53 protein-coding genes (2 of these 53 only partly in view) are annotated in these 57468 nt (G+C 60.4%); 22 read left to right on the top strand and 31 right to left on the bottom strand.

Annotation, left to right across the window (positions count from 1 at the left end):
* The 4 genes in view from U6037_RS25825 to U6037_RS25810 are tightly spaced (each overlapping or abutting the next) and all read right to left on the bottom strand, a layout consistent with a single transcriptional unit that may run on beyond the window.
* On the bottom strand, positions 1–330 hold the start of the coding sequence (locus U6037_RS25825; protein WP_322844974.1) for a lysylphosphatidylglycerol synthase domain-containing protein. The gene continues 660 nt to the left of window position 1, outside the view; 330 of the gene's 990 nt are visible here — the first part of the coding sequence; its start codon is at positions 328–330; the stop codon falls past the left edge of the window.
* Positions 327–1601: a cardiolipin synthase ClsB gene (clsB, locus tag U6037_RS25820; RefSeq protein WP_322844973.1), complete on the bottom strand. Its 1275-nt coding sequence runs from the start codon at positions 1599–1601 to the stop codon at positions 327–329. The genes U6037_RS25825 and clsB overlap by 4 nt, the downstream gene beginning before the upstream one ends.
* Complete coding sequence (locus U6037_RS25815) at positions 1598–2395, bottom strand: endonuclease/exonuclease/phosphatase family protein (RefSeq protein WP_322844972.1); 798 nt, start codon at positions 2393–2395, stop codon at positions 1598–1600. Before U6037_RS25815 ends, clsB begins: the two co-directional genes overlap by 4 nt.
* Positions 2392–3318: a DUF72 domain-containing protein gene (locus U6037_RS25810; RefSeq protein WP_322844971.1), complete on the bottom strand. Its 927-nt coding sequence runs from the start codon at positions 3316–3318 to the stop codon at positions 2392–2394. The genes U6037_RS25815 and U6037_RS25810 overlap by 4 nt, the downstream gene beginning before the upstream one ends.
* 348 nt (positions 3319–3666) lie before the next feature.
* On the opposite strand from U6037_RS25810, the gene U6037_RS25805 reads away from it, so the two are divergent.
* A complete protein-coding gene (locus U6037_RS25805; RefSeq protein ID WP_322844970.1) occupies positions 3667–5760 on the top strand; it encodes a mechanosensitive ion channel family protein in 2094 nt (697 codons plus the stop codon).
* A gap of 117 nt (positions 5761–5877) precedes the next feature.
* Here U6037_RS25805 and U6037_RS25800 read toward each other — a convergent pair whose 3' ends face one another.
* Positions 5878–10164, bottom strand: coding sequence for a DEAD/DEAH box helicase (locus U6037_RS25800; protein ID WP_322844969.1), 4287 nt, complete (start codon positions 10162–10164; stop codon positions 5878–5880).
* A gap of 324 nt (positions 10165–10488) precedes the next feature.
* On the opposite strand from U6037_RS25800, the gene U6037_RS25795 reads away from it, so the two are divergent.
* Complete coding sequence (locus tag U6037_RS25795; RefSeq protein ID WP_150650668.1) at positions 10489–11373, top strand: sugar nucleotide-binding protein; 885 nt, start codon at positions 10489–10491, stop codon at positions 11371–11373.
* A complete protein-coding gene (locus tag U6037_RS25790; protein ID WP_322844968.1) occupies positions 11366–12298 on the top strand; it encodes an NAD-dependent epimerase/dehydratase family protein in 933 nt (310 codons plus the stop codon). Before U6037_RS25795 ends, U6037_RS25790 begins: the two co-directional genes overlap by 8 nt.
* Positions 12299–12662: 364 nt before the next feature.
* On the opposite strand, the gene U6037_RS25785 is transcribed toward U6037_RS25790, so the two are convergent.
* From U6037_RS25785 to U6037_RS25765, 5 genes are all read right to left on the bottom strand, one after another.
* Positions 12663–13361: an OmpW/AlkL family protein gene (locus U6037_RS25785; RefSeq protein ID WP_007910962.1), complete on the bottom strand. Its 699-nt coding sequence runs from the start codon at positions 13359–13361 to the stop codon at positions 12663–12665.
* Positions 13362–13610: 249 nt separating this feature from the next.
* Positions 13611–14129 (bottom strand): DUF3299 domain-containing protein, encoded by a 519-nt coding sequence (locus U6037_RS25780; protein WP_322844967.1) that lies wholly within the window; start codon positions 14127–14129, stop codon positions 13611–13613.
* Between the two features lie 11 nt (positions 14130–14140).
* Positions 14141–15406, bottom strand: coding sequence for an ABC transporter permease (locus U6037_RS25775; protein ID WP_322844966.1), 1266 nt, complete (start codon positions 15404–15406; stop codon positions 14141–14143).
* A gap of 1 nt (position 15407) precedes the next feature.
* Positions 15408–16118 (bottom strand): ABC transporter ATP-binding protein, encoded by a 711-nt coding sequence (locus tag U6037_RS25770; protein WP_016984101.1) that lies wholly within the window; start codon positions 16116–16118, stop codon positions 15408–15410.
* 71 nt (positions 16119–16189) lie between these two features.
* Positions 16190–16789 carry a DUF2796 domain-containing protein gene (locus U6037_RS25765; protein WP_322844965.1) on the bottom strand — a complete coding sequence of 200 codons (600 nt, stop codon included), beginning with the start codon at positions 16787–16789 and terminating at the stop codon, positions 16190–16192.
* Between the two features lie 135 nt (positions 16790–16924).
* On the opposite strand from U6037_RS25765, the gene U6037_RS25760 reads away from it, so the two are divergent.
* Positions 16925–17284 carry a hypothetical protein gene (locus U6037_RS25760; protein ID WP_322844964.1) on the top strand — a complete coding sequence of 120 codons (360 nt, stop codon included), beginning with the start codon at positions 16925–16927 and terminating at the stop codon, positions 17282–17284.
* A gap of 88 nt (positions 17285–17372) precedes the next feature.
* Here U6037_RS25760 and trxA read toward each other — a convergent pair whose 3' ends face one another.
* The 3 genes from trxA to U6037_RS25745 form a co-directional block, all read right to left on the bottom strand.
* Positions 17373–18245, bottom strand: coding sequence for a thioredoxin (gene trxA / locus U6037_RS25755; protein ID WP_322844963.1), 873 nt, complete (start codon positions 18243–18245; stop codon positions 17373–17375).
* Positions 18246–18401: 156 nt separating this feature from the next.
* Positions 18402–19058, bottom strand: coding sequence for a class I SAM-dependent methyltransferase (locus U6037_RS25750; protein ID WP_322844962.1), 657 nt, complete (start codon positions 19056–19058; stop codon positions 18402–18404).
* Positions 19055–19519: a YbaY family lipoprotein gene (locus U6037_RS25745; protein WP_123375935.1), complete on the bottom strand. Its 465-nt coding sequence runs from the start codon at positions 19517–19519 to the stop codon at positions 19055–19057. Before U6037_RS25745 ends, U6037_RS25750 begins: the two co-directional genes overlap by 4 nt.
* Before the next feature lie 128 nt (positions 19520–19647).
* Here U6037_RS25745 and nrdR point away from each other — a divergent pair, with 128 nt between their 5' ends.
* The 12 genes from nrdR to U6037_RS25685 all read left to right on the top strand — a co-directional run bounded on the left by nrdR (position 19648) and on the right by U6037_RS25685 (position 28470).
* Positions 19648–20112 (top strand): transcriptional regulator NrdR, encoded by a 465-nt coding sequence (gene nrdR, locus U6037_RS25740; RefSeq protein WP_007910946.1) that lies wholly within the window; start codon positions 19648–19650, stop codon positions 20110–20112.
* Positions 20109–21242 carry a bifunctional diaminohydroxyphosphoribosylaminopyrimidine deaminase/5-amino-6-(5-phosphoribosylamino)uracil reductase RibD gene (gene ribD / locus U6037_RS25735; protein ID WP_322844961.1) on the top strand — a complete coding sequence of 378 codons (1134 nt, stop codon included), beginning with the start codon at positions 20109–20111 and terminating at the stop codon, positions 21240–21242. The genes nrdR and ribD overlap by 4 nt, the downstream gene beginning before the upstream one ends.
* A 47-nt stretch (positions 21243–21289) precedes the next feature.
* The gene (locus U6037_RS25730; RefSeq protein WP_322844960.1) at positions 21290–21952 is read left to right on the top strand and encodes a riboflavin synthase; all 663 of its coding nucleotides are present in this window, start codon (positions 21290–21292) and stop codon (positions 21950–21952) included.
* Positions 21953–21984: 32 nt separating this feature from the next.
* On the top strand, positions 21985–23076 hold the full coding sequence (ribBA, locus tag U6037_RS25725; RefSeq protein WP_322844959.1) for a bifunctional 3,4-dihydroxy-2-butanone-4-phosphate synthase/GTP cyclohydrolase II: 1092 nt from the start codon (positions 21985–21987) through the stop codon (positions 23074–23076).
* Between the two features lie 91 nt (positions 23077–23167).
* A complete protein-coding gene (gene ribE / locus U6037_RS25720; RefSeq protein WP_322844958.1) occupies positions 23168–23644 on the top strand; it encodes a 6,7-dimethyl-8-ribityllumazine synthase in 477 nt (158 codons plus the stop codon).
* Positions 23641–24141 carry a transcription antitermination factor NusB gene (nusB, locus tag U6037_RS25715; RefSeq protein ID WP_034153728.1) on the top strand — a complete coding sequence of 167 codons (501 nt, stop codon included), beginning with the start codon at positions 23641–23643 and terminating at the stop codon, positions 24139–24141. Before ribE ends, nusB begins: the two co-directional genes overlap by 4 nt.
* A gap of 18 nt (positions 24142–24159) precedes the next feature.
* Positions 24160–25125, top strand: a complete 966-nt coding sequence (gene thiL / locus U6037_RS25710) for a thiamine-phosphate kinase (protein WP_322844957.1) — start codon at positions 24160–24162, stop codon at positions 25123–25125.
* Entirely contained in the window at positions 25122–25625 is a 504-nt protein-coding gene (locus U6037_RS25705) for a phosphatidylglycerophosphatase A (protein WP_011336134.1), read from the top strand. Before thiL ends, U6037_RS25705 begins: the two co-directional genes overlap by 4 nt.
* Before the next feature lie 37 nt (positions 25626–25662).
* On the top strand, positions 25663–26415 hold the full coding sequence (locus U6037_RS25700) for a transporter substrate-binding domain-containing protein (RefSeq protein ID WP_322844956.1): 753 nt from the start codon (positions 25663–25665) through the stop codon (positions 26413–26415).
* 221 nt (positions 26416–26636) lie between these two features.
* On the top strand, positions 26637–27254 hold the full coding sequence (gene ribA / locus U6037_RS25695; RefSeq protein ID WP_016984117.1) for a GTP cyclohydrolase II: 618 nt from the start codon (positions 26637–26639) through the stop codon (positions 27252–27254).
* Complete coding sequence (locus U6037_RS25690; protein WP_322844955.1) at positions 27251–27670, top strand: MFS transporter; 420 nt, start codon at positions 27251–27253, stop codon at positions 27668–27670. The genes ribA and U6037_RS25690 overlap by 4 nt, the downstream gene beginning before the upstream one ends.
* Complete coding sequence (locus U6037_RS25685; protein ID WP_322844954.1) at positions 27670–28470, top strand: cobalamin-binding protein; 801 nt, start codon at positions 27670–27672, stop codon at positions 28468–28470. The genes U6037_RS25690 and U6037_RS25685 overlap by 1 nt, the downstream gene beginning before the upstream one ends.
* Before the next feature lie 109 nt (positions 28471–28579).
* On the opposite strand, the gene U6037_RS25680 is transcribed toward U6037_RS25685, so the two are convergent.
* The 4 genes from U6037_RS25680 to U6037_RS25665 form a co-directional block, all read right to left on the bottom strand.
* Positions 28580–30463, bottom strand: coding sequence for a TonB-dependent receptor domain-containing protein (locus tag U6037_RS25680; RefSeq protein ID WP_322844953.1), 1884 nt, complete (start codon positions 30461–30463; stop codon positions 28580–28582).
* A 139-nt stretch (positions 30464–30602) separates the two neighbouring features.
* Complete coding sequence (gene dxs / locus U6037_RS25675) at positions 30603–32501, bottom strand: 1-deoxy-D-xylulose-5-phosphate synthase (protein WP_322844952.1); 1899 nt, start codon at positions 32499–32501, stop codon at positions 30603–30605.
* A 91-nt stretch (positions 32502–32592) separates the two neighbouring features.
* A complete protein-coding gene (ispA, locus tag U6037_RS25670; protein WP_322844951.1) occupies positions 32593–33480 on the bottom strand; it encodes a (2E,6E)-farnesyl diphosphate synthase in 888 nt (295 codons plus the stop codon).
* Positions 33477–33719, bottom strand: coding sequence for an exodeoxyribonuclease VII small subunit (locus U6037_RS25665; RefSeq protein WP_003228627.1), 243 nt, complete (start codon positions 33717–33719; stop codon positions 33477–33479). The genes ispA and U6037_RS25665 overlap by 4 nt, the downstream gene beginning before the upstream one ends.
* Before the next feature lie 355 nt (positions 33720–34074).
* On the opposite strand from U6037_RS25665, the gene U6037_RS25660 reads away from it, so the two are divergent.
* Genes U6037_RS25660 through U6037_RS25635 form a run of 6 tightly spaced genes read left to right on the top strand, consistent with a single transcriptional unit; the run spans position 34075 to position 44274 of the window.
* Positions 34075–34866 (top strand): YfaP family protein, encoded by a 792-nt coding sequence (locus U6037_RS25660; protein WP_322844950.1) that lies wholly within the window; start codon positions 34075–34077, stop codon positions 34864–34866.
* 52 nt (positions 34867–34918) lie between these two features.
* Positions 34919–36631, top strand: coding sequence for a DUF2138 domain-containing protein (locus tag U6037_RS25655; RefSeq protein ID WP_322844949.1), 1713 nt, complete (start codon positions 34919–34921; stop codon positions 36629–36631).
* Positions 36616–37266, top strand: coding sequence for a DUF1175 domain-containing protein (locus U6037_RS25650; protein WP_320336264.1), 651 nt, complete (start codon positions 36616–36618; stop codon positions 37264–37266). Before U6037_RS25655 ends, U6037_RS25650 begins: the two co-directional genes overlap by 16 nt.
* The gene (locus U6037_RS25645; RefSeq protein ID WP_322844948.1) at positions 37263–41837 is read left to right on the top strand and encodes an alpha-2-macroglobulin; all 4575 of its coding nucleotides are present in this window, start codon (positions 37263–37265) and stop codon (positions 41835–41837) included. Before U6037_RS25650 ends, U6037_RS25645 begins: the two co-directional genes overlap by 4 nt.
* Position 41838: 1 nt before the next feature.
* On the top strand, positions 41839–43458 hold the full coding sequence (locus U6037_RS25640) for a DUF2300 domain-containing protein (RefSeq protein ID WP_322844947.1): 1620 nt from the start codon (positions 41839–41841) through the stop codon (positions 43456–43458).
* A gap of 3 nt (positions 43459–43461) precedes the next feature.
* Positions 43462–44274, top strand: coding sequence for a YfaP family protein (locus tag U6037_RS25635; RefSeq protein ID WP_322844946.1), 813 nt, complete (start codon positions 43462–43464; stop codon positions 44272–44274).
* A 24-nt stretch (positions 44275–44298) separates the two neighbouring features.
* On the opposite strand, the gene U6037_RS25630 is transcribed toward U6037_RS25635, so the two are convergent.
* The 14 genes from U6037_RS25630 to U6037_RS25565 form a co-directional block, all read right to left on the bottom strand.
* Positions 44299–44733 (bottom strand): hypothetical protein, encoded by a 435-nt coding sequence (locus U6037_RS25630; protein WP_322844945.1) that lies wholly within the window; start codon positions 44731–44733, stop codon positions 44299–44301.
* Positions 44734–44795: 62 nt separating this feature from the next.
* Positions 44796–45353 carry a hypothetical protein gene (locus tag U6037_RS25625; protein ID WP_322844944.1) on the bottom strand — a complete coding sequence of 186 codons (558 nt, stop codon included), beginning with the start codon at positions 45351–45353 and terminating at the stop codon, positions 44796–44798.
* A gap of 127 nt (positions 45354–45480) precedes the next feature.
* Positions 45481–46656, bottom strand: a complete 1176-nt coding sequence (locus U6037_RS25620) for a diguanylate cyclase (RefSeq protein WP_322844943.1) — start codon at positions 46654–46656, stop codon at positions 45481–45483.
* Between the two features lie 206 nt (positions 46657–46862).
* Positions 46863–47948: a macro domain-containing protein gene (locus tag U6037_RS25615; RefSeq protein ID WP_322844942.1), complete on the bottom strand. Its 1086-nt coding sequence runs from the start codon at positions 47946–47948 to the stop codon at positions 46863–46865.
* Positions 47949–48013: 65 nt separating this feature from the next.
* Positions 48014–48934 carry a restriction endonuclease gene (locus U6037_RS25610; protein ID WP_322844941.1) on the bottom strand — a complete coding sequence of 307 codons (921 nt, stop codon included), beginning with the start codon at positions 48932–48934 and terminating at the stop codon, positions 48014–48016.
* A gap of 503 nt (positions 48935–49437) precedes the next feature.
* On the bottom strand, positions 49438–50184 hold the full coding sequence (locus U6037_RS25605; protein WP_322844940.1) for a helix-turn-helix transcriptional regulator: 747 nt from the start codon (positions 50182–50184) through the stop codon (positions 49438–49440).
* Between the two features lie 223 nt (positions 50185–50407).
* A complete protein-coding gene (gene ppa, locus U6037_RS25600) occupies positions 50408–50935 on the bottom strand; it encodes an inorganic diphosphatase (RefSeq protein WP_003205933.1) in 528 nt (175 codons plus the stop codon).
* A 112-nt stretch (positions 50936–51047) separates the two neighbouring features.
* Positions 51048–51860, bottom strand: coding sequence for a M90 family metallopeptidase (locus U6037_RS25595; RefSeq protein ID WP_322844939.1), 813 nt, complete (start codon positions 51858–51860; stop codon positions 51048–51050).
* Between the two features lie 4 nt (positions 51861–51864).
* Positions 51865–52515 carry a DedA family protein gene (locus U6037_RS25590; protein ID WP_007910892.1) on the bottom strand — a complete coding sequence of 217 codons (651 nt, stop codon included), beginning with the start codon at positions 52513–52515 and terminating at the stop codon, positions 51865–51867.
* 229 nt (positions 52516–52744) lie between these two features.
* Positions 52745–53206, bottom strand: a complete 462-nt coding sequence (locus U6037_RS25585; protein ID WP_007910890.1) for a GNAT family N-acetyltransferase — start codon at positions 53204–53206, stop codon at positions 52745–52747.
* 115 nt (positions 53207–53321) lie between these two features.
* The gene (eutC, locus tag U6037_RS25580) at positions 53322–54155 is read right to left on the bottom strand and encodes an ethanolamine ammonia-lyase subunit EutC (protein ID WP_416221691.1); all 834 of its coding nucleotides are present in this window, start codon (positions 54153–54155) and stop codon (positions 53322–53324) included.
* On the bottom strand, positions 54152–55546 hold the full coding sequence (locus tag U6037_RS25575; RefSeq protein ID WP_322844937.1) for an ethanolamine ammonia-lyase subunit EutB: 1395 nt from the start codon (positions 55544–55546) through the stop codon (positions 54152–54154). Before U6037_RS25575 ends, eutC begins: the two co-directional genes overlap by 4 nt.
* Before the next feature lie 52 nt (positions 55547–55598).
* Complete coding sequence (gene eat, locus U6037_RS25570; protein ID WP_322844936.1) at positions 55599–57050, bottom strand: ethanolamine permease; 1452 nt, start codon at positions 57048–57050, stop codon at positions 55599–55601.
* Positions 57051–57265: 215 nt separating this feature from the next.
* Positions 57266–57468, bottom strand: partial view of an aldehyde dehydrogenase family protein gene (locus U6037_RS25565; RefSeq protein ID WP_034153748.1) — the final stretch only. The gene runs 1318 nt beyond the window's last position; 203 of the gene's 1521 nt are visible here — the last part of the coding sequence; the start codon falls outside the window, past its right edge; the stop codon is at positions 57266–57268.

The following is a 57468-nucleotide window of genomic DNA, read 5'->3' as shown; positions in this document are numbered from 1 at the left end:
ATTGAGGTTGAACGCATAACTGATGATTCCTACCGGCAGAATCTGTTTCCAGGTCAGGTCCTGACGAATGTAAGTGCGACCGATCAGGTCGAAACTGGCATACACGAGAAAACTCAGCAGGGTCAGGCTGGCGGCGATAATCAATGTGCGCACTTTGAAATCGGCAAGGGTTTGCAGCACCTCGGCCCATTCGATGCGCGTGGCGAACAGCGTCAGCAACACGATCAGCGCGAGGAAAAACAGCAGCGTCAACGGACGCTTCCAGCGGCTCCATTTCGAGTGCGTTGCTGGCCCCGAAGGCTGGGCGGAATGCACCTCGGCATGGTTCATGAACGGTCACCTCGAAACGGCTTGAGCCTTGGTTTGTGCGCCGGTAGCCAACCGGCCATCGCCGGGAAATGCCGCAGAAAGTGGAACACCAGAAAACCCACGGTCATGTGCCAGATACGGCCACGCGGTGACTGGCTGGCGTCCATGGCTTTGCAGTGGTTTTGGCTGAGGTCTTCAAGGCGCTCGAACAAGTGCTGATTGAAGGCGCGGTCGCGGATCAGCACGTTGGCTTCAAGGTTCAGCGACAGGCTCAGCGGGTCGAGATTGCTTGAACCGACGGTGCTCCATTCGTCGTCAACCAGCGCGACTTTACCGTGCAGCGGGCGCTGGCAATATTCGTGGATCTGTACGCCGGCCTTGAGCAAATAATCGTAGGTCATGCGCGCCGCGAGTTTGGCCACCAGCATGTCCGGCTGGCCTTGCAGAATCAGGCGTACCTCCACCCCGCGCCGCGCCGCATTACGGATTTCCCGCAGCAAGCGATAACCGGGGAAGAAGTAGGCGTTGGCGATCACCACGCGGCGTTTGGCGCGGCGCAGTACCTGCAAATACACGTCTTCGATATCGCTGTGGTGCTGGTCGTTGTCGCGGAACACCAGGCGCACCTGACCGTCGTGATCAGTGAAGGCCATCTCGGCGCGACGCTGGCGCCGGCGTTGCCACCAGAAACGTGCGCGTCCGGGGCGACCACTTTGCAGCAGGGCGAAGTGGTGAATGTCGGCGACCGCCGGACCCTGTACTTGCACCGAGTAATCCTGCTTGGCTTCGGGACCGAAATCGGCCAGGTGATCGCCGGAAAAATTGATCCCGCCAATGAACGCGATCAAGCCGTCGACCACCACGATCTTGCGGTGCAAACGGCGGAACCAGTTGGTACGAATGCCCAGGCGTTTCGGCGCCGGGTCGAAGATCTGCAAATGCACTCCGGCCTCGCTCAGCGCGGTGAGATAAGCGGTGGTCAACTCGCCACAACCGAAGCCGTCGAGGCTGACGGTGGTGCGCACGCCGCGCCGGGCGGCATCGATCAGAATCTCCTGCAACTCGGCACCAACCTTGTCTTCGAAAACGATAAAGGTCTCGAGGAGGATCTCACTCTTCGCCGCGCGCATCGCTTCGAAGACTCGCGGGAAAAACTCTTCACCGTTTTCCAGCAGCTCGACACGGTTGTTGCCCTGCCAGCGGTACTCGACATCAACGTGGCCGGGCTCGCGTATCGGCGGGGTGATGGCGATCGGTTCCACGGCGGATTTCTCCAGTGGTGCACTGCTCATAGTTCGATCTCCACCGATAACGGTACATGGTCGGAAAGGTGCGACCAGGGGCGGTTTGCCAGGACTTTCGGCACGCTGGCCTTGAGATTGCGCACGTAAATACGATCGAGGCGCAGCGTCGGCAGCCGCGCCGGAAAACTGCGCGCCGGTTTGCCCTGATGCTCGGCAAACACTTCGCGCAGGCCACAAGGTTTGAGCTGCGCATCGGCGCGCTGGCGCCAGTCGTTGAAATCGCCGGCGACGATCACCGGCGCGTCGTCGGGCAATTCCGCCAGGCGTTTCATGAGCAGATCGAGTTGGGCATTGCGATGACTTTCGCGCAGGCCCAGATGCACGCAGATAGCATGCACTTCGGTGCCGTCACCGGGCAGGCGCAGCACGCAATGCAGCAGGCCTCGGTTCTCGTGGCCGCTGATCGACACATCGAGGTTGTCGTGGCGGATGATCTGGAATTTCGACAGCAGTGCGTTGCCGTGATCGCCCTCCGGGTACACCGCGTTGCGCCCATAAGCGAACTGCGGCCAAAGGCTGTCAGCGAGAAATTCGTACTGCGGCATCGTCGGCCAATTGTTGTAGCGCTTGGGGTGCTGTTCATGGGTGCCGTGGACTTCCTGCAGGAACACCACGTCGGCCGCGACGCTGCGCACCGCTTCGCGCAACTCCGGCAGGATGAAGCGTCGGTTGAGCGCGGTAAAACCCTTGTGAGTGTTGACCGTCAGCACCGTGAAGGTGCGAACCGAAGGCGCGACCACCGATCTTTCATCCGTGAAGCCGACCGGTTCTGGAATGCTCATGGCAGCACTCCTTCGCCAGCCGTCTCGCCGGGGCGGGTGGCGAGGTCTTTATCCAGTTCGAAGCGATGCAGCAGATCTCGTGCGTCGTAGGGCGCGCGGACCTTGATGTCGTTGTCGAAGTAGCAGAACACTTCGCGGGATTTGCGTGCGCGTGGTTTCAGGCGTGGCGCAATCAAATGCGCATCTTTGGGTTGCTCGCCGTGGTGCCAGGCGTCGATGCGCTCGGCCCAGCGCTTGAGGGCCGGCGCGGTGTAGCCGCTGGCGTAGAGCTCTTCGGCGCCGTGCAGGCGCAAATAGACAAAGTCGCTGGTGAGGTCTTCGCGGTACGGCCATTTGTTGGCGGTGTCGGCGATCACCAGCGCGGTGTTGTGGCGTTTCAACAAGCGCACGAACTGCGGATCGATGAAGCTTTCGTTGCGGATTTCCACCGCGTGGCGCAACGGTTTCTTGCGCCAGGCTTTCATGCTCGCCTGGCCGTGCAAGTGCGAGTCATGCTGATGGGCGAGGGTGGCGGCGGCTTCGGTGTCGTGGGGCAGTAGCGCGAGGAAATGTTCGAAGCGCTCGGGTTCGAATTTGAAGTTTGGCGGGAATTGCCAAAGGATCGGGCCAAGTTTTTCCTTGAGTTCCAGCACCCCGGAGGCGAAGAAATTGGCCAGTGGTTTTTCGATCTCGCGCAAGCGACGGATATGGGTGATGAAGCGTGGAGCCTTGACGCTGAAGACGAAGTCGTCGGGTGTTTCGGCGTACCACTGGGCGTAGCGTTCGGGCCGTTGCAAGGCGTAGAACGATCCATTGATTTCGATGCTGTTGACCGCTCGCGACGCGAACTGCAATTCGCGTTTTTGCGCCAGTCCCTTGGGGTAGAAGTCCCCGCGCCACGGTGCGTAGCGCCAGCCGGAAATACCGATGTGAATCGTCGCCATGCCACCCTCCCGTCGAAAGTCCTCGTGTTGCCGGTATCTTTTGATGACTGCGGGCGGTGCGGGAAAGTTTCGACGGTATTACGGACGGTCACGTCTTTAAGGTGAAGATCAAAAGCGCTCCCCCTCACCCCAACCCTCTCCCCCAGAGGGAGCGAGGGGGAAGGGAGCAGATCTTCATGGTTTTCAGGGTTTGAGTTCGACTCCGGATTTGCAAGTCGGTGTACTTCTCGCAGGCAACTCGGTCAGCTCCCTCTCCCTCCGGGAGAGGGCTGGGGTGAGGGTGCTCTTGAACTTGCTGTGCAATTACCGATCAGTTCCTTACAGGTTCAGCCAAGGGAGATCGGAGTTTTGGTCAAGTTCAGGATCGCTATGCTGCTGGGAGCACTGTTGTTTCTCGGCGCCAGTGAAATCGACGCCGCCGCATTACCGGGCATCCCGGCCGCCACCGAAGAAGCGGCCAAACCTGAACCGATTGTGCAGGGTGGTCTGCTCGGTGCGATCAGTTCAAGCATCGACGACGTCCAGGACAAGCTCGATCTCAACGAACACCTGGTCGACGCCTGGCGCCTGCGCGCCGATCGCGCCGCCGATGAAGTCGACAAACTGGTCAACCAGCCGTCGAATCGCTCGGGCTGGAGCGTCGCCGGGGATTTCCTCTTGTTGTCCGGCACTTGGCTCGGCAGTTTCGCGCTGCTCACCGTGCTCGGCAGCCTGTTGACCAAACGCCTGCGTGAGGGTCGCTGGTTGCGCACCCGTCAGCGCAGTCAGGATCTGCTCGGTTACTTGCTGCCGTACACCGTGCCGGCGCTGATCTGTCTGCCGTTGACGTTGTATGTCAGCCATTTTCTGCAAGCCTCGGTCGGACGCGCGCTGGCGCTGTGTCTGGCCTACGCCACCAGCAGCGGCATCTTTTCGACTTCGATGTTGCTGTGCGTGGTGGTGATGTTCAACGTCGGCCATAAACGTCCGGCGGCGCGGATCATTCGTGATTATTGCCCGCGCCCGCTGTTCCTGATCGGCTTCCTCGCTGCTCTCAGCGATGCGCTGACCAGCCCGCAGATCGCCCGTCAATTGGGTGGCAATATCACCAGCAGCATCGCGGTGTTTACCGGGTTGGTCGCCTCGATCATTTTCGGTTTGCTGGTGATTCGCCTGCGTCGCCCGGTGGCACACCTGATCCGCAATCGCTCGCTGAGCCAGCGGCTGAAACAGCCCTCGTTGCAGGAGTCGCTGCGGATTTTTTCCGGGCTGTGGTATTGGCCGATCGTGCTGATGGTGCTGGTCTCTGCGGTCAATCTGATCGGCATCGGCGAGGACAATCAGAAAGCCTTGCGCTGCGCGCTGTTCACCACGGTGCTGCTGATCGGCACGGTGTTCCTCAGCACGATCCTGCAGCATCTGTTCAAGTCACGAAAAGCCGAAGCGATCCAGCGCAGCAGTGCCTACAAGGAGCGTTTTCTCAGCCTGCTGCACGCCTTGCTGAGGATTGTCATCGCCATCGCGTTCATCGATATCCTCGGGCGGATCTGGGGCGTGTCGCTGCTCGATTTTGCCCAGAGCAGCACGGTCGGTCGGGCCATCAGCAACGCGCTGAGCAGCATCGGTCTGATCTTCCTGGTGACGTGGTTACTGTGGGTGGTACTCGACACGGCAATTCAGGAAGCGCTGAAACCACCGGTCAGCAAGCGCGGCGCACGCCAGCCAAGTACGCGGGTAAAAACCATTCTGCCGCTGCTGCGCAACGCGATCAAAATCATCCTTGTGGTGATTTGCGCGATCACTACCATGGCTAACCTGGGAATCAACGTTGCGCCACTGCTGGCCGGTGCCGGGGTGGTCGGTCTGGCCATCGGTTTCGGTTCGCAGCAACTGGTGCAGGACGTGATCACCGGGCTGTTCATCATCATCGAGGACACCCTGTCGATTGGTGATTGGGTGGTGCTCGATTCCGGGCACGCCGGCACGGTCGAGGGGTTGACCATTCGTACCCTGCGTCTGCGCGACGGCAAGGGCTTTGTGCACTCGGTGCCGTTCGGCCAGATCAAGGCTGTGACCAACCAATCGCGGCAGTTTGCCTTTGCGTTTTTCTCGGTGCAGTTCACTTATGACACGGACGTGGATAAAGCCATTGAGCTGATCCGCGAGACCGGTGATTCGATCCGCGAAGACCCGTTCCTCAAGTACAACCTGCAAGGGCCGCTGGATGTGTTTGGCGTCGACAAGATGGATTTGAACGGTGTGGTGCTGACGGCGCAGTTCAGGACGGTGTCGGGTGGGCAATATGCGGTGAGCCGCGCGTTCAACCAGCGCTTGAAGAAGCTTGTGGATAACAGTCCGGTGGTGCATTTCGCGCAGACTTATCCACAGCAGGTTTTGTTGCCGAAGCGCCAGCAGGAGGGGGCTGTGGTGGCGAACGAGGTGCCGCAGGAATCGCGGACTTAACTGCCGGATTTTGAGGTGGGATTACCGACGCCATCGCGAGCAGGCTCACTCCTACATTTTGGAATGCGTTCCCCTGTAGGAGTGAGCCTGCTCGCGATGACGCCAGACCTGCCAACCTCAATGCCGGATCAATTTGCTGCGCACCAGCTCCATGCCGATCTGATCCAGCTCGAGCCAGAACTGCTGCTTGCCGGCAATCTCGGCTGCTACTGGCAAACCATCGCGATACACCAACCGATTGCTCACCAGCGCCGGCACTTTCACCCCCGGCAACAACGTCCCGGCCAGATTCAGCGGATCCACCCCACACACCGCAATCAGACTGCCGTCATGCGGCCGTCGCCGTGCTTCGCGCAGCAGCGGAATCGCTTCGGGCAAGGCAAACTGTTCCCCCGCCAAGCCACTCACAAACCGCCCGCCGCGAATCTCGCCGCGCGCCTCCAGCCGATGAAACGTGCGCAGCAATTCGCGCCAACTCGGCAACCAGTCCGCCTCGCGCTCCAGCAAACGCCAGAACACCACGCCATAGCGCCGCAACAATGTCATCGCGACATGTTCAAGGATTTCGCTGTTATCCACAGCCGCCCCGCGCCGCAGCAATGCCCAACGTCCGGCATCATCCATCCCACCCACAAACGCGCCGCGCCCGCGCCGACTGCTGCGCTGCTGGCGCTTGCTCGCCGGGGTGATCAGCGCGCGCAGGCCGGCGAAGCTGTCGGCGTTCACCAGGCCGGCGCCGACCAGTTCCTGCAAGGCGATTTCCAGCTCGGTGCGCAGCAGGTGCGCTTCATGAATCAGCTCATCGAAAAATAGCGCGCCGTGCTGGCTCAAGGCTTCAAAAACCTTCTGGGTTTTCGGCGAAAGTTCGCTCACCGGCGTCTGTTCGGCCAGCGCACTCCACAGGCCGACCTGACTGCGCGGCAGCAGCACGATAGGCGTGCTGCGCAACGCCGTACCGCTGATTTTTTGCCGGGCACTGAGGCGCGTCCACACCAGTTTGCCGTTGCGGCACAGCTCATCCAGCCAACTTGGCGAATAGTCTTTTAATCGCGCCGGGAGGATATCGCTGTCCCACGCCGAAGCCGCCGCCGCGTAGCCTTCGAACTGGCCGATAATCGCCGGCAACACGGCTCTACCCTGACCGCGAGTAGAAGGCGAGAGATGCTGCCAGTCGAACAGAAACCGCATGAAATCCTGCAGCGCTACCGGTTCGATTTCCCGGCGCAGGCGCTTGACCGTGTAGCGATGAATGCGCGCGAGCAGATGCCGTTCGCACCATTCTTCAACGTTGACCTTGGGCGTGAACTGACCGCGCAGCACATAACCTTCGCGCTCCAGTTGCGCGAGGGCTTGATGGACTTCAGTGGTCGGCAGCGCGAGCGGTTCGGCAATCGCGGATAACGGCAGCGGTCCGAAGGCACCGAGGCGCGCGCGGATCACTTCGATCAGCGCTTCATCGAACGTCCAGGCTTCATCGAACCCCGGTAACGCCTCCAGTTCGTCTTGCAATTTGGCCTGTGGATAAAGCGCTTGCAGACAGGTCAGGCGTTCGCGGGCCAGCCACAAGCCATGCTCGGAGTCGATCTGCAAACGGCAGGCGCGCCCGCTGCGGGCCAGGGTTTCCAGCCATGCGCGCCAGCCTTCATTCGCTTGCACTTCCCCCTCGCTGACGCATGCAAGGCTCATCAGCGCTTCATGCATTTCATCCACAGCGTTCGGCGTCGGCCAGGCTTCTTCGCGCACAGCGGCAATCGCATCGGCATCCAGGGCGCCGAGATCATCGGTCGATTGTGGATCGCTCCAGCGCCGGTTGATCACTGCTTGAGTGCGACGTTCTTCCAGCGGTGCATCGTCGAGAAAAGTGTAGGGCCGCGCGCTGAGAATCTCCGCCGCGAGCGGCGAGGGCGCCGGCAGATCGCGGCTGATCAGACGCACTTCGCCACGCTCCATGCGCCGCAGCAGATTGATCCAGCCTTCGCTGTCCATCGCTTCATGCAGACAATCGTCCAGCGTCTGCTCGATCAACGGGTGCTCGGGGATTTCCCGCTCACCGGCGAGGTTTTCCAGGCAGGCGATCTGATCGGGAAACACGCTGGCAATCAGGTCTTCGCTTTTCATCCGCTGCAATTGCGGCGCAACTTTGCGCCCACCGGTAAAACGCGGCAGCGCCAACGCCACCCCGGCATTCCAGCGCCAGCGCACGCCGAACAGCGGCGCATCGAGTACCGCTTGAATGAGGATGTGCTCGGCGCTGTTGCTGTGCAGGTAGCGCCAGATGTCATCCAGTTCAAAACTGTGGCTGGTGGACAGCGACAACACGATCGCGTCTTCGCTGGCGGCGGCCTGCAATTCGAAGTTGAAGGTGCGGCAGAATCGCTTGCGCAGGGCCAGGCCCCAGGCGCGGTTGATGCGGCTGCCGAACGGCGAGTGAATGATCAGTTGGGTGCCGCCGGATTCGTCGAAAAAGCGCTCCATCAGCAGCGTGTCTTGCGAGGGCAGGGCGCCGAGGGTCTGCCGGGCGGGGGCGAGGTATTCGACCAGTTGTTCGGCGCTGGCGCGGTTGAGGCCGAGGGTGTCGATCAGCCAGTCGAGCGCCGGTTGCAGGTCGCCGGGGCTGGCGCCAAGCAGTTCGTCGAGCTGCGCTTGCAGGCGCGCCACGGCAGCCGACAATTCATCGCTGCGCCCCGGTGCTTCGCCGAGCCAGAATGGAATGGTCGGCGGCTGGCCGTGGGCATCTTCGACCCGTACCTTGCCGGTTTCCACGCGCAGGATCCGATAAGACGTATTGCCGAGCTGGAACACGTCGCCGGCGATGCTTTCCACGGCGAAATCTTCGTTGACGCTGCCGATGTTCAGGCCTTGCGGCTCAAGCATCACGCTGTAATCGGCGTTGTCGGGAATGGTGCCGCCGCTGGTCACGGCAGTCAGTTGCGCGCCACGCCGGCCACGCAAGGTGCGGCTGACGGCGTCGCGATGCAGATAAGCGCTGCGGATGCCCTGTCGGCCGTTGTAGCCTTCGGCGAGCATGCTCAGCAGGGCCTGATAGTGTCTTTCGTCAAGGTCACAGTAAGGCGAAGCTTGGCGGAACATCGCCAGCAAGGCGTCCTCCGGCCATTCCTGACAGCTGACTTCGGCGATGATCTGCTGCGCCAAAACATCCAGCGGCGCAACCGGAATGTGCAGGGTATCGAGTTCGCCACGGCGCACGCAGTCGAGCAGGGCGGTGCATTCGATCAGGTCGTCGCGGGTGGTCGCGAACAATCGACCTTTTGGCGTGCCACCGACCTGGTGCCCGGAGCGACCGACCCGTTGCAGAAAACCGGCAATGGAGCGCGGTGAGGCGATCTGACAGACCAGATCGACTTCGCCGATATCGATGCCCAATTCCAGCGAGGCGGTGGCGATCAACACCTGCAACTCGCCGCGTTTGAGGCGTTGTTCGGCGTCGAGGCGAAACTCCTTGGCCAGACTGCCGTGGTGCGCCGCCACCGCGTGCTTGCCGAGGCGTTCGCTGAGGTGCCGGCTGAGGCGCTCGGCCAGTCGCCGGGTGTTGACGAAAATCAGCGTGGTGCGGTGTTCCCGGGCGAGTTCAGCGAGGCGATCATAGACCAGTTCCCAGACATCGTTGGCCATCACCGCCGACAACGGCACGGGCGGCACCTCGATGCCAAGATCCCTTGGTCGGGCGTGGCCGATATCGATGATCTCGCAGGGGCGCTCATGGCCGACCAGAAATTGCGCCACGGCGTCGACCGGTTTCTGCGTGGCGGAGAGGCCGATGCGGGTCAGCGGTTCGGCGCATAACGCTTGCAGGCGCTCAAGGCTCAGGGCCAAGTGGCTGCCGCGCTTGCCGGCGGCCATTGCGTGGATTTCATCGATGATCACCGTGCGCGTGGTGCCAAGCATTTTTCGCCCCGACTCCGAGCCGAGCAGAACGTAAAGAGATTCTGGAGTGGTCACCAGAATGTGCGGCGCCGATTTGCGCATGGCCGCGCGTTCTTTCTGCGGCGTGTCACCGGTGCGCACGGCGGTGGTGATGTGTACTTCCGGCAGGTTCATCTGCCGCAGTTGTTCGGTGATCCCAGCGAGCGGGTTTTGCAGGTTGATGCGGATGTCGTTCGACAGCGCTTTCAGCGGCGAAACGTAGACCACCAGTGTTTCGTCGGGCAGACCTTCAGGGTTTTCCAGGCCACGGTGGACGAGGTCGTCGAGCACGGCGAGAAATGCGGTGAGGGTTTTTCCGGAACCGGTGGGCGCGGCGATCAGCGTCGAGCGGCGCTGGCGGATCAACGGCCATGCGCGGGCCTGGGCGGCGGTGACCGTCGCGAATGTGTGGCTGAACCAGGCGCTGACGGCGGGGTGAAAGCCTGCCAGGGCCGCGTCCGTGGGGATGGGCAGATTCATGGCTTAAGTTATGCGGGCGCAGGGAGGAAGATGCAAGTACCGCTCAGGATCTTCAGCGTCTGGCAAGGCCTCATCGCTGGCAAGCCAGCTCCCACAAGGATTGCGGTGGTTCACAGAATTTGTGGTCAGCACTGAACCCTGTGGGAGTTGGCTTGCCAGCGAAGGGGCCAGTGGCCATGACCCAAATCCCGGGGATGTTCACTTTACGGATGACGGTTGCGCACTAAACCCGCAAAATGCAACGATTCCGGTAATTATCGACGACGGTTCCACGAGATCCGTCGCTAAAGCCATCGTTCCAATCAGACTGGGCCTGCTGACTCTATGCGAATGCGCCTTATGTTACTGGGCGGCGGAAATGCCCTTGGGCAGGCGCTGATTCGCCTCGGTGCGGAGGAAGACATCGGTTTCCTCGCTCCCCGCCCGCCCGAAAACGGCTGGGATGCCGCGAGCCTGACCCAATTGCTCGACGACACCCGTCCCGATGCGTTGATCAACCTCGCCTACTATTTCGACTGGTTCCAGGCCGAAACCGTCAGCGAAAGTCGCATGGCCGGGCAGGAGCGCGCGGTTGAGCGTCTGGCCGAACTATGCCAGCACCACAACATCGTTCTTGTGCAGCCATCCAGCTATCGGGTGTTCGATGGTTCGCGTGCCACGGCGTACAGCGAAAAAGACGAACCGGTGCCCCTCGGCTTGCGCGGTCAGGCGTTGTGGCGCATCGAACAGAGCGTTCGCGCCACTTGCCCGCAGCATGTACTGCTGCGTTTCGGCTGGCTGCTCGATGACAGTCCGGACGGCACCCTCGGACGTTTCCTCGCCCGCGCCGAACAACCGGAAGAATTGCTCCTGGCCGATGACCGTCGTGGCAACCCGACGCCAGTCGATGATGCCGCGCGAGTGATCATTTCGGTACTCAAGCAACTCGATTGCGCCGCGCCGCTGTGGGGCACTTACCACTACGCCGGCCACGAAGCGACCACACCGCTGGCGCTCGGCCAGGCGATTTTGACCGAAGCGCGCAGCCTGCATGCTTTGGCGATCGAAGCGCCGACCGCTCAGGCCCACGCCGCACGGCCGGACGCTGCCGAGGAGCCGCAACACGCGGTGCTGGCCTGCAAGAAAATTCTGCACACTTTCGGGATCAAGCCGCGCGCCTGGCGTGCTGCACTCCCGGGCTTACTGGATAGGTTCTACCGTCATGGCTAAAGGGACTGTATTAATCACCGGCGGAGCCGGTTTCATTGGCTCGCACCTGACCGATGCCTTGCTCGCTGCCGGGCACTCGGTACGCATCCTCGACGACTTGTCGACCGGCAAGCGCAGCAATCTGCCACTGGATAATCCCCAGGTTGAACTGATTGTCGGTGACGTCGCCGACGCCGCTCTGGTTGCCCGGGCGATGCAAGGTTGCAGCGCTGTCGCCCATCTGGCTGCCGTGGCTTCGGTGCAGGCTTCGGTGGACGATCCGGTGAAGACGCATCAGAGCAACTTCATCGGCACGCTGAACGTCTGCGAAGCCATGCGCCTGGCCGGGGTCAAGCGTGTGGTGTATGCCTCCAGTGCGGCGGTGTACGGCAACAACGGTGAGGGCGAATCGATTGATGAAGACACGCCCAAAGCGCCGCTGACGCCTTACGCCTCGGACAAGTTGGCGGGCGAACACTATTTCGATTTCTATCGCCGTCAGCATACGCTGGAGCCGGTGATTTTCCGCTTCTTCAACATCTTCGGCCCGCGCCAGGATCCGTCCTCGCCGTATTCCGGGGTGATCAGCATCTTCAGCGAACGCGCGCAGAAAGGCCTGCCGATTACCGTGTTCGGTGATGGTGAGCAGACTCGCGATTTCCTCTATGTCGAGGACCTGGTCGATCTGCTGGTGCAGGCAATCGAAAAGCCTGAGGTAGAAGTCGGTGCGGTGAACGTCGGCTGGAATCAGGCGATGAGCCTCAAGCAGATGCTCGGGGCGCTTGAAGCAGTGGTTGGTGAGTTGCCGCCGATCAGCTATGGCCCGGCGCGCTCTGGTGATATCCGCCATTCGCGGGCGAACAATGCTCGCTTGCTGGAGCGCTTCAAGCTGCCAGAGCAGACGCCGATGAGTGTGGGGCTGGCGCGGTTGTTGGGGCGCTCCTGAAAAGCCCCTCACCCTAGCCCTCTCCCAGAGGGAGAGGGGACTGACCGAGGTGTTCTTTCGAGTTACATCGACCTGAAATATCGAGTCGAACTCGGATTTGAAAAGCACAAAAATCGGCTCCCTTTCCCCCTCTCCCTGAGGGAGAGGGCTGGGGTGAGGGGGAAATCCAGCTCACGCCAAAAAATTTCAGGCAGACATGAAAAAGGCGCCCTTTGACAGGCGCCTTTTTCACGGCCGGGATATGTCGCTATCCCTGTGGCGAGGGGATGTTATCCCCCGATCAACTGCGTAATGTCGCCGTCAGTTCTAAGTCTGCTCACCACCAAGCCTCATTCACCACCACGTGAACGTTCGGTAACTCGACTTAGAACTTATAGCCCAAACCGACCATGTAGATGAACGGATCCACATCCACGTTGACCCGTGCGCGAGTGCCCGGTGCAACGGCGTTGTTCTCCACGGTGGCGCGGGTATCGATGTCGATGTAGCGCACTTGGGCGTTGAGCATGATGTTGTCGGTCAACATGTAGTCGGCACCGACCTGCCAGGCCAGACCCCAGGAGTTTTTTGCCTTGAAGTTGCTGAAACCGTTGGCGCTGGCTTCGCTGCCGACGTGCTCGTCATAGATCCAGGTGTAGTTGATGCCACCGCCGACGTAAGGCTGGAACGGCGACTTCGAATCCAGCGGGTAGTACACAACGCTGAGCGTCGGCGGCAAGTGTTTCAGGGTGCCGAGCTTGCCGTTGGCCGCTGGCAGGGCAGTGCCCTTGAGTTTGACGTCATGCTCGAATGGCGTGGCCGCGAGCAGTTCGAGGCCGACGTGATCGGTCAGCATGTAGGCAAAGTTCAGGCCCAGTTGAGTGTCGCTGCTCATGGTCGCCTTGCCGCCCAGGTTGGTGCCGCTCAACGGACCCTGATCGACCTTGACGCTGGAGCTGTCGGCCTTCGGGTTGACGGTGATCGCGCCGGCGCGGATGAGGATGTCACCGGCTTCGTGGGCATGGGCGAGCGGGGCTGCGAGCGCGAGGGCAAACAGCGAGGCGCTGAGCAAGGACTTGTTCATGGGGGCTCCGAAAGGACGTTAAAAATGTTCGATGTCCTATGGTACGAAGCCAACTGATACGGTCTTTTGACTCAGCTCAATGAAACAGTGAAGGGGCAGACTTTTGCGGAACCTTTGCGGGCCCCATCGCTGGCAAGCCAGCTCCCACAGGTTTTGTTGGTGATCACAAAATTTGTGAACGACTCAATCACTGTGGGAGCTGGCTTGCCAGCGATGGGGCCCTTACAAACAGTACAAAACTACCGGGGTTTACTCCGGCAGCTCGTACACATAAATCTTGTCGGCATCCATCTGATACCCGGCATCCGCCAGTTCGCTGCTCGACGCCTTGACCTGCAATGGCCCCTCGACCCAGTACGGCTGATACAGCTCATCAAGCTTCACGCCCAACTCGCTTTTGACATGCACAATCTGGTTCGACGGCGGTGGCGGCACGTGGATGCAGGCGCCGAAATACGGCACCAGCAAAAAGTCTGTGGTGCGCCCTTCTTCGTTGACTTCCAGCGGCACGATGTAGCCCGGCAAGCGAATATTCTGCCCATCGAGTGATTGCACCACCGGCGCATTCGGCATGTCCTGCTTCGCCGCTGGCGCCGCCTCGGCAGATAACGCATCACTCATCTTCGACATGTCATGCAGCGGGGTCATGTTCGGCACTTCCGGCGCGGCGTCCGGCGGGATCATCTCCGACCACGTCAGGTCTTTCGGCGCCGCTGCCCACACGGGCAGGGCGACCAGCAACAGCAGCGCAAGTACGGCGCGGGGCATGGTGAACATCCTCATAAACGGATCGACAGGCCATCGGCCAAGGATTGGCGATAGGCGCGCCAGGCCGGCACGCTGCCCATCAGCAGCGCGGCGGCCAGAATGCCACCGAGCAGCGTCCATTCATACTCGCTCGGCCATGCCAGCGGCAGGAACAAACCGTAATTGGCCTGCACGTAGCCCTGCGCGGCGGCGATGCCGATGTACAGCAAAGCAAGTCCGGCAATCACACCGGTCAACGCCAAAGCAAAGGCTTCCAGCACCAACAGGCTCGCGATATGCCACGGCCGCGCGCCGACCGAACGCAGAATCGCCATCTCGCGGCGCCGTTCGTTGAGGCTGGTGAGAATCGCCGTGAGCATGCCGATCAACCCGGTCAGCACGACGAATAACGACACCACGAACAGCGCTTTTTCAGCAGTGCTCATCAGACTCCACAACTCCTGCAAGGCCACGCCCGGCAGAATCGCCAGCATCGGCTCGCCACGAAATTCGTTGATCTCGCGTTGCAGCGCAAACGTGGAAATCTTGCTGTTGAGGCCAAGCATGAATGCGGTGATCGCTTGTGGCGTCAGGTCCATATTGCGCGCCTGATCAGCGCTGATCCGCCCATTGCCTCGGGCCGGCACGCCGTTGTGCCAGTCGATGTGAATCGCCTCCATGCCACCGAGGCTGATGTGCAGCGTGCGGTCCACCGGAGTGCCAGTGCGCTTGAGAATGCCGACCACGGTAAACGGTTTGTCATCGTGTTTGACCAGACTGATCGCCGCCACGCCGTGGGCCAGCACCAGTTGGTCGCCGAGTTTGTAGTGCAGAGCATCGGCCACTTCTGCGCCGAGCACCACTTCAAACGGATCAGTCGCGAACGGGCGGCCGTCAGCCAGCTCCAGATGCTGCTGGCGACCGTACTGGTAATGCTCGAAATAGGCTTCAGTGGTGCCCATCACGCGATAGCCGCGATGAGAGTCGCCCAGCGACATCGGAATCGCCCACTTCACTTTCGGGTTGCTGGCGAAGTGTTCGAAGCTGTCCCAACGGATGTTGTTGGTGGCGTTGCCGATGCGGAATACCGAGTACAGCAGCAGATTCACCGAGCCGGAGCGCGCGCCGACGATCAGGTCGGTGCCACTGATGGTGCTGGCGAAACTGGCTTTGGCTTCGGTGCGCACGCGCTCGACGGCAAGTAGCAGGCACACCGACAGGGCGATGGCGAAGGCCGTGAGCAATGCGGTGAAGCGGCGGTTGGCCAGGCTGGCCATGGCCAGACGAAACAGATACATCTCAGACCTCGGCAGACGTGGCGGCGCGATTGAGTTCGGCCAGGGACAGGTGACGGTCGAACAGCGGTGCCAGACTCTGGTCATGGCTGACGAACAGCAGACTCGAGCCGGCCTCGCGGCATTCGGCGAACAGCAGGCGGATGAAGTTTTCCCGGGCGTCGTAATCCAGCGCCGAGGTCGGTTCGTCGGCGATCACCAGCTCGGGTTGGCCGATCAACGCTCGCGCGGCGGCGACCCGTTGCTGTTGACCGATCGACAACGAATCGGCGCGACGGCTGAGGATGCTTTCATCCTTCAGGCCCAAGTGGGCGAGGAGGGTGGCAGCGGCTTGGTCGACGCTGCCGTGACGCTGTTTCGCCCGTTGCGCACGCAGCTTGGAAAAGTGACACGGCAGTTCAACGTTCTCGCGCACCGAGAGGAATGGCAGCAAATTGAACTGCTGGAAAATGTAGCCGGTGTGATCGACGCGAAAGGTGTCGCGGGCGCCGGCGGAGAGTTCGGTCAGTTCCTGGCCGAGCAGACGGATGCTGCCGCGACCGGGTTTCTGCACGCCACCGAGCAGGCCGAGCAGGGTGGTCTTGCCGCTGCCGCTGGGGCCTTTGAGGAACAGGGTTTCGCCGGCTTCCAGACGAAACGCCGGGATGTCCAGCAGCGGCGGATGACCGGGCCAGTTGAAGCCCAGGTCGGACAGTTCGATGAGTGCTTGGGTCATGGCACCAGTTTCATGGGTTTTCATAGCCCCTACATTGGATCGCGGTGGATCACAGGGGATTTTCGGTGTGATCAGAATTTCAGGGCAGCAGCCTTGGCCGTCACTTCAGTGCCTTGCTGGCCGCTGGCGCTGATCAGTTGTACCTGAATTTTCTGCGTCGCCGGGAAGGTATTGAAAATGTTCGCCAGATCCAGAGTCTTCAGCGCACCCGGCGTGGCACAGCTGAATTGATAATGCGCGTGGATTTCGCTGTGATCGTGGTGATGCTCGTGACCGTCCTTGTCCGCTTCATCATCGTCATGATCATCGGCATCTGGCTTGTCGCCGAACAACGGGCTCTCCAGTTCCTGGCTGACCACTTTGCAACCGGCAGCGGCGGGCAGGCTGAACAAGGCCAGCGGTTTTTCCAGTTGCGCACGGGCGGCAGCGACTTTGGCCTTGTCGGCATCCGTGGTGGCGACGTGTTCGAAGCCCACGAGGTTCATTGCCGGGCTTTCCAGCTCAAGCTCCAGGGTTTGGCCATCGAGCGCCGCGTTCAGTCGACCGACGCCGTGTTCATGCGCGCCGAGGCTGCCGTGTTCATGGTCGTGATCGTGTTCATGCTCATCGGCCGCGTGGGCGATGGCCAGCGGCAACAGGGCAAACGGCAAAGCGAGCAGCAGACGACGCATGGCGGTCTCCGGGAAGTAAAGTGAAGAGTTTGTTATGTAATCTTATAACGAAAGTGCGCAGAGTTTGCCCGTGCGCTTGGCGTTGCACAAGTCCCGTGGGAGCATGCAGGTCAGAAATGTGCGGGAGCGAACTCAATGTTGCGGATACGCGGAACCGTCGGCGACGTGCCGGTGGACTTGACGGTGGAACTGGATGACAACGACTGGGCGAAGCTCGGTTCGGCGCTGAGTGCGCAGGCACCGATTGCGCAATCTGAAGCGCTCGCGTCAGCTCCGGTGGCAAAACCGCTGAATCAGGACGATGCGTTGTGGCAGGTGGCCAAGGACCTGTTGCGCAAGGCGGGGCAGCTCAGTGGGCCGGATCTGCTTGATCAACTGGAAGGGCTGACCGGCAGCGCGGTGGCGGGCAAGCGCTTGCTGGTGCGTTTGCGCCATAGCGCGGACGTGAAAGTGGTAAGCGGCGGGGATACGCCGCTCTACAGCTGGATCGAATGAACCGCAAAAGATCGCAGCCTGCGGCAGCTCCTACATTGGAATGGAGTACACCCCTGTAGGAGCTGCCGAAGGCTGCGATCTTTTGATCTTAATAAAGCGCAGCAAACATCTTGCGGCGGTACACCGACACCAGCGGGTGATCATTGCCCAGCAGCTCAAACACCTGCAGCAAGGTCTTGTGCGGCAGGCCTTCGCTGTAGCTGCGGTTGCGGATGAACAACTTCAGTAGTGCATCCAGCGCCGCCTCGTATTGCTGACGTGCCAGTTGCTGGATCGCCAGCTGATACACCGCTTCATCGTCCAGCGGATCTTTCGCCAAACGCGCTTTCAGGTCAGCGGCATCCGGCAGATCACGCGCCAGACCGAGGAACTTGATCTGTGCCTTGGCCCCGGCCAGCGCGGCTTTAGGTTCGTCGCTCTTGACCGCATCCAGCACGGTCTGCGCTTCGCCCAGTTCGCCGCGTTCGGTCAGGCAACGCGCATAGAGAATCAGCGCTTTCGCGTTGGTGTTGTCTTCATTGAGCATCACCACCAGCGCCGCCTCGGCGTCGGCGTAACGGCCGTCATCGAACAATGCCTGAGCCTGTTCGAACGGATCGGCTGCGGCCGGTGGTGGCATCTGCACGTGCGGCTCAAGCAGGGCGCGCACGGCGGATTCCGGTTGCGCACCGGCAAAACCGTCGACCGGTTGACCGTCCTTGAACAGCACCACGGTCGGCAGGCTGCGAATACCGAAACGGGCGACGATGTCCTGCTCGATGTCGCAGTTGACCTTGGCCAGCAGCAACTCGCCCTGATAGCTCTCGGCAATCCCTTGCAGCATTGGCATCAACGCCTTGCACGGCGCACACCATTCGGCCCAGAAATCCACCAGCACCGGTTTGTTGAAAGAGGCTTCGATCACCGACTGGTCGAAATCGGCCGTCGTGGCGTCGAAGATGTACGGCGTTTGCTCACTCATGGGGGATCTCGTCAAAGCGTTAATGAACGCACTATAAGCGGTGGCGCAAAAGATCGCAGCCTTCGGCAGCTCCTACAGGTTCAGCGTCCGCCCGCAATGTGGACGACAAAACCGATCACTGTAGGAGCTGCCGAAGGCTGCGATCTTTTAACGATCTCAATCACGCCGCGCATGGTAAAGGCTGACATGCCGAAATTCCTCAGGCTCGGCCAGATCCGGCAACGTCATCGCTTCAAGCATTTCAATTCGCTCATACAACGGATGGCGAAAATCCCGCACCCGCGAATCCGCCACCAACGCTTCTCGCCCACGGCTTAAAAACGCATCAAGCAAGGGCAGATTGGCCCGGTCATACAACACATCCGCCACCAGAATCAGATCAAACCGATCGGCCTCGGCAAAGAAATCCGTCGAATAACTCATCTCTACATTATTCAGTGCGGCATTCGCCCTGCACGCGGAAATCGCCAACGGATCGAGATCGCACGCCACCACTTCCAGCGCCCCGGCCTTGGCCGCCGCGATCCCGGCAATCCCGGAACCGGCGCCGAAATCCAGCACGCGTTTGCCGCGTACCCACTCGGGAAACTCTGCCAGATAACGCGCCACCGCCAGACCGCTGGCCCAGCAGAAACCCCAATAGGGTGGCTCGTGCAGAATTCGCTGAATTTCTTCCTGACTGAATTGGCGATCCATGTTGTCGCCATCGATCAGCCATAGCTGTAGATCAGTGTCCGGCAACGCGCAGACCTTGAGTCTGGCGTCGCCGAGCAATTCACCTAACGCCAATTGCAGGTCGAGCGGTGCATTCATGGTGCTTTGACAAATTGCAGTTGGCCCAACGCCTGAGTGGTCGGCTGGCTGATCGTCTGCGACGGCAAATGCAGGATCAACTGGCCGGACTGACTGGCGCGACCGCGCAGCTCAACCCGTGCACCGGCCGGAAAAGCATCCGGGTTGAAACGTAGGCGGAATGGCAGGATCTGGTTGTTGCCGATCAGACTGGAACTGGCGAGCAATTGTTGTGGGCGATCCTTCTCGTCGATCACCAGCAGCGCCAGTTCGACTTCGGCACCGGCCGGCACGCCTTGCAGGGTGCCACTCAGTTCTCGTTGATAGGCTGGCAGCGGGCCAAGGTCGGCGGCCTCTTTGGCTTTTTTCTGCGCTTGCTGCGGCGCCGGGCCCGGTGTTGGCGGCTGGGGCTTGGGTGCATCGCTGCCACAGGCCACCAGCAGGCTGAAAAGACTGAGCAAAACGAGCGGACGTAACGGCATTGGATGCTCCAGCAAAATGAAATCCATGGATCAAACGATCATGCCGTTCTGTATACCGCAAAGCCTATGGCTTGTCTTGCCACCGGGATGCGCTACCATGGCCCTCCCTTTTTTTGTTGCCAGCCACCATGCACTGTCCCTTCTGCGGTGCCAACGACACCAAGGTCATCGACTCGCGTCTGGTCGCCGAGGGCGAACAGGTGCGCCGCCGGCGTGAATGCCTGGCCTGCGGCGAGCGATTCACGACGTTCGAGACGGCCGAACTGGTGTTGCCGCGCCTGATCAAAACCGACGGCAGCCGCCAACCGTTCGACGAAGAAAAACTCCGCGCCGGTATGCAACGCGCGCTGGAGAAACGTCCGGTGAGCGTCGAGCGTCTCGAATCCTCTCTGGTTCACATCAAGCACAAGCTGCGCGCCACTGGCGAACGCGAGGTCAAATCCCTCGTGGTCGGCGAACTGGTGATGGCCGAATTGCAGAAGCTTGATGAAGTCGCCTACATCCGTTTCGCCTCGGTGTACAAGCGCTTCCAGGACCTCAACGAGTTCCGCGAAGAAATCGACCGCCTCGCCCGCGAACCGGTGAAAGAATGACCACCGCCGCCGAGCAGGCCATCCTCGACGCCCACTTCATGGCGCGTGCGCTGGAACTGGCGCGCAAGGGTCACTACACCACCCATCCCAATCCTCGGGTTGGCTGTGTGGTGGTGCGTGACGGGCAGATTGTCGGCGAAGGCTGGCATGAACGCGCTGGCGAACCACACGCTGAAGTCCACGCGTTGCGCGCTGCCGGTGAGTTGGCCCGAGGCGCCACCGCCTATGTGACGCTCGAACCGTGCAGCCACCATGGACGCACGCCGCCGTGCGCCGATGCGCTGGTGAATGCCGGTGTTGGCCGCGTCGTTGCGGCGATGCGTGATCCCAATCCGCAAGTTGCCGGTCGTGGTTTGCAGCGTCTGGCCGATGCCGGTATCGCCACTGAAAGTGGTGTACTCGAAGCCGAGGCGCGCAAGCTCAATCAAGGTTTTCTGAAGCGCATGGAACACGGCTTGCCGTTTGTGCGGGTCAAGTTGGCCATGAGTCTCGACGGGCGCACGGCGATGGAAAGCGGCGAGAGCCAATGGATCACCGGCCCGGCCGCACGTTCGGCTGTTCAGCGTTTGCGTGCTCAAGCCGCTGTGGTGCTGACCGGTGCCGACACCGTGCTGGCCGACGGCGCACGTTTGACCGTGCGCGCCGACGAGTTGGGGCTGGATGGCGAGCAGACCGCGTTGGCCATGAGCCGACCGCCGCTGCGCGTGCTGATCGACGGGCGCCTGCGGGTGCCGCTGGATGCGCCGTTCTTCAAGGCTGGCCCGGCGTTGGTCGCCACCTGCGTCGCGATCGAAGAGCAATACGCTCACGGCCCTGAATGCCTGATCGTGCCGGGTGATGACGGTCAGGTCGATCTGCATCAATTGCTGATCGAGCTGGCCAATCGTGGCGTCAACGAGGTGCTGGTCGAAGCCGGCCCGCGTCTGGCCGGCGCTTTCGCTCAGCTCGGTCTGGTCGACGAATTCGTGATCTTCATCGCTGGCAAGTTCCTCGGCTCCACGGCGCGTCCGCTGCTGGACTGGCCGCTGGCTTATATGAAGGATGCGCCGGAGCTGAAAATCACTGAAATTCGCGCGGTGGGCGATGACTGGCGAGTCACTGCCATCCCTGTCCTTTCGGCGAGCGTATAATTCCCGGCCATCGCGTTAGCGCTGGCTTAGTTCTCAAGGAGAACCCCATGTTTACCGGCATCATCGAATCCATCGGCAGTATCCGCGCACTGACCCCAAAGGGCGGTGATGTGCGGGTCCACGTCGCTACCGGCAAGCTCGACCTGAGCGACGTCAAACTCGGCGACAGCATCGCGGTCAACGGCGTCTGCCTGACGGCGGTTGAGCTGCCGGGCGACGGCTTTGCCGCCGACGTCAGCCGTGAAACGCTGGATTGCACCGCCATGAATGACCTGAAAAGCGGCAGCCCGGTCAATCTGGAAAAAGCCCTGACCCCGACCACCCGTCTCGGCGGGCATCTGGTCAGCGGCCACGTCGACGGTGTCGGCGAAATCGTCTCGCGCAGCGACAATGCCCGCGCCGTCGAATTTCGTATCCGCGCGCCGAAAGAGCTGGCCAAGTACATCGCCCACAAAGGCTCGATCACCGTCGACGGCACCAGCCTGACCGTGAACGCCGTCGATGGCGCTGAATTCATGCTGACGATCATCCCGCACACCCTGAGCGAAACCATCATGGCGTCCTACAAGCCAGGTCGCCGGGTGAATCTGGAAGTCGATTTGCTCGCGCGTTATCTGGAGCGTCTGCTCCTCGGTGACAAAGCTGCAGAGCCAAGTGCTGGCGGTATTACTGAAAGCTTTCTAGCCCAAAACGGCTACCTCAAATCCTGAAGCTCTAAATTTCGAAAGAAGGGGGGTGCCTTGTGGCGCTCAATAGCATCGAAGAACTGGTTGAAGACATCCGCCAAGGCAAGATGGTCATCCTCATGGATGACGAAGACCGCGAGAACGAAGGCGACCTGATCATGGCCGCCGAATGCTGCAAGGCCGAGCACATCAACTTCATGGCCAAGCACGCCCGTGGCCTGATCTGCATGCCGATGAGCCGTGAGCGCTGCGAACTGTTGAAGCTGCCGCTGATGGCGCCGCGCAATGGCTCCGGTTTCGGCACCAAGTTCACTGTTTCGATCGAAGCCGCTGAAGGCGTGACCACCGGCATCTCCGCCGCTGACCGTGCGCGCACCGTGCAAGCGGCTGCCGCCAAGGACGCCAAGGCTGAAGACATCGTCAGCCCGGGCCACATCTTCCCGCTGATGGCCCAGGCCGGCGGCACCCTCGCTCGCGCCGGTCACACCGAAGCCGCTTGCGACCTCGCGCGCATGGCCGGTTTCGAGCCGAGCGGGGTGATCTGCGAAGTGATGAACGACGACGGCACCATGTCCCGTCGTGCTGAACTGGAAGCGTTTGCCGCCGAACACAACATCAAGATCGGCACCATCGCCGACCTGATTCACTACCGGATGATCCATGAACGTACCGTTCAGCGGATTGCCGAGCAGCCACTGGACAGCGAACTGGGCCAATTCAACCTGGTGACCTATCGTGATTCGGTGGAAGGCGATGTGCACATGGCCCTCACGTTGGGCACTGTTTGCGCCGAAGAACCGACTCTGGTTCGCGTGCACAACATGGACCCGCTGCGCGACCTGCTGATGGTCAAGCAGCCGGGCCGCTGGAGCCTGCGCGCCGCGATGGCTGCGGTTGCCGAGGCGGGCAGCGGTGTGGTGCTGTTGCTCGGTCACCCGCTCGATGGCGATGTGTTGCTGGCGCATATCCGTGAAACCGGCGATCAGGCAGCGCCGAAAAAACCGACGACTTACAGCATCGTCGGTGCCGGTTCGCAGATCCTGCGTGACCTTGGTGTACGCAAAATGCGCTTGATGTCTGCGCCAATGAAATTTAATGCGATATCCGGTTTCGATCTGGAAGTTGTAGAATACGTGCCCTCCGAATAATGACCGGTTGTTTCCGGACCCGAATTCGCGGCAAATAAATCACTGAGGGACGCGTAGCAGACGCGTCCCGGCTCTTTAAGAGAACTGACGAATGACCCTGAAGACCATCGAAGGTACCTTCATCGCCCCTAAAGGCCACTACGCTTTGGTAGTGGGCCGTTTCAACAGCTTCGTGGTTGAAAGCCTGGTCAGCGGTGCAGTTGATGCCCTGGTTCGCCACGGCGTGAGCGAAAGCGACATCACCATCATCCGCGCTCCTGGCGCCTTCGAAATCCCTCTGGTTGCGCAGAAAGTCGCCCAGAAAGGTGAATTCGCCGCCATCATCGCCCTCGGCGCGGTCATTCGTGGCGGTACTCCGCATTTCGAATACGTGGCAGGCGAGTGCACCAAGGGTCTGGCCCAAGTGTCCATGGAGTTCGGTGTTCCGGTCGCTTTCGGCGTCCTGACCGTTGATTCCATCGAGCAAGCCATCGAACGTTCCGGCACCAAGGCCGGTAACAAAGGTGCCGAAGCTGCCCTGTCCGCTCTGGAAATGGTCAGCCTGCTGGCGCAGTTGGAGGCCAAGTGATTAGCGACGAAAGCGATCGTTTCAACCCGCGCGAGCCGCGCCCAACCGACGCCGGCAAGCCTTCGAAAAGTGAAAAGCGCCGCGCTGCCCGTCAGTTGGCGACGCAAGCGTTGTACCAGCGCCACATGGCGAGTACTTCGCTGAACGAAATCGAAGCGCAGTTCCGCGTCGATAACGATTTCACCTTCGCCGATGCCAGCTACTTCCACGACATCCTGCACGGTGTTCCGGCCAGTCTGACCGAGATCGACACTGCGTTGGCGCCGTGCCTGGACCTGACCATCGAAGAGCTCGACCCGGTTGAACTGTGCGTACTGCGCCTGTCGACCTGGGAACTGCTCAAGCGCGTCGACGTGCCGTACCGTGTTGTGATCAACGAAGGGATCGAACTGGCGAAAGTCTACGGTTCCACCGACGGTCACAAGTTCGTCAACGGTGTGCTCGACAAGCTGGCCCCGCGCCTGCGTGAAGCTGAAGTGAAGGCGTTCAAGCGCTGAAACGCGCTTGATACTTCAATGGGCGAGTTTGAGCTGATCCGTAACTTCTTCGCCGCCGCGCCTTGTGCGCAGGGCGGCGAAGGCGTTGCTCTGGGGATCGGCGATGACTGCGCCTTGCTCGCTGTTCCCCCTGGGGAGCAGTTGGCGATCTCTACCGATACGCTGGTGGCCGGTGTGCATTTCGCCGACCCCTGCGATCCGTTTCTGCTCGGTCAGCGCTCGCTGGCCGTTGCGGTCAGCGATCTGGCCGCCATGGGCGCCACGCCCGTTGCCTTTACCCTTGCCCTGACTGTACCGACGGTGACTGCCGATTGGCTGCAAGCCTATGCCCGCGGTTTGAACCGCATGGCGCGGAGCTGCGGCGTTGCGCTGGTCGGCGGCGATACCACGCGCGGGCCGTTGAGTCTGACAGTAACGGTGTTGGGTCGAGTGCCGGCGGGTCAGGCGTTGACCCGCAGCGGCGCGCAACCGGGCGACTTGCTCTGTGTCGGCGGTGAGTTGGGCAATGCGGCCGGCGCTTTGCCGCTGGTGTTGGGTCAGCGTGATGCCGAGCCTGATATCGCCCAGCCGCTGCTCGATCATTACTGGTCGCCACAACCGCAACTGGCCCTTGGTCAGGCCCTGCGTGGCAAAGCTACCTCAGCGCTGGATATCTCTGATGGTCTGCTCGCCGATTGCGGCCATATTGCGCTGGCATCGAAGGTGCGGCTTGAGATTGAACGCGAGCGCGTACCGCTGTCGGATGCATTAGTGGCGTTTCTCGGTCAGCGCGGCGCCGAGCGTGCAGCGCTGAGCGGCGGCGATGATTACGTGCTGGCGTTCACCCTACCGTCCGTCGAGTTGCCGGCGCTGCTGGCCAATGGCTGGCCGATCCACGTGATCGGTCGTGTGTCAGAAGGTCAGGGCGTGGTCCTGCTGGATCGCGAAGGGCACGACATCACCCCGCAAATCCGGGGCTATCAACATTTTCAGGAGACACCGTGACAGATCACCCGAAACAGGTTCCGGCCGAATTCGTTCCGCCGTCGGTCTGGCGCAATCCCTGGCATTTTCTCGCGTTCGGCTTTGGTTCCGGCACCTTGCCGAAAGCCCCGGGCACGTGGGGCTCGTTAGTTGCGCTACCCTTTATTCCGTTGTGGCAGATGTTGCCCGACTGGGGTTACTGGCTGATGCTTGGGATCACCATGCTGTTCGGCTTCTGGCTGTGCGGCAAGGTCGCCGACGATCTGCGGGTACACGACCACGAAGGTATCGTCTGGGACGAAATGGTCGGGATGTGGATCACCCTGTGGCTGGTGCCGGAAGGCTGGTACTGGTTGCTCGCGGGTTTTCTGGTGTTCCGCTTCTTCGACATTCTCAAGCCGTGGCCGATTCGCTGGATCGACCGACATGTTCACGGCGGCGTCGGGATCATGCTCGATGACGTGCTGGCGGGGGTATTTGCCTGGCTGGCCATGCAGGGACTGGTGTGGGTTTTCGCCTGATTCCAAGGGATATCAGGGGCAAGTGAGGGGACTAGGGATGGCTCGACGCTGGTTGGCGTTAGTGGTTTTGGCTTTGCTGGGCACCGTGGCCGGTGCGCAGGAAGCTGCGCCGACGCCGGCGGTCATCCATCTGGCCAGCGAAGACTGGGAAGACTACACCGCCGCCGACGGCCATGGCCTGGGTTGGGACGTGTTGCGCAAGGTGTTCGAACCGGTCGGGGTGAAGCTGGATATGCGCACGGTGCCCTACACCCGTTCGGTCGGTTTGGTGCAGTTGAAGGAAGTCGACGCGCTGGTCGGCTCTTATCGTGACGAAGCCGAAAAGGTCTTGTACCCGCACTGGAACTTCGATTCCGACCACATCTATGCGTTGGGTCTGGCGAGCAATCCCTCGCCGACACAGGCGACGCTGGGCAAGTATCGACTGGCCTGGGTACGCGGCTATCGTTACGAAAACTACCTGCCGAACATCAAGCGGTATAACCAGATCGAGCGTCGTACCGGCATTCTGTCGATGCTCAAGCAGGGGCGGGCGGATTACTACATTGATGCGCTGACCGAGATTGAAGCGGTGGTGAAAACGGCGGCCGATCAAACGCAATATCGCTATTCGCATCTGGCCGAGCTGCCGCTGTTTCTTGGCTTTGCCGACACTCCACAGGCACGGGCGCTGATGGCGCTGTATGACCAACGCATGGAACAGTTGGTGAAGAGCGGCGAGTTGAAGCCGATCTTCGAGAAGTGGAAGCAGCCCTATCCCTTCACTACGGGCGCGACGAATCCCCTGTAGGAGCTGCGGCACGCTGCGATCTTTTGATCTTGATTCTAAAACCAGATCAAAAGATCGCAGCCTCGTTTCACTCGACAGCTCCTACAGGGATCCATGTCGACCGGGTAGTTATCAAACTTTTTGATCGTTATGCCCGATAATTCAGCCTAAGCGTCTGTAGGAACCTGCTGTTACAATGCCGGCCTGCGAATTTTCAGACTCTTTAGATCAGGAGCACACCGGTGCCTGTCGTCTTTGTCGCCGCTTCCAAGCTGCCAACACCTTTTGCGCAATTCACCATGCACGGTTTTCTCGATGAAGCCACCGGCCGCGAGCACGTCGTGTTGAGCCTGGGTGAAATTGCCGACGGTGCCCCGGTTCTCGGCCGTTTGCACTCCGAATGCCTGACCGGCGATGCCTTGTTCAGCCAGCGCTGCGACTGCGGCTCGCAACTCGAAGGCGCGCTCAAAGCCATCGCCCGTGAAGGCCGGGGCGTGTTGCTCTACCTGCGTCAGGAAGGTCGCGGCATCGGCTTGTTGAACAAGATCCGTGCCTACGAATTGCAGGACGGCGGCGCCGACACCGTTGAAGCCAACGAGCGTCTGGGCTTTGCCGCTGACCAGCGCGATTACGCGATGTGCCTGCCGATGCTCGAGCATCTGGGCGTGAAATCCCTGCGTCTGATGACCAACAACCCGCGCAAGGTTAAAGCCTTGACCGATATGGGCATTACCGTCGCCGAGCGTGTGCCGCTGCACACCGGGCACAACCCGCACAACAAACTCTACCTGGCAACCAAGGCCAGCAAGCTCGACCACATGATGGGCAACGAGCATCAGGGCGAGGTTGATCGCGCGTGACCCGCGGTCAGGTGCGGCGCCGGTTGTCGGTCGATTGGTGGAAATACCTCGCGCTGGCGCTGGTGCCGTTGTTCGTGCTCAACGCGCTGTTTGGTCAGGGCGAAGGGATTCTGCCGGTACTGGCGATGCCGTTTTTCATCGCCGGCGTCGCGTCGATGTTTGTCAGCCTGAAGTTTTTCGGCCGTTACAAACACGCGCTGATCGCCACGCAAAAAGCCCTCGATACCCCGGATGAACCGGCCGCGTGGATTGCTCTCGCAGCGCGTCGTCGTTCGGCTTTCCTAGCGGCTGCATTACCGGCGTGGATCGGTGCGCTGGCGGTGTTTGTCGGTCTCGAAGCCGTGCCGCTGATGCTGCTGGCACTGTCCACGGCGGTGCTGTTCTACCTCTACCGTATTCCGCGTCAACTCGGTTGATGCGCCGTCTGTGGCTGGCGGTTCTGCTGCTGGCCGTCTCGGTTCCGGTGCTGGCGAGCCTGCGGGTGGTCAGTCTCGCACCCTCCCTTTCTGAAATCGTTGTCGAACTGGATTCGGCTGACCTGTTGGTCGGCGTGCTGGATGCCGGTGAGCGCCCTGCCGAGATTGCCAGCGTGCCGTCGGTTGGGCGTTACGGCCAACTCGACATGGAACAGTTGCTGAGCCTAAAGCCTGACTTGTTATTGCTCTGGCCCGGCAGCGTCGGCCCGGCGCAGCGTGATCAGCTGAAGCGCCTGGGCATCCCGACCTTCGTCGCCGAAGCGCATTCCTTCGAACAGCTCACTACCCAGATAGAAGAAATCGCCGCGCAATTGGGGCGACCCGAGCGTGGGATGGCGCGGGCGACGGCATTGCGCAAACAACTCGCCGAGCTACGCCAGCGCTATCACCGGGACGCGCCGTTGCGGGTGTTTTATCAGGTCTGGGACAAGCCGCTGTATACCGTCGGTGGCGGGCAGATCATCAGTGATGCGCTGGAGGTGTGCGGCGCGCGCAATGTGTTTGGCGACCTGAGTCTGCCGGCGCCGCAGGTGAGCATTGAGTCGGTGCTGCAGCGCGATCCAGAGGTAGTTCTGGCTGGGGATCAGTCGCAGCTCGAAGCGTGGAAAAGCTGGCCGCAAGTAGCAGCGGTGAAGCAGGGGAAATTGCTGTTGGTTACCGATAAAGGCCTTGAGCGCCCAAGCGGCCAAATGATCGATGCCACCGCCAAACTCTGCCAGTTGATCGCGCCTGACCGCTGAAACCGGGTGACTTCTTCGCGAGCAGGCTCGCTCCCACAGGGGATTGCATTCCAAATTGTGGGAGCGAGCCTGCTCGCGAAGGGGCCAGTCAAATCATCGAAGATTCAAATCAAAGCTGGGGCGTCCAGGTGACCCCAAACATCCACGCCCGACCTTCCTCACGATAACCATACTGGCTACCGTCATAGCTGTAGTTCGCGCGGCTGTAGCCTTTGTCGAAAACGTTATCGACCTTCAGCTCCAGCTTGATCTCGCGGTTCAGTGCCCAACTGCTGCGCAAGCCGAACAGCGCATAGCCACCCAGCGCCTGCGTATTGTCCTTATCGTCATAACTGCTGCTGACCGCCTGCCAACTGGCACCGAGGCCGACTTGGTCAAACTGTCGATCCAGATCCCAGCTCAACGTCCGCCGTGCGCGACGCGCCAATGTGTGGCCGCTATCGCGGTCGCGCGGATCGATGATCGCTACGCCAAGGTTGCTTTGCCAGCCGAGCAGTTCCTGTTTCAGCGCTGCTTCAAAGCCGTTGATTCGCGCAGAGGCGACGTTCTCCGGGCGTGAGTTGCTGCCGACGATGATCGCGTCTTCCAGATCCGTACGGTAGATCGACGCCTCCAGACGGCTGTTATCAGTCAACTGACTGCGCCATTGCAGCTCGTAGCTTTTCGAGGTTTCCGGCTTCAGATCCGGGTTGCTGAAATCCGGGTAGTACAGGTCGTTGAAGGTCGGCGCACGGAAGCCTTCGCTGTAGCTCAGCAACAGATCATTGTCCGGATTCAGCGGCAGGGTGAAGGTGCCACTCCAGGTGTTCTGGCTGCCGAACTGCTGGTTGTCGTCATGACGCAGACCGAGTTCGGTGGAGAAACTGTCGGCCTGATAGCGATGCTGGATAAACGCCGCACGGTTCCAGCGGCTGTCCTCGTCGAACGCTGTGCTGCTGTTGACCCGGTCTTCGTACCAGTCACCACCGAGAATCAGGCTGTTGCGTGCGTCCAGCGTCAGGTCGTTCTGCCAGTTCACCGAGTCGCGATAAGTATTGAACACCGTGCGTTCGTCGCTGAGCTTGTCGAGGGTCTTCTCGCGGTTCTCGGTATGGCCGAATTCAAGGCGGGTTTTCCAGATCTCGTTGATCCGCGCATCGACGTAACTGCTGACACTGCTGACGTTGAAATCGCTGTAGGGCTGCTGTTGCACAGACTCGAACGTATTCATGTCGAAGCGGCCGAACGGATTGTCGAACTCCCCCTTGCCACGGTTATCCAGCAGATTGGCGCCGATTTCGATGTCATCGGTCAGCGCATGGCTGAGGCTCAGGCTGACGGATTTATTGCGATAGGCGTCGTGATCGCCATCGCTCGGGTACGACTCGTGAGTACGGTCAATCCCGGCGGTTTCATCAAGGCTGGCGCCGAGGTTGAAACGGGTTTGCTCATCGCCGCCGGACAAACCAACGCTGCGTTCCCAGGTCTGGTTGCTGCCGAAACCGACGTGCATCCGTGGCTGCAAGCCTTGCTCGGTGCCGCGCCGGGTGAAAATCTGAATCACCCCGCCAATCGCATCGCTGCCGTAAATGACCGAGCGCGAACCGCGCAGCACTTCCACGCGTTCGATTTGCTCGATGTTCAGATGCTGCAGATTGCTGTCGCCGGACGTCGAACTGCCGATGCGCTGGCCGTCGACCAGCACCAGACTTTGCGCCGACTGCGTGCCGCGAATGTAAATGCCCGGCAGACTGCCGCGCCCGCCGGCCTGCGCCACTTGCACACCGGGCACGCGCCGCAGCAGATCCGGCACGTCGCTCGGTTGCAGGCGGTCGATGTCTTCGCGGGTAAACACCGTGTTGGCGGCGCTGCTGTCGTTGCGTGCTTCGACCTGGCGGTTGGCGGAGATCAGCATGTCCGGCAGCTTCAGGGCTTGGTCGCGTTCGAAGGTATCGGCGAGCGCGTTGGTGGCTGGCAGCAGGAGGAAGGGCAGGGCGAGGCGCGTGAGGTTCATGGACAGTCCATTGGTGTTTCAGGTGTACACAAATCAAATGTGGGAGCGAGCCTGCTCGCGAATGCGGTGTATCAGTCAGCACTACTTTGACTGACAGTCCGCTTTCGCGAGCAGGCTCGCTCCCACAAGGGTAATGCGTTTATTTGTCGAGTAAGGTCAGACGCTCGCGAATCGACGCTTCGATCCCGGCCTCATCCAGCCCGCACTCAGCCAGCATCTGCGCAGGTTTCGCGTGCTCTACGTAAACATCCGGCAAGCCCAGATGCAGCATCGACTTGAGGATGTTCTCACGCGCGAGGAACTCGCTGACCGCGCCACCGGCGCCGCCCATGATCGCGTTCTCTTCGATGGTCACCAGCAATTCGTGGCTGCCGGCAATCTCGCGCACCAGCGCTTCATCGAGCGGTTTGACGAAGCGCATGTCGACCACCGTGGCATCCAGCTTCTCGGCAACTTTCAGCGCTTCGGTCAGTTGCACACCAAAGACCAGCAGGGCGATTTTGCTGCCCTGACGACGGACGATGCCCTTGCCGATTTCGATCGGTTCGAGGTCTTTCTCAATGGTCGCATTCGGTCCATTGCCACGCGGGTAACGCACCGCCGCCGGGCCGTTGTAGAGGTGACCGGTGGTGAGCATTTTGCGCAGTTCGTTTTCATCGCTCGGGGTCATGATGACCATGCCCGGGATGCAACGCAGATACGACAGATCGAAGCTGCCAGCGTGGGTCGGGCCGTCTTCGCCAACTAAACCTGCACGGTCGATGGCGAACAAAACGTCGAGGTTCTGCACCGCGACGTCATGCACTAACTGGTCGTAACCACGCTGGAGGAACGTCGAGTAGATCGCTACCACCGGTTTTGCGCCTTCACAGGCCATGCCGGCGGCGAACGTCACCGCGTGTTGCTCGGCAATCGCCACGTCGAAGTAGCGCAGCGGGAAACGTTCGCTGAACGCCACCAGGTCCGAGCCTTCCTTCATCGCCGGGGTAATCCCGACCAGACGTGGATCAGCCGCAGCCATGTCGCACAACCATTCGCCGAACACCGCCGAGTATTTCGGCCCGCTGGCCTGCTTTGGCGCGGCGGCCGGAGCGTCCAGTGGTTCCAGTTTGGTGATCGCGTGGTAACCGATCGGGTCGACTTCCGCCGGGGCGAAGCCTTTGCCTTTCTTGGTGACGATGTGCAGGAACTGCGGGCCTTTCAGATCACGCATGTTGCGCAGCGTGGCGATCAGCGTTGGCAGGTCGTGGCCGTCGATCGGGCCGATGTAGTTCCAGCCCAGCTCTTCGAACAGGGTGCCGGGGACCAGCATGCCTTTGGCGTATTCTTCGGTACGACGGGCAATTTCCCAGGCGCCGGGCAGGCGCGACAGGACTTTCTTGCTGCCCTCACGCATGCTCGCGTAAGTGCGACTTGAAAGGATTTTCGCCAGATAATTCGACAGGCCGCCGACATTGCGCGAGATCGACATGTCGTTGTCGTTAAGGATCACCAGCATGTTGGCGTTCACTTCCGGCGCGTGGTTCAGCGCCTCGAAAGCCATGCCGGCGGTCAACGCGCCATCGCCGATCACGGCAATTGCCTTGCGATCGCTGTTCTGCAGGCGGGCGGCAATGGCCATGCCCAGCGCTGCGCTGATCGAGGTGCTGGAGTGGCCGACGCCAAAAGTGTCGTACTCGCTCTCGGAGCGACGCGGGAAAGCGGCGATGCCGTCCTTCTGGCGCAGGGTGCCCATGCGCTCGCGGCGACCGGTGAGGATCTTGTGCGGATACGCCTGATGCCCGACGTCCCACAGCAGACGGTCGTCCGGTGTGTCGAAGACGTAATGCAACGCGATGGTCAGCTCGATCACGCCCAGGCCGGCACCGAAATGCCCACCGGTCTGGCCGACCGTGTAGAGCAGTTCCAGGCGCAACTCATCGGCCAGGGTTTCCAGCTCGGCTTCGCCTAACCGGCGCAGGCCGTCCGGCGTGTTCGCGCGGTCGAGCAGGGGCGTGGTCGGGCGCTTGCGGGGAATCTCATGAAACGTCGTGGGCATCAGGCGAATCGTTATAGGTATAGAAGATGCGGCAGTTTACCTGATGCATCGCCCCCTGCCCACGCGTTGGTCTTTTTTGGCTGATACGCCGTCAGTTGCGCCGCTCGACGATATACCGGGCCAGCTCGCGCAAAGGCTCGGCTGCCGCGTCAAACGGTCGCAGGGCGTGCAGGGCCTGATCGCGCAGTTCCAAAGCATAGGCCTTGGCGGCGTCGAGACCGAGCAGGGCCGGGTAGGTCGGCTTGTCGCGGGCGATATCGGCGCCCTGGCGTTTGCCGAGGGTTTCGGTATCGCTTTCGACGTCGAGGATGTCGTCCTGCACCTGAAAGGCCAGGCCGATAGCCTGTGCATAAGTCTGCAGGGCACGCAGTTCGTCTTTCTCGGCGCGGCCACTGGCCAGAGCACCGAGTTTGACGCTGACCTCGATCAGCGCGCCGGTCTTGTGCCGGTGCATCTGTTCGAGGGCTTTCTGATCGAGTTTCAGGCCAACCGAGCCGAGGTCGATGGCTTGACCGCCGACCATGCCTGCCGGGCCCGCAGCCTGTGCCAGCGCAGTGACCATTTGCAGGCGGATGTCGCTGCTGCAATCGCTCAGGCGCGGGTCGAGCAGGGCGCTGAAGGCCAGACTCTGCAAACCGTCACCAGCAAGAATCGCGCAGGCTTCATCGAATTTCTTGTGCGTGGTCGGCTGGCCGCGACGCAGATCGTCGTCGTCCATCGCCGGCAAATCATCGTGAACCAGCGAGTAGGCGTGGATCAGCTCAACCGCGCACGCCGCACCGTTGGCTTGCTCAGCCTTGCCACCGAGCGCTTCGCACGCGGCGTAGGCGAGCAGCGGACGCACGCGTTTGCCGCCGTTCATCACGCTGTAGCGCATGGCTTCGTAAAGCCGCGCCAGTTCCGGCAACGGCGCGTTGAACAGGGTTTCCAGCGCTGCGTTAACCCGGGTCTGACTGGTCGCCGTATACGCTGCAATCATTCTGGCTGTTCCGCGTCGAAGGGTTCCTCGGCGAGTTCGCCATCGCGCTCCAGCAGCACTTGCACCTTCTGCTCGGCTTGCGCCAGCGCTGCCTGGCAGTCACGGGTCAGACCGATGCCCTGCTCGAAAGCGGTCAGCGAGTCTTCCAGCGACAATTCACCGTTCTCCAGACGCTCGACCAGTGTTTGCAGGTCGGCGAGGGACTGTTCGAAATCCAGTGCAGCTTTTTTGCGGGCCATGGCGGCGATTTCCGGTTGACGTTAAACCGGCGCGACACTAGCAGATAGGGGGTTTATGGGCAAATGAGCGGGGTGCGACCGGCCCTTTTTCCTGAGGCGATTCGGGAAGGCTGAAACCTATTCGGCTCATTTTGTGAGCCGAATAATCTCTCTATTCGGCTCACGCCCCTTGAAAAGCAGGTTTCCTACAGCAAAAGCACATGTATCCGATTGTTAAAAAACCGCCGAATCGCTAATCTTCGCGCCTTCTACGACCCCATAGTCACGGGTCTTTCAGACGAAACGCAGTTTTCACCGCTGTGAAGTACCGAGGATCGGGTGCAAGGTTTCGTTCAGGCATGGCAGGAGGCATTACATGCGTTCATTTCTTTGGCTGCTGATCGGCCTGGCCTGCGCGCCCGCGCTGCTGGCGGCGCCGACGGCCGAGCTGTCGGAGCCGGTCGCTGGCTGGCGCTATCACGGCTTGCTCGATCGCACGGAAAACCCGCAAGTCGCCTACCCGACGCCGCCGATTGATCGCGGTATCCAGCGCAATCGCACGATGATCCAGGGTCAGCTCAAGGCCATCGGCCATATGCGCCCGCCGCACAGCCTTGCGGTGAATGGCAATCCACTGAATCTGTACACCGACGACCAGGGTCGTTTTGCCCGGCCGTACGCCTTCGGCGCGGGCTCCAACAGCGTCGAGGTGATCAGCGCCGAAGGCCAGTCGCTCAAGCGTGTGCAATTTTATGAAGCAAACAACTTGCGCACGCCGGCGCGGATTCGTCTTGTCTTGGGATGGGACGACCCGAAAGCCGAGCTCGACCTGCACATTGTCACGCCCGACGGTCAGCATGCGTTCTGGGCGCAGCCGGCGCTGAGCAATGGCGGCGGCCTCGACCCGGATGGTGTCGATGGCCCGGGCCCGGAAATGTTCACCATGACCGCGCCGCTGCATGGCACCTATCTGGTTTACGTCAACTATTGGGGCAACTTCGGCAACGGCGGCTATAACTTCGAGGAGACCAGCAACCAGAACGAGGTGATCACCTCGCAGATCACGCTGGTGCTCAACGAAAACACCGTCGACGAAAAACGCGAAACGTTCATCGTGCCCCTGCGGGCGATCGGTGATCTGCTGCTGGTCAAGACTTTCAACTATTAAGTAAGCATTCCGCCACGGATGAAATCCTGAGCTTTGGGAAATGAGCGAGAAGATGAGCGATAACACTGTTACTCCGGCCGCCGACACGCCCGTGGCCAAACCTTCGCGACGCTGGCCGTTGCTGCTGGCCGGGTTGTGCCTGGTGGCCGGCGTGGCGGGTGGTTTTGGCTGGCTGCTGCTCAAGCCCAAGGCGCCCCCGGCGGAGCTGGCGAGTGACAAGCTCGGCCTGAGCCGTCCGGATGCGTTGCTCGAAACCCGCTCGTTGAGCCAGTTGCCCAAGGACCTGCTGACGGTGCCGTTCCTCAAGGCCACGCTCACCGAAGATTTCGTCTTCTACTACGAGACCCATGCTGATCGCCTCGGCTTGATCGGCAGTCTGCGCCGGATCATCTACGAGCATGACCTGAAGTTGCAGGACAGCCTGATCGAGCAGCTTTTCGATCAGCCGGCCGATGTCGCACTGTGGCGCGGGGCGGATGGTCGCTTGAAGGATTTCCTGCTGGTGATGGATCGCGGTGGTCTGGCGAAACTGCTCGAACCGTTGGCGAAAGTCGCGCTGGATGACACGCAGCTCAGCCAGATGGGCGAACTCAAAGTCGGCGGCGATAGCGTGCCGCTGTACCAACTGACCTACAACGCCAGCAAAGCCCTGCTGTTCGCTTCCCACGGCGACAAACTGGTGGTGCTGTCGAACCCGGCCAAGTATTACGACCCTGAAAGTGGCGTCTCCGAAGAGTCGGGGCACGTCTCGCCACAGGCGCTGGCGGCGTTGCTCAATGGCGAAAAACTGTTCCCCGAAGCGTTCGGCCTGCCGGCGAAAACCCCGGAAACCAAACAGCGTCTGTCGGTCAATTCCAGCGTCCTCGCCATGGGGTATCAGCGCTTCATCCCGAACTTCGCCGGGCTGCGCTTCGATATGGACGACAAGGGCTGGCACAGCTACCTGGCCATGGACGAGCTGGAAAACCAGCCCGACTTCGATTTCAAACCGGTCTGGCAAGCGATGCCACTGGGTGCCAGTGCCTGTGTAACCTTGCCGGTCGCTGCCGAACCGCAAAAACCACTACTGGTAAAACTCGGCGCTGAAGAAGCTGTGGCGCAAACCCTTACCGAGCATGTGGCTGGCGCGGCTGGTCTGTGTTGGTATGCCGATTCGCGTTTGTACACGCCGTTGCTGGTGGCCAGCCTGAAAGACGAGGACAGCAGCAAGCTCGATGGCGACCTCGGCAAGCTGTTTGGCTCGATGGTCGGTGCGTTCGAGGCCAACGTCGACGAAAACGTCTTCCCGGTGGTCGAGAAGCAGGAAGGCCAGAGTCACGTCTGGCAGCGTCAGGTCAGTTCCAATTTCGGCCCGTATGCGGCGAAGACTGCCGAGAACCCGGACGCGATTTCCGGCAAGGCGTTCATGAAAGTCAGCCTCGCCCGTCACGGCTCGACGCTGTTGTTTTCCCTCGATGACAAACTGGTCGACAAGGCCCTCGGCACCCTCGACAAACGTTTCCCGCCAATGGCCGACGTGCTGCCCAAAGATGTGCTGATGCCGATCTACTTCGGCCCGGATTCGATGGCGCAACTGATGCAGCAGGAAACCCTCGACAGCCTGCCGCAGGACATGGAACCGGTGTTTTACAACGCCGCGCAAACCTACCTGATTCCGAAACTGCGCACCCTCGGTGGCTACGGCAAATATGCCCTGACCTTGCCCGAAGGCAGCGAGCCTGACGGCCACTGGCAGTGGTTGCCGCTGGAATGGAAAGCGCTGTGACGACACTGATCCGCAGCCTCGGCCTGCTCGCGCTGTTACTCAGCGCGGGCGCCCGCGCCGTCGAAGCGCCGGCACTGGATCCGGCGCAGTCCCAGGTGTTTCGCGCCTGGTTCGTGCGTATTGCCCAAGAGCAACTGAGCCAAGGCCCGAGCCCGCGCTGGTATCAGCAGGATTGCGCCGGGTTGGTGCGTTTCGCCGCCAACGAAGCGCTGAAAGTCCACGACGACAAATGGCTGCGCAGCAATGGCCTGTCCAATCGTTATCTGCCGCCGGAGCTGTCGCTGACCGATGAGCAGCGCAAGCTCGCCCAGCAATGGCAGCAGGGTGGCGGCAAGGTCGGGCCGTACGTCAACGCGATCAAACTGATTCAGTTCAACAGCCATCTGGTCAGCCGCGACGTGTCGCAGGCGCGGCCAGGGGACTTGATGTTTTTCGATCAGGGCGACGACCAGCACCTGATGATCTGGATGGGCCGCTACATCGCCTATCACACCGGCACCACCACCCCGACTGACAACGGCATGCGTTCGGCAAGCCTGCAGCAACTCATGACATGGAAGGACACCCGATGGATACCCGACGCAGCCAACCCCAACTTCATCGGCGTCTATCGACTGAACTTTCTCTCCCAATGACCGGTGCCCGCATGTTGCGACTCTGTTCCCGAATTCCTTTGCTGCTGGCGTTGTTGCTGCCACTGGCCACCGTCAACGCTGAAGATTCGGTCGAGCCGAGCAACTACACGCCGGTCTCGGGCGAAAGCTTTTTCCTGCTGGCCGATAGCAGCTTCGCTGCCGACGAACAGGCGATGGTGCGCCTCGAAGCGCCGGGTCGTGATTACCGCCGTTTCCGCATGGAACCGTACGGTGGCGCCGACATTCGTGTGTATCGCATCGACAAGCCGCTGGACTTCCTCAAGCGTCAGAAGAACCTGCATCGGGTGGTCAGCGACGGCCAGTTCAAGGGCGAAGGACTGTCCAACACCCTCGCGTATCTGTGGGACAACTGGTACCGCAAATCCCGTCGGGTGATGCAGCGCGCGTTCTCTTATGAGTCACGCAAACAGGTCACCGAGGAAGTGCCGGAGCTGAAGATGGGTAACGCCATTGCCGCGCCGACGCCGTACGACGCACAGCCGCAATTTGCGCTGATCCCGGGTCTGCCGGTGGTCAGTCAGTTCCGTTATCCATTGTGGCAGGCCAAGCCGATTCAGCCGCCGACCGGGGTCAATCTGGCCGGGTCTTCGAGCGATTTCGTCAGTGTCGCGCCGGGTAACGTTTACATCCCGCTGGGCAATCTGAAACCGGGTCTGTATCTGGTTGAAGCGCTGATCGGTAAATACCGTGCGACCACCATGGTCTTCGTCTCCAACACGGTGGCAGTGAGCAAGATTGCCGGTGATGAATTGCTGGTCTGGGCGGCGCGCAAACACGAAGGCAGTTCGGTGCCGAAGGTCAATGTGCTGTGGACTGACGGCCTCGGCGTGATGAGCAGCGGCGCCACCGATACCGATGGTTTGCTGCGCCTGAAACACGTTAGCCCGGAGCGTTCGTTCGTCATCGGCGAGGACGAAGAGGGCGGGGTGTTCGTCTCGGAAAACTTCTACTACGACAGCGAAATCTACGACACCAAACTGTATGCCTTCACCGACCGGCCGCTGTATCGCCCGGGTGATTGGGTGTCGCTGAAAATCGTCGGTCGCGAATTCAAGAATGCGCGGGACTCGGTGTTGCCGGGCGCTGCAGATGTCACGGTCAGCGTGCTCGATGCCACCGGCACCGAGTTGCAGCACCTCGATTTGAAGCTCGATTCGAAGGCCGGTACTCAAGGCCGCTTCCAGTTGCCGGACAACGCGGTGGCGGGCGGTTACGAGATTCGTTTCAACTACAAGGAACAGGCCTACAGCAGCGCCTTCCGTGTGGCGGAATACATCAAGCCGCACTTCGAAATTTCGCTGAATCTGGCCAAGCAGGATTACCGCACCGGCGAACCGGTCAAAGGCAGTCTGGTGTTGCTCTACCCGGACGGCAAACCGGTGGCCAACGCCAAACTGACCCTGAGCCTGCGTGCCCAGCAACTGTCGATGGTCGACAACGAACTGCAATACCTCGGGCAATTCCCGGTGGAACTGACCAGCACAGAACTGACCACCGACAGCAAGGGCAACGCGAGCCTCGACCTGCCGGCCGCCGACAAACCGAGCCGCTACATGCTCACCGTGTTTGCCAGCGATGGCGCGGCGTATCGGGTCAAGACCACCAAGGAAATCCTGATTGACCGTGGCGCCGCAAGCTTCCGCTTGAGCGCGCCGCAACGCTTCAGCGCGGTCGGCGATAAAGTTGCGTTCAGCTACGCCAACGAGGGCGGCAGCGAGCAAAGCAAAGCAGTGACGCCGAGCACGTATGGCTGGGTGCGTCTGGAAGACCAGAGCACCGGTGAAGGCAAACTTGCCGCGACGGATAAAGGCTTCAGTCTGGCTTTCGAACGGCCAGGTACCTACAACCTGACCCTGAAAGATCAACACGGTCGCGTTCTCGGTGCTACCGGGCATGCGGTCACTGGCGATGGCGTAAAAGCGGTGCCGGGCACCGTGGAAATCGTCCTCGACAAGCCTGAGTACAAGGCCGGCGATGAAGCGCTGGCGCTGATCACTTTCCCTGAGCCGGTCAGCGATGCGTTGCTGTCGCTGGAACGCGACAAGGTCGAAGCCACCGCGCTGCTGGCCAAGGGCGGCGACTGGTTGAAACTGGAAAAGCTCAGCGACACCCAATACCGCGCGCGCATCCCGGTGAAGGATAACTTCGCGCCGAACCTGACCTTCTCCGTGCTCTACACCAAGGGCGGTCAGTACAGTTTCCAGAACGCCGGGATCAAAGTGATCGCGCCGCAAATCGACGTGGCGATCAGCACTGACAAACAGGTTTATCTGCCGGGCGACACGGTCACGGTTGACCTGACCACGCAGTTCGCCGGCAAAGCGGTTCCGGCGCATCTGACCGTCAGTGTTGTCGATGAAATGGTCTACGCGCTGCAACCGGAAGTCGCGCCGACCATCGATCAGTTCTTCTATCACCCGCGCCGCAACAACGTGCGCACCAGTGCCAGCCTGTCGTTCATCAGCTACGACGTCGCATTGCCGGGTAGCCCCGGCGCGCCGGGCAAAGCCAACCGCAGCGAGCGTGGGGTGAAAGTGCTGGAGCGGCCGCGTCGTGAAGACGTCGACACCGCCGCGTGGCAGCCGGAGTTGTTGACCGGTGCTGACGGCAAAACCCGCTTTACCTTCAAGATGCCGGACTCGCTGACCCGCTGGCGCATCACTGCCCGTGCGATCACCGATGACGGTCAGGTCGGGCAGAAGAAGCAGTTCGTCCTTTCGGAAAAACCGCTGTATCTGAAGTGGAGCGGGCCGAGCAAATTCCGCAAGGGCGATCAGCCGCAACTCGGCGTGTTCGCCTTCAGCCAAGCCGAGAAACCGGTCAAGGCAGAACTCGTCACGCACTACGCGGGCGCCGAACAACGCCTGCCGGTGACCCTTAACAACGGCATCAACTACCTGCCGCTGCCGGCGTTCGCCCTGGCTTCCGGCGAGTGGACGGCGGAGTTGGTGCAGGACGGCAAAACCGCCGACTCGCTCGCCGTGCGCCTGAGTGCGACCGGTGACGGCTGGCAAGTGACGCAGACGCAAAGCCTCGACGTTGCCAGTGGTGACACGCCTCTGAGTCTGCCGGCGGATGCCACGGATATTCGCCTGCGTCTGGATGACAGTCCGCAAGCGTTGTTCCGCTCGGCCCTCGACGATCTGCTCAGCTATCCGTATGGCGGCGTCGAGCAGACTGCCAGCCGTTTGCTGCCGTTAAGCATTGCCTATCCATCGCTGGCATCGAATCCGCAGATTCGTGATCGCTTGCGTCTGATCATGCAGAACAGCCGGCTGCGTCTGGTGCAAATGGCCGGGCCATCGGCAAGCTTCACCTGGTGGGGTTATGACGGTGAGCCGGATGCGTTCCTCACTGCTTACGCCTACTACGCCGACTGGAATGCCAGCCAAGTGCTGGAGCTGACCTTGCCGCCGGAGCATTGGCAGCGGGTGCTGGAGGTGTACGCCAAGCAAGCGCCGAACACGCCATTGCTGCAGCGGGCGCTGATTCTGTCGTTTGCCAAGCAGATGCATTTGCCAGTGAACACCTTGCTCAGCGGGTTGATGGAGGATCTGGCCAAGGCCGGTGAAGGTAACGCCGAAACCCTGATGGACGATGGCGAAGACAGTCTGGTGATGAGCGATCCGGATTCGGCGCTCGGTCTGGCAGCGGCACGGGCGTTGACCGCCTCTTTGGCCACGCAGTCGAAAGTCGCCTTGCCGGACGCGTTCAATCGTCAGTTGGCTGCTGCACAACAGCGTCTTTCGGTCAGCTCGCAGCCGTTTGCCGAAGCGCTGAACCTGTCGTTGCAACCGTTCGATCAGGCACGTGCGCAAGCGCTGTTGCAACGACTGTTGCCGCAGCAATCGACCCTCGAACGTGCGCTGGCGCTGACCTGGTTGCAACGCAGCATCGCCCAGGCATCGCCGACCATCGCTCTGACACCGGGTGAAGGCTGGAAGAAGAACTACAGTGCAACCGGTGAGATGTTCTGGACTTGGCAGGGCGCCACGCCCGTGCCAAGCGTGCTGACAGTGTCCGGCACGCAAGAGCGTCCGCTGCGCGCGGCATTGAGTTTCCAGACCCAACAACCTGCGGTCGATCCGATGGCCGTGACCATCACCCGTCGCCTGTCGCGACTGGTGCCGGGCGATGAAGCGTTCACCTTCAAACTGGAGCCGGTCGGGACCAAGCCGTTGTCCAGCGACAGCCTGTATCTGGACGAAGTGATCCTCACCAGCAAAGCGCCGAAACCGCTGCGCTACGGCATGCTCGAAGTGCCGCTGCCACCGGGCGCCGATGTCGAGCGCACCACTTGGGGCATCAAGTTGCAGGGCAAGGACGGCACCGAACCGACTGCGCTGGAGAAGGCGCGCTTCGAACCGGGGCAACTGGCTTACGCCGTGCCGGTGGATGCGCTGAGCGGCGAGTTGCGTCTGCGCCATCTGGTGCGATTCTCGCAGAAGGGCCAGTTCAACCTGCCGCCGGTGCGTTTCACTCAGGTGTACGCGCCGCAACATCAGGCCCAGGAAGTGAAAGCCGCCCTCGGTCAGGTCACGGTCAACTGATATGACCCGGCCGCTGCTGTGGCTGCTGATGTGTGTGATACCTGCGCTGGCGACGGCGCAGGATGAGCCGCTGCGCGTGGCGTACAAGGGCGAGTTGTTGTCGTTGAGTCAGACACAACTGATCAAGCGTGAACCGCTGCCGTCATCGCTGGATACGCCGCTTGGCAGTCTGTGGAAATTGTTTGTCTACGCGTGGCTGGTTGATACCGGCGCTCGCGAGCCGGCGTATGAATGTCGCGGGCAGTCGAAGGATGAGGTTTATTGCTGCTCGGCGGGCGGCAGGATCGAGCGGGATCAGGCGCTGGTGAAATCCTGCGGGTTGTATTTCGAACCTGCGCGGCTGGGTATTGCAGCGGCGGATTGGCGAAACTATTGGCAGGCGCGGCAAGCGCCGTCGTGGTTGCTGGATTTGCCGTCGGTGCAACCGGCTCAACGGGTTTCCGTGGTTGAACTGCTGAAGGTCCTGGCCTCGTTGCCGGCACAGGATCAGGCGCGGCGGGTGTTGCTCGATGTGGTGCTGAATGCGGCGGATGGCAATGTCGTCGGCGAGCTGGGCGGGCGCCTGCGGGTGAAAACCTGGAGCTGGCTCGGCGATCAGGACCCGCAATCGCGGCAGGGTGGTTTCGCCGGTTGGACGGCGGACGGCTCGCCGCTCTGGGCTGGCGGGCGTGGCACCAGTCAGATGGTCTTGCGCCATTACGGCCAAGCATTGGCGACCGTGTTGCCGGCAGCCTGGCCGGCAGAGGCGGGGCGTTGTGTCGAAGTCAGCCTGTTTTCGAAGTACCCAGTTTCGAAGGTGTTAGCGGGTGATCGCCTCGCGACATCCGGCCCGTTGCAGGGCGACTACCGCGTCGAATTCGCCAATGGCAACGCGCTGGATATCCACAGCGATGGCGAACTGTTTCTGCTCAACGAAAAACTCGTCGCAAGGCTTGATCGCGAAGAGTACGTCGCCCGCGTACTGGAGCGCGAAGCCAAACCGGAACCTGCCGAAGCAGCCAAAGCCCTCGCCGTGGCGATTCGCACTTATCTGCTGCAAAACGCCACACGCAACGGCGACTGCCTGAGCATCGATGACAGCAGCAATCGCCAGCGCGTTGCACCACGGCCAGCTTCGATGGAATCACGCAGCATCGCGGCGTGGACGGCGGACCTTGTGCTGGCCGGCAGCACCGTCACCTATCACTCCGATCAACCCGGCCCCGACAAACTCGCCTGGCAACAAGCCGTCGAGCAAGCCAACGCCGGTCAACGTTACGACGCCATTCTGCTGCACGCCTATCCGCGCGCCAGCCTCAGCCGTTGGGACAACCCGGTCGCTTCCTGCGAAGCGCTGCCCGCCGCCCAAGACTGGCTGCTGAAACAGCGACGCGGCTGGCGCCCGACGCTGGAGAGCGAAACCGGCTACAACGAAGTCAGCACATTCGCCGTGTGCAAACTCGCCTTCGGCCGGCCCTTCGTCGACCGTGAACGCCAACGTATCTACGTGCGCGGCGTGCTGACCCTCCAGGATCGCCTCGACCTGACCCACGAATATCTGCACCTGGCCTTTGAAGCACACCCGAATGGCCAGGATGAAACCTACATCGAAGGGCTCGCCCGTCACCTTTTGCTGGAATAGACCATGACACTTCGTTATCCACAGGTCTTGCTGCTGCTCTGCACCTTGACCGCTCTAGCGCCGGCGATGGCCGCTGACAGCGTCAAACTCGACACCCCGGTCGGCGGCTGGCGCAGTGGCGCTCCCGAAGGCGAGGGCGAAAGCTTTCGCCAGACCGTCAACTACCCGGCCTCATCGGTCAACACCCCGATCGGCCAGGCTAACACCGCGCGCATCAGCGGCGAGATCAAAGCGGCGCGGAAGGACAACGAACCCGGGCGGCTGATCGTCAATGGCGTGAGCATGCCGCTGAAAATCGACGACAGCGGCCGCTTTGACCGCCCGTTTTCCTTCCCCAACGGCAGCAACAGCGTGGAAGTGCGCAGTCCCGATGGCCAACAACGCCACCGCACGCAATTCCTCAACACCAGCGGCGGCGCCACCCCGGCGAAATTGCGCGTACTGCTGGCGTGGGACAGCGACGGCACCGACCTCGACCTGCACCTCGTCACCCCCGACGGCGCGCACATCTGGTACGGCAACCGCAGCGCCGCCAACGGCGCCGCGCTCGACGTCGACGTCACCACCGGCTACGGCCCGGAAATCTTCGCCATGCCGGCGCCGATCAAGGGGCAATATCTGGTCTATGTGAATTACTACGGCGGTGGCTATCGCGGGGATGAGGAGGGCGGCGATGAGGCGGTGCAGCCGCTGACCACGGCGCAGGTGACGGTGATTACTGAAGAAGGCACGCCGAGCGAGAAAATGGAGACGTTTCTGATCCCGATGCGCGCGGTGGGGGAACTGACGTTGGTGAAGTCGTTCAGTTATCCGTGAGCCGTTACTTCCTCAGGGGCAGGACTAGAAACCGGGCGGAATGTAACCGGGTACGAACGGAACGTTGATGCATTTGCCATGAATGATTTTTCCGTCCTCGATCCTGAACAGCACAATCTTTTTGGCTTTATTAACGGTGGCTTCCAGTTTGCAATCCGAACTATGCCCGACCGTTTCGTAGTATTCGGTATAAACCATGCCGTTGCCGGTGTGATTCATGGAAGTGCCGGCCGCTTCAGTGGTTGTCCAGCTGGAGGATTTGAACCAAGTCAGGACGGCGAGATTTTCGCCGTTGGCAGCGGTCTGTTTTTTCATCGAGTCAGGTTTGCCGAACAGATCGAGTGCTTCCTGAACATCCCGTCCTTCCCAGCGAGACTGCGCAACAAGGTGGCAGCCATTCACCAGCAAAGTTGAGGCTGTCATCAGCAGCGTCAGTAACGTTTTAGTCCATTGATTCATCATGACTCCCGATGTCATGTGCGATACGAATTAGCGCGCTGCTGCGTTAAGAAGTCAGGCTGTTACTTGTTGCCCAGTATCAAGTCGAGGTTGTCCATCATTTGGCCTTTCTCTTGAATCGGTGCCAGTTTGAAGAACATTTGCTGCATGCCCTGGATCATCTGCAAATGCTCCATCTTGCCCACGGCAATCATGTCTTTTTTCTCCGGGGCGCAAACGAAAGCGAGGGCGCGCTGTACCCAGAACTCCTTCGGCTGCTGCCATTGCTCGTTCACTTTCAGGTGCCGCAGCATGTAGGCAATTCGATCCACCGACTGGCCATTAACAAACCGCAGCTTGTTTGTCTTGCACTGAACTTCCAGGTTGTAGGCATCAATCATCGGTTTGCCCGGCTCTTCATACACCAGCGTCACCGCCAACATCTGCGCGCCCTTGGTAAGTGTCGACGGCACCACAGAAGTTTTGTCGGCGACATACATGATGTTTTTGTGCGGGACGCCGTTGCCATAAATGATCCACCAATCGCCGATGGGGTTCGGTTCTTCCGCTAACGCTGAAGTGGCTGACGATAGTGCGGTCAGTAAAGCGAGGGATTTACTCAGTTTGAAAAACGATGACATGGTGCTGCTCCATTCCTTGGCGCTTTTGTGAGGCACAAAAACAGAATGGAAATTTAGTGGCGGGTGCCGAATGGGGCAATTAGGGCGGATGTGCTAATGGCTTATTGAAATGGTCGTTTGTTGAGCATTAATTATCGGTAAGGCTCAGGTACAACGAGCGCAACGTCTGCACACGATTGCGCCCCTGATCCTTGGCACCGTACAGCGCCTGATCGGCTTCCGAGAGCAGGCGCGACAAGTCGTAGCCGGATTCACGGGTGGTCACCACGCCGATGCTGACGCTGAGCAAACCCGGCTCAAGAATCGACAATTGCGAGAAGGAACGGCGGATTCGCTCGGCAATCTCCAGTGCAGTCTGCTCGTCGCAGTCGCTGAGAAGGCAAGCAAACTCCTCACCACCGATCCGCCCGCAAACATCTTCCTTGCGCAGGCTATCGACCACAATCCGGCCAAACGCAATCAACGCCTGATCCCCGACGGGATGGCCATAGGTGTCATTCAGACGCTTGAAGTTATCCAGGTCGCAAAGCAGCAAAGCTGCCGGTTCCGCGTGTTGCTGACTTTCGGCAAGCAATTGCCCGGCGTTCATCATGAAAGCGCGACGATTGCCAATCCCCGTCAGCGGATCGCTGAACGCTGCCGCTTTGAGCTTGAGCTCGGCACGCTCCTTGACCATCGCCAGCGTGATGTAGGCAATGCCGATGACATAGAGCATCGACTCGAACAGCATGAACGAGAAAAACGGCACGCCCTCGCCACTGCCCAAGAGCGCCTTTGTCAACGGCAGCCCTTCATCGGTCGCACTGCGAACCGCGTAGAACACGGTGTGCAAAACGGTCAGCACCAGCGCCGGCATAAACGCGACGTCCAGGGTGTGGCGGCTGCGCCAGAGCTCCAGCGTGGTCATCACGCCGTAACCGAATGCCAGCAAGGAGTAGATCAGAACCCGATTGGGCATCGACTCGTAGAAGGCGGGAATCAGGCACAAGGTCAGCCAGGCGAACGCCCCCGCCAGAATGCCGGCCACTGACGGTCTGCGCCCGACCAGCGTGCGCATGGCCGTCCAGTTCATCGCTGCACTGAGCAATAGAACAACATTGCCGAACACAATCGGAATGAAGTCGACGCCTCGATCACGCCAACTGACCAATACCACGCCCAAGGCGCCCAGCAACATCATGCTGCCGAGGTACGCCAGCGGCGGCTCACGGGTTTCGCGATACCAGGCGTGTAGCGTCAAAAGCCCCATCAAAAAGAAGACGAAGACCGAAACGACCAGCAGGGTCGGGATATGCAGGGCCATTCCATGGATTCCCGTGAGGCTCATTACCGGAATCCGGCCGGGGTCGGGGATGCGGGTAAAAACAGAGGGGTGGTTACAAGGCGGGATTTAGCACTGTGGGGGTTGGGTTTTGCAAGTGTTGGCGCATTGGCCTGCGGATTGCCTAAGTCATTGCGACAGGCAGCGGGGCAATTGTGCAGCAGCAATTGCCCTGTTTCGCTCCGGCGTCAGACCGCTATGTTTGGACTGAAACTGCTGGAAGTAAGGCGCTCGATTGCGATCCCCAGAGCTTGATCGTCAAATAGCTTGTTTTTCCGCACTGCAGCGCTGGAACCACCATCCCACTTCAGCAGCGCTTCGCGTAAAGCTGGAACGGTTGGCGCAATGCCGTCCTGAATCAGCAACCAGTCGACAGTCGCGAGCAACTCCATGCCAAAAGGTGATTCAAAGCCATCAATCAACTCAGCCGTGCGTTCTAACGCTTGGGAGTATTCCTTGGCTTCAGTCTTGAGGTAGGTCTGCAAAAAGGCTTTGCGATCCTGGTCAAACCAAATCACATCGGTGATTCCCGCATCACTGATGCGCTTGTCGCAATGCAGATAGCTGCCATCCAGATTGTTGAGCAGATGTTCCAATCGATTAGCGTACGGTCCGAATTTATGGGCGACGAATTTAAGATTCAGCGGGTTCTCAGTACTAGGAAGTTTTTCGATTGCTCGCTCAAGAAACCACGCCAGTTTCTGAATCTCGAGCAGGCTGCATTCCATCCCCAGAACCCAATAACGTCGTACCAGCTCTGCAATCAGCGCCCGTGCCGGAGTGAGTTGCTCAACTCCGTTGCGTTTAGCGACATTCAGATACTGATTGGAGGGTTCGAACACCAATACATCCACGTCCAGATCGTCCAGTACCTCAACAATTTGCTCACGCACTTCAGGCCACTTCAGCCCACCGTTACCAGCACCTAGCGGCGGGACAGCGACAGACTTCACATCGTTTTCTATCAAGAAACGACGCAGATCATGCAAACCCTCGGTAATCCACGCCATTTGCGACGGAGAGCGCCAATGACGTTTGGTAGGGAAATTCACTATCCAGCGCGGACCATCGAGTTCATTGGTGGCCGTCACGTGCATTTTGCCGGTTTCTACTTCACCGGCCTTGCACGCTGCTGCATACAGACGGTAATTCTGCGCAAAGCGTTCTTTGAACATCAACGCGATGCCTTTACCCATCACACCTACGGTGTTCACCGTGTTGACGAGGGCTTCGGTTTTGGCTTCCAGCAGGTTGCCTTGGGTGAATCTGATCATTGGAAATACCATTTGGGGCGCGCATGGACTAGCAGAGCAAGAGCCAGATCAGAGAGCGGCAAACCTTATTCCTCATCAAAGTAATCGCGATCCACAGTCGGCAACCGCAACAAGCGTGATGTCACGCCAACCTCATGATCCATCATCAGATGCACCAGTCGCGTTCCGTCTACCAACACAATGCCATCCACCGATTTAGCGAAGTCAACAGCGTGTGCGGTAAAGCCAGATGTGGTGATGAATACGCCGCGCTTAGCTTTTTGCCCGGCGAGTGCTCCGTAGAACGCCTGCAGTTCAGGCCGGCCAACCGTGTTTTGCCAGCGTTTGGCCTGAACATAAACTTTCTCCAGCCCCAATTTATCGAGCGAGATAATGCCGTCGATACCCGCATCACCGGAACCGCCGACACGTTGCAGATCATTGCGACTGGCGCCATACCCCAGTCGATGAAGCACATCCAGCACGATCACTTCGAAACGGTTGGGGCTAACTTGCAGCAAGTTGTCCAAAAGGTCCGCCGCCGTGGCATCGCGCAATTCCTTTAGCGCTCGCTCCAGTCGGTCGTCAGGGCTTTCGGTGGCGGAGGTCAGGTCTGGCTCAATGTTTGGTTGGTCGTCTAGTGGTTCAGCATCAGGCGCGACCTTCAGCTTCACATTCATGTAGCCGATTGCCAAATGCTCCACGTCCTTGGCCGACAGTGGAAATGCATGCTCCTTGGCGTACTGCGAGCCTGCATCGGTCAATTTCCAATACCCGCGTTTGGCACTGCTGGAAAGACCGGCACGTTTGAGTCGATCGTGAGCCCAACCTGAACGGTTTTTGTAGGTCGCCTGACCACTGGCGATCAATTCTTCGCGCTGTGCTTCGGTCAGTTGCAGTGTTTTTGCTGCCGCTTCGTGAGCGTCCCGAGCAATCGCACCCTCGGGTTTTGTGACGAGAAAACGAAGGATCGGTTCGATGAACTGATCGTAGGTTGGAACGGACATAGGCGCATCCCTGTGCTGAAGGTTTTTTAACTAACCGGCGGGCGAGTATAAATTAACGCTCGCTGAGGATGCCTTGGAGAGTAAGCACTGTTTGCGTGAAAACGTAAGTCGCTATGTCTCGGTTCGCACATATGTCGAATACTGGCTGGTTCACTTTCTCACAGGCATTAAAAAGCCGGCTTGTGGCCGGCTTCTCGGGGACTGGCTTGGCCTATTTTTGGTAAGCCTTGCCAGCCTTCAAAACGTACATCCGGATCTGCGTCCGGCTGTGGGACTTGGTCAGACGTTGGTCTGCCGTGTCGGGCGCTGTCTGAGCCGCGGGCGGGTCGATGCGCAAATGTGGGGCGCAGGATACTGAGTTTTGCTTGGGATTCCCAGTCTGAAGTGCGGTTTAGAGCGACTTCTACGCCAGAAATCCGGGATTTGTACCGATTGTCCGGGCCTCTTCGCGAGCAGGCTCGCTCCCACAGGGATCGATGTTTGCCGAGAGACCTTACCGTTTTCTAGAGAAACGGCACCACCGGCCGCCGTTTGCTCACCGTCGACCACCAGAATACCCAGCCCAATATATGAATCCGTTGCTCCTCGATCTGCGCCGGGCGGAATACTTCGTCCGGGTATTCGGCGCTGTTGTGGCTGCGCAGGCGCAAGCCGTTGCCGGGCATGCGGTGCAGGTATTTGATGCGCAGCATGCCATCGTGTTCGATGGCGTAGATTTCGCCGTCCACCACTTGGGTCAAGCCGCGATCGATGGCGACGACGGAGCCGTCTTCGATGCGCTCGGCCATGCTGTTGCCGATCATGTGTGCGCAGATGGCGTCTGTATGGCGAATGTCCAGTTTGTCGAGGTGCGCGCGCAGCAGGCGAATGGATTGGTCCGGGTCCTGAACGACATGGGTTTTGTCGGAGCCGTTGGTGAGTGGTGTTTCTTTGAAGAAGGCCAGTTCGATGTCGTTGGGGTGGATGAATCGATAGGCGCCCTGAGGGTCCTGGGCGTCAAAGCTGTCGCCGTTGCTGGCAGGCGGAGTCAGGCTTGGCAGCTCTTTGATGCCTTCACCGGTTTTCAGCCATTCGCTGTTGACGGACAGCAGGCGTGAGACTTCTTCCATGCGATACGCCGGGACGCCCCGGGTGTACCAGTTGTGGACATTTTGGGCTTCCGTGCCCCAGAACTTTGCGAAACCCGTCGTCGAGATGTTCGCAGCTTCCAGGAGTGCCTTGAATCTTGGACCGCTAGTGTTCTTTCTCATAAACACGGAGTCTACGGCCGTGCCAGAGCGGTTTGAATAAACCGGACGTTCAAAAACGGGCTGAATTTTGCGACGGGATGTAAGACGGTCTTGTGGGAAATTACACAGGCTAAAACTTTTCTGTAGTCCGTCGTAAACACTCTGTTTAAGACGGCTTTTGCCGAGCACAAAAAACCCCGGATCAACCGGGGTTTTCTTCAAGCCTCACGCGTAGCGCAGGTGCTTAGCCTTTGTAGGCGGCAACCGACTTGGTGATCGCTTCGCGGGCGGCGTCTGCACCGGCCCAGCCTTCGATCTTGACCCATTTGCCTTTTTCGAGATCTTTGTAGTTCGCGAAGAAGTGCTCGATCTGCTGGATCAGCAGTGGCGGCAGGTCGGTGTATTCCTTCACATCGACGTACAGCTGGGACAGCTTGTCGTGTGGCACTGCGATGACTTTGGCATCGCCGCCGCCGTCGTCGGTCATGTTCAGGATGCCGACTGGACGCGCGCGGATCACCGAGCCTGGAGCAACCGGGTATGGGGTCACAACCAGCACGTCGAGGGGATCACCGTCGTCAGCCAGGGTGTTCGGGATGTAACCGTAGTTGGCCGGGTAGAACATTGGGGTGGCCATGAAACGGTCAACGAACAGGCAATCGCTGTCTTTGTCGATTTCGTATTTGATCGGCGCGTGGTTGGCCGGGATCTCGATCGCGACGTAGATGTCGTTCGGCAGGTCTTTGCCAGCCGGAATCTTGCTGTAGCTCATTGGGCGTTGCCCCCGTAGTTGACCAAAAACACTTGGCCGGATTGACCAAAAAGTGGCGGCGATTATAGGCATATTCTGCCGTTGACGCCATGTACCGAAAGTCGTGCAAAGCTTAGTCGTGCGCCTGATAGACCGGGTCTGTAGCCTGAAGTTGCCGCAACCTGCCCAACGGGTCCTGACGGTAGAAAAGCTGCAACTGCGCATAGACCTGTGGATAGGCCTCGTGCAGCAGATCCGGGGCGCTGAAGAAGTACTCGCTGGTGACCGCAAAGAACTCGGCCGGGTTCTCGGCGGCGTAGGGATCGATGGCGGTTTCGGCGTCCGGGTCATGGTCGAGTTGGCGATTGAGGTCGTCGTAGGCCTTTTGCATCACTTCGGCCCAGTCGCTGACACGCATGTCGGCATGCAGCGGCGGCAGGCCGTTGGCGTCGCCGTTGAGCATGTCGAGTTTGTGCGCCAGTTCATGAATGACCAGGTTGTAACCTTCCCAACCGCCACTGGCCATGACCCCGGGCCAGGCGAGGATGATCGGCCCCTGCTGCCAGGCTTCGCCGCTGTGCTCGCCATCCCACTCATGCTCGACACCGCTGGCGTCGCGATGACGTTGCGGGCTTAGAAAGTCGTCGGGATACAGGACGATCTCGTGGAAGCCCTGATACCAGTTCAGATCGCCCAGGTTGAGCAGCGGCAATTGCGCTTGGGCGGCGAGCAGCAGGCGTTGTTCCTGATGCAGTTCGATGCCGGGCAGGGCGCTCAGGTGTTTGTCGTCGAGGAACAGCACGCAGGCTTCGCGCAGCCATTGATCTTCGGCAGAGCTGATGCCATCAAGAAAACTCAATTGATGGCGCACCCGTTGCCACATGTCGTTGGCAATCGGGTGCTTCGCCAGAATGCGCCGGCGACGCCAGGCGCTCAGCGACCACATCAGCTTAGTGCGATTGGGCTTTGGTGCCGCCGAAACGGCTGCGAACCACGCCGAGGATCATCGGCACCAGCGACAACAGAATGATTGCTACCACCAGCAACGACAGGTTTTTCTTGATGAACGGTACGTTGCCGAAGAAGTAACCCAACGTCACCAGACCGCCGACCCAGAGGATGGTGCCCAACACGCTGAAACCGAAGAAGCGCGGGTATGGCATCTTCGCCACACCGGCGACGAACGGTGCGAAGGTACGGATGATCGGCAGGAAACGCGCCAGCGTCACGGTCTTGCCGCCGTGCTTGTCATAGAAATCGTGGGTTTTTTGCAGGTAATCGCGACGGAAGATTTTCGAGTTCGGGTTGCTGAACAATTTCTCGCCAGCCGTTCGTCCGATTACGTAGTTGGTGCTGTCGCCAAGGATGGCCGCGAGCATCAGCAAGCCGCCCAGCAGGACCGGGTCCATGCCACCGCCGGCCGCAACGGCACCGGCAATGAACAGCAACGAATCACCCGGCAGGAAGGGCATTACCACAAGGCCGGTTTCACAGAAGATCACCAGAAACAGGATGGCGTAGATCCATGGCCCATAGTTGTTCACCAGCAAATCGAGGTAGACGTCGAGATGCAGGATAAGGTCGAGCGGGTTGAAATCCATGGGGGCACCTGTATGGCGGCCCGACTCGGCAGGCCTGTGCGGATGACTTCGTGTAAGCCTACAGCGGGGTGTAGTTTTTCTTACAAGCCGGAAAGATCGGGATTATACGGTCTGAAAGACGAAAAGCGCGTTGGTTTTGTAGCGAGGGATGTCGGGGTGTGAACAATTGTCAGGATGCGGCCAGCGTGCCTGAGGGAGCGGGCTCCCTCATCACACATTGCCTGTGCGGTCAGAGCTCTTCGCTGATCGGCAACACGTAGTTCTTGAACTCGGTATCTTCCTTGAACCCGATGGATTCGTAAGTTTTCTGCGCGACTTCGTTGTTGCTGCTGGTGGACACGCGCATGCGCACAGCCTGGGTTTCCTTGGCCATTTTCTTCGCGGTGCGGATCAGGTTGTCGGCGACCAGCTGGCGGCGCGCATCTTCGGCGACATAGATGTCGTTGAGGATCCATACGCGTTTGAGCGATAGCGAGGAGAAGCTTGGGTACAGCTGACAGAAGCCCATCAGTTTCTTGTCGTCATCATCGGCCAAAGCCAGGTAGATCACCGATTCCTTGCGACGCAGACGCTTTTCAAGAAAGGCGCGGGAGGAATCCGGGTAAGGCAGGGAACCGTAGAACTCGCGATATTTGACGAACAACGGGGTCAACAAATCCAGATGTTCGAGGGTCGCTTGAATAATCCGCATGATAGGTCTCGTCTTCAAGTGGCTGTCTTCAACTGCTCTGACGGCGATGGGAAACCCGTGCGGCCGTGCATCGATCCTGCCTGAAACCGGCGCAGAAACGCAATGCGGAAACGGTTCAGGTTGTGGGCGGATCGAGTAGGAAATTACCTTTCATGTCTACACCGGCGTCCGATTCCAGCGTCTGAACCTGTGCTTCGTCCTTCAGGTTGACCCCTGACAGCTGCCGCCGACAGGCTTCGCGCATCAAATAGAGCAAGCGATGTGCCGCCATGCCGTAGCTCAAGCCCTCGAGCCGCACATTGGAGATGCAATTGCGGTAGGCATCGGTCAGTCCGACCTTTGGATTGTAGGTGAAATATAAACCGAGGCTGTCCGGTGAGCTCAGCCCAGGGCGCTCGCCAATCAGCATCACCAGCATTTTTGCGCCGAGCAATTGGCCGATTTCATCACCGACCGCGACGCGGCCCTGTTCCACCAGAATGATGGGGGCAACAGACCAGCCGTCGTCGCTCATCTGATCTTCCAGACGGTTGAGAAACGGTAACGTATGCCGGTGCACCGCCAGCGCCGACAGTCCATCGGCCACGACAATCGCCAGATCGACACCGCCGGGATGCGCCGCTGCGTATTCGCGCAAGGTCTGCGCCGCTTCATCGCTGAGCTTGCGCCCCAAGTCCGGGCGTTGCAGATAGCTGTTTCGATCCACGGCGGCGCTGTGCAGCAACAGGCTTTCGCGCCCGCGTTCACTCAGTTGCGAGCTGAGCCCGGCATGATCGAATGGCAGATGCACGGCATCGCGCGCCTGCGCGTGGGCAAACTGGAAGTCCAGTTGCGCAGTGGTCGGCAGGCTGGTGCCGGTGCGGCCGAGGGCAATCCGCGCAGGGGTCAGGCGGCGCAGTTCCAGCCAAGGGTTCTGCGGGTCTACAGGCGGTTTTTCCATGCGACTCATCCCAGTTGCGCCAGCGCTTGGCGGAAGGCCGGCGGCAAGTTGTTACCGAAGCGAACCTTGCCGTCCGCTTGCGTGAAGATGCCCATGTTCGCCAGCCATTGCTCGAACTCTGGCGCCGGTTTCAGGCCCAGGGTCTGGCGGGCGTAGAGCGCGTCGTGGAACGACGTGGTCTGGTAATTGAGCATGATGTCGTCAGAGCCGGGGATGCCCATGATGAAGTTGATCCCGGCGACACCCAGCAACGTCAGCAGGGTGTCCATGTCGTCCTGATCGGCTTCGGCATGGTTGGTGTAGCAGATGTCGCAGCCCATCGGCACGCCGAGCAATTTGCCGCAGAAATGGTCTTCGAGGCCGGCGCGGATGATCTGTTTGCCGTTGTAGAGGTATTCCGGGCCGATAAATCCTACGACGGTGTTCACCAGAAACGGCTTGAAATGTCGCGCCACGGCGTAGGCCCGGGTCTCGCAGCTCTGTTGGTCGACGCCATGGTGGGCGTTGGCCGACAGGGCGCTGCCTTGGCCGGTTTCGAAATACATCAGATTTTGCCCTAGGGTTCCGCGATTCAGGCTCAGGCCGGCGTCATAGCCTTCCTGCAACACGTTGAGGTTGATGCCGAAACTGGCGTTGGCCGCCTCGGTGCCGGCAATCGACTGGAATACCAGATCCAGTGGCACGCCACGGTTGATCGCCTCGATCGAGGTGGTGACGTGGGTCAGCACGCAGGCCTGAGTCGGAATGTCGTAGCGCTGGATGATCGCGTCGAGCATTTCCAGCATCGCGCAAATCGAGGCGATGCTGTCGGTGGCCGGGTTGATGCCGATCATCGCGTCGCCGTTACCGTAGAGCAGGCCGTCGAGAATGCTCGCGGCGATGCCGGAAGGCTCGTCGGTCGGATGATTGGGTTGCAGGCGGGTCGAAAGGCGCCCGCGCAGGCCAAGAGTGCCGCGAAACTTCGTCACCACGCGAATCTTCTGCGCCACCAGCACCAGATCCTGCACGCGCATGACCTTCGACACAGCGGCGACCATTTCCGGGGTCAGCCCGGGGGCGAGGGCGCGCAGGCTGGTTTCGTCGGCAGCATCGCTGAGCAACCAGTCGCGGAAGCCGCCGACGGTGAGGTGGCTGATCACGGCGAAGGCTTGCTTATCGTGGGTGTCGATGATCAGTCGGGTGACTTCATCGGACTCGTAGGGAATCAGCGCTTCCTGCAGGAAATGCGTGAGCGGAATGTCGGCCAGCGCCATTTGCGCAGCCACGCGCTCGCCGTCATTGAGCGCGGCGATGCCGGCGAGAAAGTCCCCGGAGCGTGCCGGGCTGGCTTTGGCCATGACGTCCTTGAGGCTGTCGAAACGATAGGTTTGGGCGCCGACCGTGTGAGCGAAACTGGCCATACACAATTCTCCGTGACGGCGCAGACCGAGCCTGCGCCGGGATTGTCGGCACTCAGTGCAAGGCTTGCTCAGCCTTCTGGATCGCCGCGAATTCTTCTTCCGGCGTGCCTGCTACCAAGTGATGTCGACTGTAGAACGCAAAGTAAGCAATTAACACTCCATAGATGATCGCTGCGCCGATGACCACCCGTGGATCAACCAAAAAGCCTGCGACCACGGCGATGCACGCCAGCACCAAGGCCACTCCGGAAGTGAGGATGCCACCAGGTGTGCGGTACGGCCGGTCCATTTTGGGGCGACGAATCCGCAAGGTGATGTGCGCGGCCATCATCAGCACGTAGGAAATGGTTGCGCCGAACACCGCCACCAGAATCAGCAGGTCGCCCTGGCCGGTCAGCGACAGGCCGAAACCGATGATGCCGGGAATCACCAGCGCCAGGACCGGTGCCTTGCTTTTATTGGTTTCGGACAGTTTGCGTGGCAGGTAGCCGGCCCGTGACAGCGCGAAAATCTGCCGCGAGTACGCGTAGATGATCGAGAAGAAACTGGCGATCAACCCGGCCAGGCCCACGAGATTGACGAAACTGCCCATCCAGGTTGAGCCGCCATAAGCCTTGCTCAACGCTTCGACCAACGGGTTACCGGAGGTCAGCAGCGAGTTGGCGCCTGCACCGCCAGGGCCGACGATCAGTATCAAAAGGGCAAACATGAGCAGCACCAACATGGCGCCGATCAGACCGCGCGGCAGGTCACGCTTGGGGTTCTTGGTTTCTTCTGCTGCCAGCGGCACACCTTCAACGGCAAGAAAGAACCAGATCGCATAGGGAATCGCCGCCCAGACGCCGACGTAACCGAATGGCAGGAATGGACTGGCGCCTGCGGCACTGGTCACCGGGATATCGAGCAGGTTGGCGACGTCGAAGTGCGGAACCATCGCCACCAGAAATACCCCCAGCGCCAACGCGGCGATGGCGGTGATGACGAACATCAGCTTGAGCGCTTCGCCGACCCCGAAAATGTGGATGGCAATGAAAATGATGTAGAAGGCCAGATAGATGATCCAGCCACCGATGCCGAACAGCGATTCGCAGTAGGCACCGATGAACACCGCGATGGCCGCCGGGGCAATGGCGTATTCGATAAGGATCGCGGTGCCGGTGAGAAATCCGCCCCACGGCCCGAATGCACTGCGGGCAAAACCGTAGCCACCGCCGGCGGTGGGGATCATCGAAGACAACTCGGCCAGAGAAAAGCACATGCACAGGTACATGGTGGCCATCAGCAGTGTCGCCAGGAACATGCCGCCCCAGCCACCCTGCGCGAGGCCGAAGTTCCAGCCGGCATAGTCACCGGAAATCACGTAGGCAACGCCCAGACCCACCAGCAGCACCCAGCCGGCGGCACCTTTTTTCAGTTCGCGTTGTTGAAAGTAATCCGATCCGACTTTTTCAAAGTCGACGGAGGCGCCGGTCGCCGGAGCGCCAGCCGGGGATTCGTTAGGCATAGGTTTCACCGTTCTTATTGTTTTATTGGCCCGATTGCTCCGTCAGGAACCATGGGGTTGAATGCCACACCGCTTTCGCGAGCAGGCTCGCTCCCACATTGGCGTTGTGTCGAGTCGAACATTGCAGGTGTACGCAGCTCCCCTTTGGGAGCGAGCCTGCTCGCGAAAGCTATCTGAGGGGCGATGCAGAAGTGACTGCCTCGCCCCCCATCCGCTTAGAAGAAGCCCAGCGGATTGATGTCGTAGCTCACCAGCAGGTTTTTGGTCTGCTGATAATGATCGAGCATCATCTTGTGGGTTTCACGGCCCACGCCGGACTTCTTGTACCCGCCGAACGCGGCATGCGCCGGATACAGGTGGTAGCAGTTGGTCCATACGCGGCCAGCCTTGATCGCGCGGCCCATGCGGTAGGCGCGGT

Source organism: Pseudomonas sp. B33.4, from assembly GCF_034555375.1.
Taxonomy (GTDB): domain Bacteria; phylum Pseudomonadota; class Gammaproteobacteria; order Pseudomonadales; family Pseudomonadaceae; genus Aquipseudomonas.
This window is presented reverse-complemented; position numbering and strand designations above follow the sequence as displayed.

Bases quoted from the DNA above. Each gene is read 5' to 3' on its own strand.
- clsB (WP_322844973.1), bottom strand. From the start codon at position 1,601: ATGAGCAGTGCACCACTGGAGAAATCCGCCGTGGAACCGATCGCCATC.
- U6037_RS25815 (WP_322844972.1), bottom strand. From the start codon at position 2,395: ATGAGCATTCCAGAACCGGTCGGCTTCACGGATGAAAGATCGGTGGTC.
- U6037_RS25810 (WP_322844971.1), bottom strand. From the start codon at position 3,318: ATGGCGACGATTCACATCGGTATTTCCGGCTGGCGCTACGCACCGTGG.
- U6037_RS25800 (WP_322844969.1), bottom strand. From the start codon at position 10,164: ATGAATCTGCCCATCCCCACGGACGCGGCCCTGGCAGGCTTTCACCCC.
- U6037_RS25795 (WP_150650668.1), top strand. From the start codon at position 10,489: ATGCGAATGCGCCTTATGTTACTGGGCGGCGGAAATGCCCTTGGGCAG.
- U6037_RS25790 (WP_322844968.1), top strand. From the start codon at position 11,366: ATGGCTAAAGGGACTGTATTAATCACCGGCGGAGCCGGTTTCATTGGC.
- U6037_RS25785 (WP_007910962.1), bottom strand. From the start codon at position 13,361: ATGAACAAGTCCTTGCTCAGCGCCTCGCTGTTTGCCCTCGCGCTCGCA.
- U6037_RS25780 (WP_322844967.1), bottom strand. From the start codon at position 14,129: ATGCCCCGCGCCGTACTTGCGCTGCTGTTGCTGGTCGCCCTGCCCGTG.
- U6037_RS25775 (WP_322844966.1), bottom strand. From the start codon at position 15,406: ATGTATCTGTTTCGTCTGGCCATGGCCAGCCTGGCCAACCGCCGCTTC.
- U6037_RS25770 (WP_016984101.1), bottom strand. From the start codon at position 16,118: ATGACCCAAGCACTCATCGAACTGTCCGACCTGGGCTTCAACTGGCCC.
- U6037_RS25765 (WP_322844965.1), bottom strand. From the start codon at position 16,789: ATGCGTCGTCTGCTGCTCGCTTTGCCGTTTGCCCTGTTGCCGCTGGCC.
- U6037_RS25760 (WP_322844964.1), top strand. From the start codon at position 16,925: ATGTTGCGGATACGCGGAACCGTCGGCGACGTGCCGGTGGACTTGACG.
- trxA (WP_322844963.1), bottom strand. From the start codon at position 18,245: ATGAGTGAGCAAACGCCGTACATCTTCGACGCCACGACGGCCGATTTC.
- U6037_RS25750 (WP_322844962.1), bottom strand. From the start codon at position 19,058: ATGAATGCACCGCTCGACCTGCAATTGGCGTTAGGTGAATTGCTCGGC.
- U6037_RS25745 (WP_123375935.1), bottom strand. From the start codon at position 19,519: ATGCCGTTACGTCCGCTCGTTTTGCTCAGTCTTTTCAGCCTGCTGGTG.
- nrdR (WP_007910946.1), top strand. From the start codon at position 19,648: ATGCACTGTCCCTTCTGCGGTGCCAACGACACCAAGGTCATCGACTCG.
- ribD (WP_322844961.1), top strand. From the start codon at position 20,109: ATGACCACCGCCGCCGAGCAGGCCATCCTCGACGCCCACTTCATGGCG.
- U6037_RS25730 (WP_322844960.1), top strand. From the start codon at position 21,290: ATGTTTACCGGCATCATCGAATCCATCGGCAGTATCCGCGCACTGACC.
- ribE (WP_322844958.1), top strand. From the start codon at position 23,168: ATGACCCTGAAGACCATCGAAGGTACCTTCATCGCCCCTAAAGGCCAC.
- thiL (WP_322844957.1), top strand. From the start codon at position 24,160: ATGGGCGAGTTTGAGCTGATCCGTAACTTCTTCGCCGCCGCGCCTTGT.
- U6037_RS25700 (WP_322844956.1), top strand. From the start codon at position 25,663: ATGGCTCGACGCTGGTTGGCGTTAGTGGTTTTGGCTTTGCTGGGCACC.
- U6037_RS25685 (WP_322844954.1), top strand. From the start codon at position 27,670: ATGCGCCGTCTGTGGCTGGCGGTTCTGCTGCTGGCCGTCTCGGTTCCG.
- U6037_RS25680 (WP_322844953.1), bottom strand. From the start codon at position 30,463: ATGAACCTCACGCGCCTCGCCCTGCCCTTCCTCCTGCTGCCAGCCACC.
- dxs (WP_322844952.1), bottom strand. From the start codon at position 32,501: ATGCCCACGACGTTTCATGAGATTCCCCGCAAGCGCCCGACCACGCCC.
- ispA (WP_322844951.1), bottom strand. From the start codon at position 33,480: ATGATTGCAGCGTATACGGCGACCAGTCAGACCCGGGTTAACGCAGCG.
- U6037_RS25665 (WP_003228627.1), bottom strand. From the start codon at position 33,719: ATGGCCCGCAAAAAAGCTGCACTGGATTTCGAACAGTCCCTCGCCGAC.
- U6037_RS25660 (WP_322844950.1), top strand. From the start codon at position 34,075: ATGCGTTCATTTCTTTGGCTGCTGATCGGCCTGGCCTGCGCGCCCGCG.
- U6037_RS25655 (WP_322844949.1), top strand. From the start codon at position 34,919: ATGAGCGATAACACTGTTACTCCGGCCGCCGACACGCCCGTGGCCAAA.
- U6037_RS25650 (WP_320336264.1), top strand. From the start codon at position 36,616: ATGGAAAGCGCTGTGACGACACTGATCCGCAGCCTCGGCCTGCTCGCG.
- U6037_RS25645 (WP_322844948.1), top strand. From the start codon at position 37,263: ATGACCGGTGCCCGCATGTTGCGACTCTGTTCCCGAATTCCTTTGCTG.
- U6037_RS25640 (WP_322844947.1), top strand. From the start codon at position 41,839: ATGACCCGGCCGCTGCTGTGGCTGCTGATGTGTGTGATACCTGCGCTG.
- U6037_RS25635 (WP_322844946.1), top strand. From the start codon at position 43,462: ATGACACTTCGTTATCCACAGGTCTTGCTGCTGCTCTGCACCTTGACC.
- U6037_RS25630 (WP_322844945.1), bottom strand. From the start codon at position 44,733: ATGAATCAATGGACTAAAACGTTACTGACGCTGCTGATGACAGCCTCA.
- U6037_RS25625 (WP_322844944.1), bottom strand. From the start codon at position 45,353: ATGTCATCGTTTTTCAAACTGAGTAAATCCCTCGCTTTACTGACCGCA.
- U6037_RS25620 (WP_322844943.1), bottom strand. From the start codon at position 46,656: ATGGCCCTGCATATCCCGACCCTGCTGGTCGTTTCGGTCTTCGTCTTC.
- U6037_RS25615 (WP_322844942.1), bottom strand. From the start codon at position 47,948: ATGATCAGATTCACCCAAGGCAACCTGCTGGAAGCCAAAACCGAAGCC.
- U6037_RS25610 (WP_322844941.1), bottom strand. From the start codon at position 48,934: ATGTCCGTTCCAACCTACGATCAGTTCATCGAACCGATCCTTCGTTTT.
- U6037_RS25605 (WP_322844940.1), bottom strand. From the start codon at position 50,184: ATGAGAAAGAACACTAGCGGTCCAAGATTCAAGGCACTCCTGGAAGCT.
- ppa (WP_003205933.1), bottom strand. From the start codon at position 50,935: ATGAGCTACAGCAAGATTCCGGCTGGCAAAGACCTGCCGAACGACATC.
- U6037_RS25595 (WP_322844939.1), bottom strand. From the start codon at position 51,860: ATGTGGTCGCTGAGCGCCTGGCGTCGCCGGCGCATTCTGGCGAAGCAC.
- U6037_RS25590 (WP_007910892.1), bottom strand. From the start codon at position 52,515: ATGGATTTCAACCCGCTCGACCTTATCCTGCATCTCGACGTCTACCTC.
- U6037_RS25585 (WP_007910890.1), bottom strand. From the start codon at position 53,206: ATGCGGATTATTCAAGCGACCCTCGAACATCTGGATTTGTTGACCCCG.
- eutC (WP_416221691.1), bottom strand. From the start codon at position 54,155: ATGAGTCGCATGGAAAAACCGCCTGTAGACCCGCAGAACCCTTGGCTG.
- U6037_RS25575 (WP_322844937.1), bottom strand. From the start codon at position 55,546: ATGGCCAGTTTCGCTCACACGGTCGGCGCCCAAACCTATCGTTTCGAC.
- eat (WP_322844936.1), bottom strand. From the start codon at position 57,050: ATGCCTAACGAATCCCCGGCTGGCGCTCCGGCGACCGGCGCCTCCGTC.